Source organism: Bradyrhizobium sp. LB13.1, assembly GCF_054056815.1.
Genome location: NZ_JBSRYQ010000001.1, coordinates 4,728,724 through 4,784,678 on the forward strand (window position 1 = coordinate 4,728,724; position 55,955 = coordinate 4,784,678).

At 59.6% G+C, this 55,955-nt stretch carries 54 protein-coding genes and 6 pseudogenes (2 of these 60 only partly in view); 20 read left to right on the forward strand and 40 right to left on the reverse strand.

Annotated elements, in window-relative coordinates; genetic code table 11:
• Window positions 1-173: the 3' portion of a hypothetical protein gene (locus ACVWYI_RS22540; RefSeq protein WP_354053173.1), read on the forward strand. 43 nt of this gene lie to the left of the window's left edge; only the last 173 of its 216 coding nucleotides appear in the window; its start codon lies beyond the left edge, outside the window; the stop codon is at window positions 171-173.
• A 191-nt stretch (window positions 174-364) separates the two neighbouring features.
• On the opposite strand, the gene ACVWYI_RS22545 is transcribed toward ACVWYI_RS22540, so the two are convergent.
• The 9 genes and pseudogenes from ACVWYI_RS22545 to ACVWYI_RS22585 all read right to left on the reverse strand — a co-directional run bounded on the left by ACVWYI_RS22545 (window position 365) and on the right by ACVWYI_RS22585 (window position 12,431).
• A complete protein-coding gene (locus ACVWYI_RS22545; protein ID WP_354053174.1) occupies window positions 365-868 on the reverse strand; it encodes a DUF1269 domain-containing protein in 504 nt (167 codons plus the stop codon).
• Between the two features lie 106 nt (window positions 869-974).
• The gene (locus tag ACVWYI_RS22550; RefSeq protein WP_354053175.1) at window positions 975-1,238 is read right to left on the reverse strand and encodes a hypothetical protein; all 264 of its coding nucleotides are present in this window, start codon (window positions 1,236-1,238) and stop codon (window positions 975-977) included.
• Between the two features lie 851 nt (window positions 1,239-2,089).
• Window positions 2,090-3,424, reverse strand: coding sequence for an ABC transporter substrate-binding protein (locus ACVWYI_RS22555; protein WP_456663235.1), 1,335 nt, complete (start codon window positions 3,422-3,424; stop codon window positions 2,090-2,092).
• 325 nt (window positions 3,425-3,749) lie between these two features.
• Window positions 3,750-4,800, reverse strand: a pseudogene (locus ACVWYI_RS22560) (HD-GYP domain-containing protein).
• 88 nt (window positions 4,801-4,888) lie between these two features.
• Entirely contained in the window at window positions 4,889-5,212 is a 324-nt protein-coding gene (locus ACVWYI_RS22565; protein ID WP_247523718.1) for a PilZ domain-containing protein, read from the reverse strand.
• Entirely contained in the window at window positions 5,209-6,285 is a 1,077-nt protein-coding gene (locus tag ACVWYI_RS22570; protein WP_456663236.1) for a DUF2336 domain-containing protein, read from the reverse strand. The genes ACVWYI_RS22565 and ACVWYI_RS22570 overlap by 4 nt, the downstream gene beginning before the upstream one ends.
• A 606-nt stretch (window positions 6,286-6,891) precedes the next feature.
• A complete protein-coding gene (locus ACVWYI_RS22575; RefSeq protein ID WP_354053180.1) occupies window positions 6,892-10,266 on the reverse strand; it encodes an adenylate/guanylate cyclase domain-containing protein in 3,375 nt (1,124 codons plus the stop codon).
• Window positions 10,267-10,302: 36 nt separating this feature from the next.
• Complete coding sequence (locus tag ACVWYI_RS22580; RefSeq protein WP_354053181.1) at window positions 10,303-10,866, reverse strand: YybH family protein; 564 nt, start codon at window positions 10,864-10,866, stop codon at window positions 10,303-10,305.
• 368 nt (window positions 10,867-11,234) lie between these two features.
• Window positions 11,235-12,431 carry a tetratricopeptide repeat protein gene (locus ACVWYI_RS22585; RefSeq protein ID WP_456663237.1) on the reverse strand — a complete coding sequence of 399 codons (1,197 nt, stop codon included), beginning with the start codon at window positions 12,429-12,431 and terminating at the stop codon, window positions 11,235-11,237.
• 1,726 nt (window positions 12,432-14,157) lie between these two features.
• Here ACVWYI_RS22585 and ACVWYI_RS22590 point away from each other — a divergent pair.
• The 3 genes from ACVWYI_RS22590 to ACVWYI_RS22600 all read left to right on the forward strand — a co-directional run bounded on the left by ACVWYI_RS22590 (window position 14,158) and on the right by ACVWYI_RS22600 (window position 16,177).
• Window positions 14,158-14,724, forward strand: coding sequence for a hypothetical protein (locus ACVWYI_RS22590; RefSeq protein WP_354053183.1), 567 nt, complete (start codon window positions 14,158-14,160; stop codon window positions 14,722-14,724).
• 309 nt (window positions 14,725-15,033) lie between these two features.
• Window positions 15,034-16,032 (forward strand): ABC transporter substrate-binding protein, encoded by a 999-nt coding sequence (locus tag ACVWYI_RS22595; RefSeq protein WP_456663238.1) that lies wholly within the window; start codon window positions 15,034-15,036, stop codon window positions 16,030-16,032.
• A 10-nt stretch (window positions 16,033-16,042) separates the two neighbouring features.
• Window positions 16,043-16,177, forward strand: a complete 135-nt coding sequence (locus tag ACVWYI_RS22600; RefSeq protein WP_354053185.1) for a hypothetical protein — start codon at window positions 16,043-16,045, stop codon at window positions 16,175-16,177.
• A 214-nt stretch (window positions 16,178-16,391) separates the two neighbouring features.
• Here ACVWYI_RS22600 and ACVWYI_RS22605 read toward each other — a convergent pair whose 3' ends face one another.
• The 4 genes from ACVWYI_RS22605 to ACVWYI_RS22620 all read right to left on the reverse strand — a co-directional run bounded on the left by ACVWYI_RS22605 (window position 16,392) and on the right by ACVWYI_RS22620 (window position 21,313).
• Entirely contained in the window at window positions 16,392-17,186 is a 795-nt protein-coding gene (locus ACVWYI_RS22605; RefSeq protein ID WP_247348721.1) for an outer membrane protein, read from the reverse strand.
• Window positions 17,187-17,591: 405 nt separating this feature from the next.
• A complete protein-coding gene (locus ACVWYI_RS22610; RefSeq protein ID WP_456663239.1) occupies window positions 17,592-19,487 on the reverse strand; it encodes a patatin-like phospholipase family protein in 1,896 nt (631 codons plus the stop codon).
• 369 nt (window positions 19,488-19,856) lie between these two features.
• Window positions 19,857-20,519 (reverse strand): DUF6064 family protein, encoded by a 663-nt coding sequence (locus tag ACVWYI_RS22615; RefSeq protein WP_354053419.1) that lies wholly within the window; start codon window positions 20,517-20,519, stop codon window positions 19,857-19,859.
• Between the two features lie 230 nt (window positions 20,520-20,749).
• On the reverse strand, window positions 20,750-21,313 hold the full coding sequence (locus tag ACVWYI_RS22620; RefSeq protein ID WP_456663240.1) for a hemerythrin domain-containing protein: 564 nt from the start codon (window positions 21,311-21,313) through the stop codon (window positions 20,750-20,752).
• Between the two features lie 214 nt (window positions 21,314-21,527).
• On the opposite strand from ACVWYI_RS22620, the gene ACVWYI_RS22625 reads away from it, so the two are divergent.
• From ACVWYI_RS22625 to ACVWYI_RS22635, 3 genes are all read left to right on the forward strand, one after another.
• Window positions 21,528-21,860, forward strand: a complete 333-nt coding sequence (locus ACVWYI_RS22625; RefSeq protein WP_456663241.1) for an H-NS histone family protein — start codon at window positions 21,528-21,530, stop codon at window positions 21,858-21,860.
• A gap of 1,155 nt (window positions 21,861-23,015) precedes the next feature.
• Complete coding sequence (locus tag ACVWYI_RS22630; RefSeq protein ID WP_456663242.1) at window positions 23,016-23,258, forward strand: hypothetical protein; 243 nt, start codon at window positions 23,016-23,018, stop codon at window positions 23,256-23,258.
• A gap of 161 nt (window positions 23,259-23,419) precedes the next feature.
• On the forward strand, window positions 23,420-23,608 hold the full coding sequence (locus ACVWYI_RS22635) for a hypothetical protein (protein ID WP_456663243.1): 189 nt from the start codon (window positions 23,420-23,422) through the stop codon (window positions 23,606-23,608).
• Between the two features lie 1,147 nt (window positions 23,609-24,755).
• Here the strand turns inward: ACVWYI_RS22635 and ACVWYI_RS22640 are convergent.
• The 5 genes and pseudogenes from ACVWYI_RS22640 to ACVWYI_RS22660 form a co-directional block, all read right to left on the reverse strand.
• Window positions 24,756-25,241: a hypothetical protein gene (locus ACVWYI_RS22640; protein ID WP_456663244.1), complete on the reverse strand. Its 486-nt coding sequence runs from the start codon at window positions 25,239-25,241 to the stop codon at window positions 24,756-24,758.
• A 23-nt stretch (window positions 25,242-25,264) separates the two neighbouring features.
• Window positions 25,265-25,597, reverse strand: a complete 333-nt coding sequence (locus tag ACVWYI_RS22645; RefSeq protein WP_456663245.1) for a hypothetical protein — start codon at window positions 25,595-25,597, stop codon at window positions 25,265-25,267.
• Between the two features lie 428 nt (window positions 25,598-26,025).
• Window positions 26,026-27,528: a hypothetical protein gene (locus ACVWYI_RS22650; RefSeq protein WP_456663246.1), complete on the reverse strand. Its 1,503-nt coding sequence runs from the start codon at window positions 27,526-27,528 to the stop codon at window positions 26,026-26,028.
• Between the two features lie 253 nt (window positions 27,529-27,781).
• Window positions 27,782-27,967 (reverse strand): hypothetical protein, encoded by a 186-nt coding sequence (locus tag ACVWYI_RS22655; protein ID WP_456663247.1) that lies wholly within the window; start codon window positions 27,965-27,967, stop codon window positions 27,782-27,784.
• Between the two features lie 357 nt (window positions 27,968-28,324).
• Window positions 28,325-28,663: pseudogene (locus tag ACVWYI_RS22660) on the reverse strand (ComEC/Rec2 family competence protein); the annotation flags it as partial.
• Between the two features lie 383 nt (window positions 28,664-29,046).
• Between ACVWYI_RS22660 and ACVWYI_RS22665 the strand changes: the two are divergent.
• The 5 genes from ACVWYI_RS22665 to ACVWYI_RS22685 all read left to right on the forward strand — a co-directional run bounded on the left by ACVWYI_RS22665 (window position 29,047) and on the right by ACVWYI_RS22685 (window position 31,752).
• Window positions 29,047-29,781, forward strand: a complete 735-nt coding sequence (locus ACVWYI_RS22665; protein WP_456663248.1) for a DUF4393 domain-containing protein — start codon at window positions 29,047-29,049, stop codon at window positions 29,779-29,781.
• A 127-nt stretch (window positions 29,782-29,908) separates the two neighbouring features.
• Window positions 29,909-30,301, forward strand: a complete 393-nt coding sequence (locus ACVWYI_RS22670) for a hypothetical protein (RefSeq protein ID WP_456663249.1) — start codon at window positions 29,909-29,911, stop codon at window positions 30,299-30,301.
• Between the two features lie 33 nt (window positions 30,302-30,334).
• On the forward strand, window positions 30,335-30,589 hold the full coding sequence (locus tag ACVWYI_RS22675; RefSeq protein WP_456663250.1) for a hypothetical protein: 255 nt from the start codon (window positions 30,335-30,337) through the stop codon (window positions 30,587-30,589).
• Between the two features lie 423 nt (window positions 30,590-31,012).
• The gene (locus ACVWYI_RS22680) at window positions 31,013-31,279 is read left to right on the forward strand and encodes a hypothetical protein (RefSeq protein WP_456663251.1); all 267 of its coding nucleotides are present in this window, start codon (window positions 31,013-31,015) and stop codon (window positions 31,277-31,279) included.
• 239 nt (window positions 31,280-31,518) lie between these two features.
• Window positions 31,519-31,752, forward strand: coding sequence for a hypothetical protein (locus tag ACVWYI_RS22685; protein ID WP_456663252.1), 234 nt, complete (start codon window positions 31,519-31,521; stop codon window positions 31,750-31,752).
• A 1,055-nt stretch (window positions 31,753-32,807) separates the two neighbouring features.
• Here the strand turns inward: ACVWYI_RS22685 and ACVWYI_RS22690 are convergent.
• Together ACVWYI_RS22690 and ACVWYI_RS22695 are read right to left on the reverse strand one after the other, a co-directional pair.
• Entirely contained in the window at window positions 32,808-33,065 is a 258-nt protein-coding gene (locus ACVWYI_RS22690) for a hypothetical protein (protein WP_456663253.1), read from the reverse strand.
• The gene (locus ACVWYI_RS22695) at window positions 33,062-33,379 is read right to left on the reverse strand and encodes a hypothetical protein (protein WP_456663254.1); all 318 of its coding nucleotides are present in this window, start codon (window positions 33,377-33,379) and stop codon (window positions 33,062-33,064) included. Before ACVWYI_RS22695 ends, ACVWYI_RS22690 begins: the two co-directional genes overlap by 4 nt.
• Before the next feature lie 255 nt (window positions 33,380-33,634).
• Between ACVWYI_RS22695 and ACVWYI_RS22700 the strand changes: the two genes are divergently transcribed.
• The 3 genes from ACVWYI_RS22700 to ACVWYI_RS22710 all read left to right on the forward strand — a co-directional run bounded on the left by ACVWYI_RS22700 (window position 33,635) and on the right by ACVWYI_RS22710 (window position 35,664).
• A complete protein-coding gene (locus ACVWYI_RS22700) occupies window positions 33,635-33,829 on the forward strand; it encodes a ribbon-helix-helix protein, CopG family (RefSeq protein ID WP_456663255.1) in 195 nt (64 codons plus the stop codon).
• Window positions 33,830-34,127: 298 nt separating this feature from the next.
• A complete protein-coding gene (locus tag ACVWYI_RS22705; protein WP_456663256.1) occupies window positions 34,128-34,679 on the forward strand; it encodes a hypothetical protein in 552 nt (183 codons plus the stop codon).
• A 481-nt stretch (window positions 34,680-35,160) separates the two neighbouring features.
• Window positions 35,161-35,664, forward strand: coding sequence for a hypothetical protein (locus tag ACVWYI_RS22710; protein ID WP_456663257.1), 504 nt, complete (start codon window positions 35,161-35,163; stop codon window positions 35,662-35,664).
• A 115-nt stretch (window positions 35,665-35,779) separates the two neighbouring features.
• Here the strand turns inward: ACVWYI_RS22710 and ACVWYI_RS22715 are convergent, their stop codons facing one another.
• From ACVWYI_RS22715 to ACVWYI_RS22795, 17 genes and pseudogenes are all read right to left on the reverse strand, one after another.
• On the reverse strand, window positions 35,780-35,980 hold the full coding sequence (locus tag ACVWYI_RS22715; protein WP_456663258.1) for a hypothetical protein: 201 nt from the start codon (window positions 35,978-35,980) through the stop codon (window positions 35,780-35,782).
• A gap of 63 nt (window positions 35,981-36,043) precedes the next feature.
• Complete coding sequence (locus ACVWYI_RS22720) at window positions 36,044-37,801, reverse strand: hypothetical protein (protein WP_456663259.1); 1,758 nt, start codon at window positions 37,799-37,801, stop codon at window positions 36,044-36,046.
• A 196-nt stretch (window positions 37,802-37,997) separates the two neighbouring features.
• Entirely contained in the window at window positions 37,998-38,219 is a 222-nt protein-coding gene (locus ACVWYI_RS22725; protein ID WP_456663260.1) for a hypothetical protein, read from the reverse strand.
• A gap of 9 nt (window positions 38,220-38,228) precedes the next feature.
• Complete coding sequence (locus tag ACVWYI_RS22730; protein WP_456663261.1) at window positions 38,229-38,423, reverse strand: hypothetical protein; 195 nt, start codon at window positions 38,421-38,423, stop codon at window positions 38,229-38,231.
• Between the two features lie 17 nt (window positions 38,424-38,440).
• Entirely contained in the window at window positions 38,441-38,932 is a 492-nt protein-coding gene (locus tag ACVWYI_RS22735) for a hypothetical protein (RefSeq protein ID WP_456663262.1), read from the reverse strand.
• Window positions 38,929-39,687 (reverse strand): hypothetical protein, encoded by a 759-nt coding sequence (locus ACVWYI_RS22740; protein WP_456663263.1) that lies wholly within the window; start codon window positions 39,685-39,687, stop codon window positions 38,929-38,931. The genes ACVWYI_RS22735 and ACVWYI_RS22740 overlap by 4 nt, the downstream gene beginning before the upstream one ends.
• Before the next feature lie 141 nt (window positions 39,688-39,828).
• The gene (locus tag ACVWYI_RS22745) at window positions 39,829-40,272 is read right to left on the reverse strand and encodes a hypothetical protein (protein ID WP_456663264.1); all 444 of its coding nucleotides are present in this window, start codon (window positions 40,270-40,272) and stop codon (window positions 39,829-39,831) included.
• A 1-nt stretch (window position 40,273) separates the two neighbouring features.
• The gene (locus ACVWYI_RS22750; protein ID WP_456663265.1) at window positions 40,274-40,567 is read right to left on the reverse strand and encodes a hypothetical protein; all 294 of its coding nucleotides are present in this window, start codon (window positions 40,565-40,567) and stop codon (window positions 40,274-40,276) included.
• A 263-nt stretch (window positions 40,568-40,830) separates the two neighbouring features.
• Window positions 40,831-41,454, reverse strand: a complete 624-nt coding sequence (locus tag ACVWYI_RS22755; RefSeq protein ID WP_456663266.1) for a phage/plasmid primase, P4 family — start codon at window positions 41,452-41,454, stop codon at window positions 40,831-40,833.
• Window positions 41,420-42,271: pseudogene (locus tag ACVWYI_RS22760) on the reverse strand (phage/plasmid primase, P4 family); the annotation flags it as partial. The gene ACVWYI_RS22755 and the pseudogene ACVWYI_RS22760, both read right to left, overlap by 35 nt.
• The gene (locus ACVWYI_RS22765) at window positions 42,271-42,813 is read right to left on the reverse strand and encodes a hypothetical protein (protein ID WP_456663267.1); all 543 of its coding nucleotides are present in this window, start codon (window positions 42,811-42,813) and stop codon (window positions 42,271-42,273) included. The gene ACVWYI_RS22765 and the pseudogene ACVWYI_RS22760, both read right to left, overlap by 1 nt.
• Complete coding sequence (locus ACVWYI_RS22770; protein WP_456663268.1) at window positions 42,810-43,088, reverse strand: PC4/YdbC family ssDNA-binding protein; 279 nt, start codon at window positions 43,086-43,088, stop codon at window positions 42,810-42,812. Before ACVWYI_RS22770 ends, ACVWYI_RS22765 begins: the two co-directional genes overlap by 4 nt.
• Window positions 43,089-43,090: 2 nt before the next feature.
• Window positions 43,091-43,312, reverse strand: coding sequence for a helix-turn-helix transcriptional regulator (locus tag ACVWYI_RS22775; protein ID WP_456663269.1), 222 nt, complete (start codon window positions 43,310-43,312; stop codon window positions 43,091-43,093).
• Between the two features lie 530 nt (window positions 43,313-43,842).
• Window positions 43,843-45,060, reverse strand: coding sequence for a tyrosine-type recombinase/integrase (locus ACVWYI_RS22780; RefSeq protein ID WP_456663270.1), 1,218 nt, complete (start codon window positions 45,058-45,060; stop codon window positions 43,843-43,845).
• 162 nt (window positions 45,061-45,222) lie between these two features.
• Window positions 45,223-46,134 (reverse strand): annotated as a pseudogene (locus ACVWYI_RS22785) (ComEC/Rec2 family competence protein); the annotation flags it as partial.
• 95 nt (window positions 46,135-46,229) lie between these two features.
• Window positions 46,230-46,463, reverse strand: a complete 234-nt coding sequence (locus ACVWYI_RS22790; protein WP_279664231.1) for a DUF2171 domain-containing protein — start codon at window positions 46,461-46,463, stop codon at window positions 46,230-46,232.
• Between the two features lie 131 nt (window positions 46,464-46,594).
• Window positions 46,595-47,346, reverse strand: a pseudogene (locus tag ACVWYI_RS22795) (IS5 family transposase).
• Window positions 47,347-47,675: 329 nt separating this feature from the next.
• Here ACVWYI_RS22795 and ACVWYI_RS22800 point away from each other — a divergent pair.
• Window positions 47,676-49,006, forward strand: a pseudogene (locus ACVWYI_RS22800) (MFS transporter).
• Window positions 49,007-49,070: 64 nt separating this feature from the next.
• On the opposite strand, the gene ACVWYI_RS22805 reads toward ACVWYI_RS22800, so the two are convergent.
• Window positions 49,071-49,433 carry an SPW repeat protein gene (locus ACVWYI_RS22805; protein WP_456663271.1) on the reverse strand — a complete coding sequence of 121 codons (363 nt, stop codon included), beginning with the start codon at window positions 49,431-49,433 and terminating at the stop codon, window positions 49,071-49,073.
• A gap of 243 nt (window positions 49,434-49,676) precedes the next feature.
• Between ACVWYI_RS22805 and ACVWYI_RS22810 the strand changes: the two genes are divergently transcribed.
• Window positions 49,677-49,859: a hypothetical protein gene (locus ACVWYI_RS22810; protein WP_354104969.1), complete on the forward strand. Its 183-nt coding sequence runs from the start codon at window positions 49,677-49,679 to the stop codon at window positions 49,857-49,859.
• A gap of 126 nt (window positions 49,860-49,985) precedes the next feature.
• Complete coding sequence (glnA, locus tag ACVWYI_RS22815; protein WP_456663272.1) at window positions 49,986-51,416, forward strand: type I glutamate--ammonia ligase; 1,431 nt, start codon at window positions 49,986-49,988, stop codon at window positions 51,414-51,416.
• A 258-nt stretch (window positions 51,417-51,674) separates the two neighbouring features.
• On the opposite strand, the gene ACVWYI_RS22820 is transcribed toward glnA, so the two are convergent.
• Entirely contained in the window at window positions 51,675-52,067 is a 393-nt protein-coding gene (locus ACVWYI_RS22820; protein WP_354104783.1) for a nuclear transport factor 2 family protein, read from the reverse strand.
• Window positions 52,068-52,083: 16 nt separating this feature from the next.
• A complete protein-coding gene (locus ACVWYI_RS22825) occupies window positions 52,084-53,760 on the reverse strand; it encodes a glutamine--tRNA ligase/YqeY domain fusion protein (RefSeq protein WP_456663273.1) in 1,677 nt (558 codons plus the stop codon).
• 144 nt (window positions 53,761-53,904) lie between these two features.
• Between ACVWYI_RS22825 and gltX the strand changes: the two genes are divergently transcribed.
• Both gltX and gltA read left to right on the forward strand, forming a co-directional pair.
• Window positions 53,905-55,332: a glutamate--tRNA ligase gene (gene gltX, locus ACVWYI_RS22830; RefSeq protein WP_456663274.1), complete on the forward strand. Its 1,428-nt coding sequence runs from the start codon at window positions 53,905-53,907 to the stop codon at window positions 55,330-55,332.
• 158 nt (window positions 55,333-55,490) lie between these two features.
• Window positions 55,491-55,955: the beginning of a citrate synthase gene (gltA, locus tag ACVWYI_RS22835; RefSeq protein WP_456663275.1), read on the forward strand. Its footprint extends 840 nt past the window's final position; the window shows 465 of its 1,305 coding nt (coding positions 1-465); the start codon lies at window positions 55,491-55,493; its stop codon lies off the right edge, out of view.

Consider the following 55,955-nt stretch of genomic DNA (forward strand, 5'->3'; position numbering starts at 1 on the left):
CCCCAGAACAGGAACTCACTGAGGAACAGTTCTTTGAGCAATTCGCCGCGCTCGAGGAGGGCCTTGCCCTCGTCCAGATTCAGCTGCGCAGCTTGTCCGAAAACGCCAAACTGTTCGGCAGCCTCGTAAGGCACATGCGGCGATCAGTTTGCCCTCTATCACTGAAACAATGACCGGTGCCGATATACTCAACTTGCAATCCATAGAAGCGCAAAACGGGGACGGCTACGACCCGATGTCCGTTCGGGGGCAATCGCGTCGGTGCAGACCTCTCCCTGTCACTTCCGCTCCACCCCGAACATCGGACATAATGGAATCGACTCAGTTTGCGGGCGATGAGCGGAAGTGATCGCAATTCAGCCCGCTAAGTCGGTACCGCCGCTTTGACCTCCGCTAAAGCCGCTTGCAACGCGGCTTCCTTGGTGTGGTCGAGAGAAGTCTTGAGCACCGTGCCACCGTCCCCTTTGAGCCGTTCAAGAACCTTGTCCCCCGTAACTTTGCGCACCAGTACGAAGAGCGCCGCGGTTCCGGGTTGAACCGCAGCAGCGGTTTCCTTCATCCATTTGTCGTCGATGCCGATGTCAGTCAAATAGCCACTGAGCGTGCCGGACGCTGCACCAAGAGCAGCGCCAGCCAGTGGCATCAAAAAGATCAAGCCGATCAGCGAGCCCCAAAAAGCGCCAGTAACCGCGCCCGCAGCCGTGGTATTGATGAGTTGGTTTAGTTTAATGTCTCCTTTGCTGTCTTTCACCGCAATGACGGCATCGCCGAGTTCGATCAGGTACTCCTTTTGCATAGCAAGCAGTTTCTGACGAACTTCCTCTGCCTTTGCCTCGGTTGGGAATGCAATTACGACAAGCTCACTCATCCGATGTCCCTCTATCCGGCCCGAATCGGCGAAACCCTAGAATACAGCGGGGCATGAGCCCCTGGCGGCGGCAGGGACGCCATCGTCTCGACCCGCAAAACAGTCTTTACCGCCGCACCCCAACGCGATTGACGCCACCATTTAAGTTGCCGCCAGCATTATGCCGGACTGCAGCGCGCGCCACCGGACGAGGCCTAAGCACGACTCCTGCTCGGGCAATGCAGCCGGTCGGGTATTCAACGTATTGGCAGTACACGACCGCCTTGGCTGGCGCTGGATTGAGACTGAGACCTGCAAGGCCCAACAGGGCGCTGGCGGCAATCCGGGCAGCAGTCGCTGACTTGATCGAAAGACGCTTCTTCGGATGCATGGTGGACCTCCTTCTTCGCTTGCGCCACTGAAAGGTGACGAGAGCCGCCTCAGGTGCTGCTGAGCATTAGGTCAGCGGCAAGGGTCCCTGACGTTGACCCAGATCAATGGACGGTCTGCCTACCTTAGCCCCAAAGCGCACGTCCTGTAATTGATGGGTCGCACCGTGTTGCGGCGCTGCGCGGGAGGCCGACACTCCTATCGCTTGATTTTAGGTCAAATGGCGGGACCCGATATTGGAAAAGGATCTGTGAGGGCGGTACGGCATGAAGCGATTATGCGAGATTGCTGCGGAGAGCGGTACTGCGATTGCGGCGACCCTTTGGTTCATTTCCGCGAGGATGAGGCTGAGCAAGGGGAGCAAAGTCAAACGTGGGCTCGCGAGCGGTATCGACGACCCAAGGCAGGTATTGCTCTTGGTTTATCAGCAAAGTCGATGGAGCGCGTGGGCCGCGATTGCCCCCGGTTCGGCTGCGCTATTCGCGCTAGCTTATGGCTTCTTCTGAGGCCAGCAACAGGCTTCCTGGCGAATATCGGCTCCACTCTCAAGAAGTGGACATCCAGGACCGCCGTGGCGTGTCCGTTCCGTGCCAAAACCAGGCTCACGGATAGTGACAGCGCCTTGCGGCCCTACCCGTCTGCTGAGCGAGTTGCAGAACTCCTAGCTCTAGTACCGTGGCAACCGCACAGTCACTGCAATTAGCGTGTCTCACTTCAGGGGTGCAGTCCAGCACTGTCACCGTAACAACATTCAGGCGCGCTAGTTCACGTCCATCGCCACGAATGGCCCCCGCTGAGCAATCTGTATCTTTGAAAGCAGAGAAAGGGAGTGTCTGCCAGCGGCGCCTTCTATCAGCTTCGCATAAAGCCTTCGCACTCGCCTTCAGCCCAGGCGACCGCCGTTTCCATCTTTTCGCCGCGCGCATAGCGCAACGCTAGCTTGGTCATTGTCGCCCGCGTATAGATCTGCTCCGCGATTTTTGGCGGGGCCGGCCATCCCGCAACTGACAGCTTCTGATGGTCGAACGGATTCGCATAGTGATAAAGCGTCCCCTTCGGGGGTCCTGCTTCCGCCCATACGGACAGTGCTGTCAGCTTCTGGTAAGCTGGTAGATCAAAACCCGTACTGGCGACCACAAGCCTCTCGATCGAGGATGGCAACGACAAATGCGCAATCAGGCTTTTCGCTGCTTCCTTGTTCTTCGAAAACGACCAGATCGTATAGAAGGCAGGAAGATAGGGTGCGAAGCGACCCTTTGGACCCGCCGGCATGCCATGGGTCCACAATTGTTCGGCAACTCGCGGGGCGTCGCGCTTCGCAACAGCCCACGCGCTCGGCGGATTGCAGATGAGCGTCCCTTTTCCGGCGATCAGCCATTTGTTGTTGGATGCATCGTCCCATGCCCCAACGTTTGGCGGAAGGAAAGCAAGCAGCCTCTTGTAGAATTCCAGCGCCTGCCGTACCTCATCCGTCCTGACGGTGATTTGACTAGAAGCGTCAACAAGATTCGCGCCGAATGACTGGAAGATAGCTCCGGCGGAAGACACGCTGTCGTTCGTGTCACCCAGTCCAATCCCGAACGGGAAACCGGCCTTGTGGCACGCTTCCGCCGCCTTCAGAAACGTATCCATCGTCCAATCTTCGGCCCTTGGCGCTGAGCCCGCTGGATACATCGCCTGCACGTCGATTTTGGCGTGCTCCTTCATCAGGTCTATGCGCGAGCAGGGAGGCTGGAGTTGGCTACCTTGGCAGGCGGGCACGCCGATCCACTTGCCGTTAGCTTGACCGAGATATCTGACTGTTTCGTTGACTTCGCCGTTCTGTTCGAGAACCGGCCCCATCACATCGTCCACTGGCTCGAGCAACTCGGCTAAACCGTGCGGCTGCCATGTCCCTAGGCGCAGGATGTCGTGGCCGACTTTCGCTTGGGCTTCAGCTTGCCCGGTCAGGAGCAGCTTGTTGCCCTGGCTCGTGATATAGTCGATCTGAACGTCGACCTTTTCTCTCTCTGCCCATTCGCCCACGACTTCGGTCGCGGTCTTATTCGCGCCGGGCACCCAGTGATCCCAGAAACCTACAGTCAGTTTCCCGCCCGCATAAGCGCCGCGCACAGAGGGCGCGGTCATGAGCGCCACAGATGCAGCGACCGTACCTCCAACCAATTCCCGTCGCGAGAGCTTGGACATTTGATTCTCCTGCTCAGCTGACCGTTGGCCTCCTTGGTCACGATGCCCTGGAGCGAGCGCTGTTCAAGCTGGAAGCCTACGTCGCTTGACAGTTGGCGAAGAGGCAGCGTGTTCGTAAGCCAATTCAACACGTGAAATCGTTTTGGGGCAAGCAACCTCAAACGGCAGCGGCACTGCCCTTAGGTATGCTGATAAAGGGGAGTTTGAACAGCGGCAGGCAGGACGTCGGCTTCGGGCCAGAAGCCGAAGTGCATGGAAATGAGACCGCCTCCGATCACGCCTTGAGTGGAGACGTGGAATATTCCTGCATAGGTTCGAGCAGAATTCATCTGGTAAGCGCGACATCCTTGAAAGAGACGACTAGCGCCCTGTCCAGCTTTCCCCTCATGCCGCAGAGAATCTCGTACGCTGCCGCGCGCGGCATGGTCAGCTTGTAGGGCCGGTGTTCGATCAGCGCCGCAAAGATATCCGAAATGGTGAGAATGCGAACGAATGTCGGTGATGTTCTCGGCGCAGAGGCGATCAGGATAGCCGCTGCCATCGAGATATTCGTGATGGTGCCGCACAGCATCGAGGACTTCGGGTGAGATGTCCCCGTGCCCCTTCAGCACATCGTAACCCGTCGCTGGGTGGGTTTCGACCAACGCTCGCTCGTCGTCGTCGAGGCGTCCTGGCTTGTCCAGGATCGCCAAGGGCACCCTCGCTTTTCCTATGTCGTGGAACATGGCAGCGGTGGAGAGCCGTTCAAGGTCACTTTTACGAAAACCGAGACTGAGGCCGAAATCGACGGCGACGCCGGTCACGAGCAGGCAGTGCTGGAACGTTCCCTCGTGATGGCGCCGCACAGTGGCCAGCCATTCGGATAGCCCATGCTCGGAAATCCGGTTGGTGATCTTGCGGCCGGCCTCTTTGGGACCGGCGACGTCGACCCGTTCCCCGAGGGTGATCGAAGTGAACATCGACGCAATGGCGGTTGCTGCGGCCTCAACCGCATTGTCAGACTTCGAGATGCCGCTCGTCGACCCAGTTCCGTGGGCGGCCGGATCGACCAAAGCGGCCAGGAGCTTGGCTGCCTCGATCTTGCCAGGCAACACCAATGTTGCGCCCAGCGCATAAGCTTGCGAGATGCAAAAGTGGGAGGTTTGCTCGACGAGGAAGATGCGCTTCTTTGCTTTGGCGAACCGCGCAGCTCTCTTTTTCAGCGCGGCAATGTTTTCGACCGCCCGCAGGTCGGCACGGACGACGACCGCAGCAGCAGCGCGCGGAAGCTTTGCTTCTACATCGAGCCGCTCGCCGGCAACGGTGAACTGCCCTCCAAAAAGCGAGCAGAGCCCGAAGAGCTTTTCGGAAGTGTCGGCCAATACGTGCACGAGCATGACTGGTGCCTTCGTTCGTCGGGTGCCGGTCTGAATGGGCCTCGTCGGTGGTCCAAGGTCATTGGCTCACTTAGATAACACTGCTCGCTCAGGTTGGCTTGTGCGCGCCTCTGTCGCTCGCGGTCGTTTGGGCCTTCTTGCCATTTGCTTGGATAAAGTGGACGCCAGCCGTGGTTCCGTCGATCCAGACCAGCTCGCAACGTCGATAGGCCAGTCCCGTCGACGACAGCAGCATGAAGAACTCCTTGGCCGAGAGAACATCGAGCGATCCTTCGACTTCGATCTTGGCGCCGGTATTCGAGATATCGAGCAAGACGCAGCTTCGCCGCCAGGTGCCGTCGGAGCCCATCAGGTTCACGGGTTGTCTGTTGTCCATGCGCACCCGAGACGCCTTGCGACCATCGAATTTCATGGGTTTCCTGCCGATCTTGCAGTGCGACCGCGGGCGCCCGCGGAGATTTCTCCCCAACGAACGGACCATTGGCTGGTCGAGAGATGAAGCGTTTCGAACAGCACCTGAGCTCGTGCGCGTTCGCCTGGTGAAAGCCCCGCGCCACGAGTGTTGAGGACCGCCAGCGTGGCCTGCCAGTTCAAGCGCGATGCCCGGCACGCCATAACCGGGCCTTCGTAACCGGACTCTGCCATAACCTGCTCGATGGCCTCAATCGGTGCTCCCGACAGCACCGACAACGCCGTGAACAGGTTGGCTGTCTCGCGCCGGATCGCGAACCGATTGACAGTCGAGTCGCTCAGCTTTCCGCTCCGATTGAGCGATATGATCTCCGGCCTCGCGGCGGCGTACTCAGTGTCGCAAGGTCCCTTCGCTGTCGCTAATACCTGCGATGAAGCGTTTGCGTTGGAAGCCTTATTCGCCGGCCGTGGCGATGCCGACAGCAGCTCCCGAACCACCATGTCCGGGGTGTCTGGCCTCAGCGTCAGCGCTTTCGTGATCTCGTCGTCATCCACAGCCCTACGGACCAAGTTGGCATAGGCCGCGCCTGAGAATTCAGCGCCCGGATTGCCGATGACGGCCAGACAAGTCTTGCTGCTGCCGCGCTGCAATATTGCCTCAGTCACTGGGCTTTCGATCCTGCGCCGCCCAGCAATGGCGAGAAGGTGATCCTCGCTGCCGGACGTCGCGATCGCCACGAGATCAGCCGGCGATAGGGCGGGAGATTTCATAAGGATCGGGACTGCGATCGCCGGATCGCCGCACGAGGCGAGACGTCGCAGGGTCTTCATCGGAGCAGTACCCAGGTCGGCGAGCGTCGTGCTGAGCTCGGCGAGCGTCCCCGGCGCAATCCGCCGGGCTAAGCGAATTAGAACGTCGTCAAGCAGGCCGACCTGCGGCTCTTGCAATCGGTTATTACCGTCGACGAGCAGCTCGGTGGTGCGCCAGAGCATGCGCGCACAACGTTCGGATGAGCTCCTCGCGATGGTGGCATCCAACTCAGTAATGAGATCGAGCGCAGAAATTGCCCTCATTGGCTGGCCCAAATTCTTTTTAATATCGTCATGTCAAATCAAATGTATTACGCGCTGAAGTTGTTAAGATTCCTTTATATGCCAAACCGTGACATACGAGCGGCTGTTATAATTCAACTGAACGGCGCTCCGCGGCGTATTAAAGTACCTACTATCTGACGCTGCGGCCTGCGCGTGGACGACTGCCCAACCTGTAACGCATTCCTTGGGATGATAGCTGCCACAACTTGCGTGAATGCGGTCCAGCTTTGGACAGTCGCTAAAGTTCGGCATTTTGGCCTTCAGGACGAAGAAAAGCTTATGCGGGCGAGCGGTAGCGTCGTTCAGCGACATTGCATGACGTCGGCCAAAGCAGACGCGCTCATCGCCAGTCGCGAACGTCCGCTACGGGTCAACAGCAGAAGCCAGCTTGCCGCGTTGCGGAGTCCGGTCTGCCGCAGGAAGCGGTCATCCTCGTAGCGAGGAGCGCTTGCGCCAGCCGAAGGTCGCGAGTTTGCTATAGAATATCTGCGCCTGAGATACGCCGCGGATGCTCTGGCGGACCATAGCGCCCGCGCCAATTCGGTACAGTTAGATGGCGCGGAACTGCGCAAAGCCAAAGGAGTATTAGGGCGCAGCTAGTTCCGCCATGAGTGCCTTAGCGGTACGGAGGTCAGGTGTTTCGTATCCTTCCGTGAACCACCCGTAAATGGAGCCAACGATACCTCGCGCCTCGACTACCCTACCCTGGTCGCGCCAAAGCCGAGCCAGACTCATGGCCGCACGCAACTCGAATGACTTGGCGCTCTGGCCCTGTGCAACGTGGAGCGCGGTTTGCAAATACGCTTCGACCTCATCCGGTGAAGCACCACGAATGCGCTGCAATTCGCCACCGAGGCATGCAAGTTCTGCGTCCCACATGTGCTCTTCATTGCGTGCAGCGAGGTCCTTTGCTTCAGCGAGGGTAACGAGGCCCTTGTCGCCGTCACCCAGTTGCAGGTACGTCGCTGCCAGCATGCACAAGTACCGAACCTCGTACCAACTGGCTCCGAGCCGGTTCCGCTCGTTCAGACTCCGGCGCATGAGCGTCAAACCACTCTCCACGTTGCCTTCCCGTGCCATTGCCCAGCCCCGCAGGATGAGTCCGCTTAACCGCCAGTAGTTCAAGCTGTGTTGATCAGCGAGGTCGATGATAGCGTCCGCGTGCGCATGCGCAGCCGCCACATCACCCATCAGCTCCGCAGGCGCGGCCCCGCCATAGACCTCCACGTGGGCGGTAAGGTTCGTCTGGTTCAACTCAACAGCGTACTCAAACGCCGTGCGGCTCGTTCTCTGCGCTTGCTCGGGGTAGCCTAGGATCCAAAGCACAATCGCCAAGTAGGGTAACGCAGAAGCCTTCGGGTCATGGACATAGTGCACAGGCGGCGGCCGATGCGCCGTCGGCTCATAGCGACTCAGGATCGTCTCGAACTCGGAGCGGGCCTTAAGAAAGTCGCCGGCGTGCATGGCCGTGAGAGCCGCCAAACGATGCGCCGCCAATTCCAGTGCCACGTCCCCGGTGCGCTCGGCGGCGCTACGCGCCTCGGCCGCCAGGCTCTGCATGGCGCCGTAGTCGCCTCTGACAAAATGGAAAATAAACTTGCCGCTGAGCGTGGCGAACAAGGCATCCGTGTCGTCAAGTTCTTTGCAGAGCGTGTGAGCCCTGTCGAACGCAGTGCCGAGCTGCGGAGCCGTGTATCCGTGAATGGCGATCAGCGGCCCCCCGATTGCCGTCTGCAGCGCGAGTTCCTGGCGATCCCGCTCCGGCCCCTCTCGACAGGACTTGAGCGCGTCTAGCCCGCTTGTAAGATGAGTGATCGCTTCGAGATTGGCGGAACGCCCCGCGGCGTTCCGGCCGGCCCGCATCCAATAGCCGACGGCCCTGTCCGCCAGCCCAGCCTCGGTGAGATGCGAAGCAATCATCTCCAGCTCCGCCTCCGCACGGGCCGGATAAAGCTCTTCGAGAGCAGCGGCGATACGAGCATGGATCTGCTGCCGCTTGCTCCTCAAGAGGCTCTCGTGCGCGATGTCCTGTACCAGCGCATGTTTGAAGCTGTAGCCAATAGCCGGTGGAATTCCATGCCGGAATATGAGCTCCGCCTCCAGCAGTTCATTGAGAGCAAGCTGGAGGGCATCCTCATCGAGCGGAGCTACCGCTTTCAGAAGGTCGCGTCCGAACTCTCGCCCGATGCAGGCTGCGATCTGGGCGACTTCCTTCACCGGTGCCAACCGGTCCAGCCGAGCCATCAGCGAGTCCTTGAGCGTCGTCGGGATCGCCAGCGGCGGTAACGGACCTATCAGCTCATAGCAGTTGCCCCGCTCCCTAAGGAGCCCGGATTCGAGGACGGTCTTAGTCAGTTCCTCGACGAACAACGGCACGCCATCCGTCTTGGCCAAAATCTGCTCAAGCACCTCCTGCGGAAGCGATCTGCCGCCGGTTATTCGGTCGACCACGGCAGCGCCTTGCCTGCGTCCCAGCCGGCTCAAGAAGAGTGTTGTCACGTGTCCATGTCCCGTCCAGCGCGGAACGAATTCCGGTCGAAAGGTAATAATCATGAGGACCGGGAGCCGCTGCGCCTCGTCAACAGCCCGATCGAGGAGTTCGAGCATGGTGGGGTCGGCCCAGTGGACATCCTCATAAATGGCAAGCAGAGGCTGTCTTGCCGCCAGGCCTCGTACCTGCTCCAAAAGAGCCTGAAACGTTCGCTCCTTCTTCTGGTGTGGACTGAGCTTCAGTGGCGGGTATCGCTCGCCTGTCGGGATTGCCAACAGGTCCGCGAGAACGGGTGCGCTCTCATGCGCGTCGTCTGTTGCAAGAGCAAGCATCGCCTCAAGCTTATCAAGCTGCTCTTCGGGAAGGTCTTCCCGCCGAATTCCCGCTGCTCGTTCAAGGAGCCCAATGACAGGGTATAAGGTGCTGTTGGTATGGAATGGCGAGCAGAAATGGCTGAGGGGTATGTGCGGAACGCCCGCGAGCTGGTCGCGCAGGGCCCGCAGGAGGCGGGATTTACCGATGCCTGGTTCGCCGCCAAGCAGGACGATCTGTCCCTCTCGCTCTTTCGCCCGCTCCCAGCGATCCAAGAGAAGTGCGAGTTCCTGGTCGCGCCCTACCAGCGCAGTCGTCGAGAGCCCGTGCTGTGCGTCGAATCGACTCTCCGCCGGGCTCTCACCGATCACCAGCCAGACTTGCACTGGGCCAGGGAAACCTTTTAGAGGCACTGTTCCGAGGTCATGGTACATGAAGGCTTCGCCAATTAGATGGCGCGTGGACTCGGCGATCACAACGCTGCCTGGCTCGGCGAGCCCTTGTAATCGCGCGGCCAGGTTCGGGGTCTCGCCGATGACCGCACGCTCGCGGGCCTCGCCTTCTCCAATCAGTTCGCCGACGACCACCAGGCCGGTTGCGATGCCGACGCGAGCGGCAAGCGCTGCACCAGCGGGCCCGGCAAGGGCCGCGACCGCCTTAGTCACCCGCATGCCGGCGCGAACGGCACGCTCCGCCTCGTCTTCATGGGCCCGTGGCCAGCCGAAGTACGCGAGCACGCCGTCGCCCAGGAACTTGGCTATGTGGCCTTCGAACCGGGTGATCTCGCCTGCCACGGTGTTGTGGTAGGCCTGCATGAGGTCACGCATCTCCTCAGGGTCGCGCCCCGCGGCAAGCGCGGTCGAGCCGACCAGATCGACAAACATGACAGTGAGTTGCCGACGGTCAGCATCCGACGGGAGTGCTATCTTCCGCTCTGTAGCCGACGCGCGAGCCTCAACAGCGAGAACGGGAGCATCCGATGAACCGTGCCCGTAAATCGCTTTCAGCACCGTCTTACGTGGACCGAGTGGCAAGCCAAGTTCCCGCAGGTCGGCCTCGGTCAGCTCTGACAGGATCTCGGGCGTGACTTCGGCATCCCGGAAGGCCTGTGTGTAGCGCTCCAGCCCAAGGCCACGAAGCCATTCCGCGATATCCACGCGAAGTCTCCTCGCGAGGCGGCATATACGGCCAGCTCAGTTGAAGGTATGCAACCTCAGCTTCAGCGAACCATCCGCCTGACGCTCGAACACGTGGGTGGCGATGCCAGAGAAGTTCGCAGGCTTGCCATCCTTGTCCTTGCCTTTGGCGCTCCAGTTTGCCGTGCCATAGACGACCTTGTCATCGCCACCCGCGTCGATCAGCTCAAGTTTGTGATCCGTTACGCCGTTGGCGTAGAACCCGGCGAAAAACTTCTCAATCGCCGCGGGACCCGACGCCACCTCGTGGGTTGGCGGTAGCACCTTGGCATTCGGCACATATAACGCGACGACGGCCTTCGCGTCGCCCTTGTTGTACGTCGCATCAAATGCTGTGTAAGCCGCCGAGACATCGTGCTGGGGGTCACCGGCGAGGGACCTTACCGGCGCGACTGTGAGCAAACAAAGAGCGAATGCCGCTGCATGAATCGAGCGCATGAAACCTCCCCTTTTAGATTTGCTTTTGTGAAGATGCGAAGCCTTTTGTCGCGCGGCGGCGAAAAGCACCAGCAGCTCTTGAAGTGATAGCGTTTGCTGGAAACGACGCCGTTGCTGCTCCATGGCGCGCCTCTTATCGTTAGAGGAGGGCGGGAGCGCAACCGACGTTCTCATCACAGATAGAAGCCACATACCGGGCTGTGATGGAAAACGATAGCACAGTGGGGAAGTCGTTCCCAGTCATTGATATGATGCACTGCGGTATTCCAAACTTCGGCCCATCTCGCCTTCTTGCTGATGCTACGGATGACGTGCAGGTCATTTGCCACCGCTAAGGGTCAAAAGCGTCGGTCTAGCGCTCGGCTGCAAACTTCCGGTCTAACCCTCTGAGCCGACATGTAGCGGCACCGCATCAGCGGTAGCGATGGGCCAATAGGCGACATTCGAGATGTAAGAGGCCGTCGACGTCAGCAAGCAAATAGCCTTGCTTCTTATTGCTCCCGGACCCCTCCCTTCCTCAGCCCATCGAGAATGTCGTCGATCTCTCGACGAAACTGCGGGTTGATTGACATCGAGTAAACGAGATCACGGTACCAATGGATCGTAAAGTCTGATCGGAGCTTGTTCAATTCAGTCAAGCTCCGCTGTGCCTGTTCCAATTGCCCCGTGGCTCCATAAGCCGATATCAGATCTACATAGGCGTACAAGTGCGAGTTGTTCAGATTAACCGAGCGCCCGCATTCCTCGATGGCTTCTCCATATTGGCGCAGGTGCAAGTGTGCATGGCAGAGCCGGAAGCGCCATTGGAAAGCAAAAGGATCTCTGGGACTGAGACGGAGAGCCAACTGGGCCGGCGAGAAGGCGTCGCGCGCGCGCCCAGAGGCGATGAGTGCAATTGCTTTAGTAGCGTAGGCAGCTGGATTATTTGGATCAATTTCAAGCGCCGTATCGTATTCAGCCAATGCCTCCTCAGGACGTCCAAATAGAAGAATGGTTCCCTTAGTCGTATGAGCACTCGCGCTTGCCGAGCTTTTGGACAGAACTCTGTCGATGAGGTCGATCGCTTGCTTTTTGTCTTCGACAACGGATGTAGACCATCGGTTGTTCACACCAGCCGCTAGACACCGCGCTTTGCCAATCATGGCTTCGACGTTGTCCGGATCGAGGCGCAGCGCACCATCGAATAGGTCCATTGCCTGACCATTTTGGATCTTCGACTGCGGCTCATAGAGCTTTGCCCAGCCTCGCATCGTGAAGTCCGTAGCGTCTGGATTCCTCGATCGGTCCACTTGGCTGCGACGGCTTTCGGCTTGGATCAGTTCAATGTTAAGCGAGCGAGCAAGCCGCGCTGTGATGTGGTCCTGCAAGGCGGCGAGGTTCGTACGATCGCCGTCGAAACGATCGGACCAGACGTCCCGACCGCTCGCGATATCCGTAAGTGATACGTTGACCCGGACCTCATCCCCGCTGCGCCGCACCGCGCCCTGGACCGCCCAGCGGATGCCAAGCTCCTTGCCGAGCGTCCTGAACTCGATCTGCTTGTTCTTGTATGTAAAGGCCGTTCCCCGTCCGATAACGAACGCGCCGGGCATTTGCGCGAGGTCGGTCGTTAGGTCGGTCGTGATGCCGTCGGCGAAATAGTCCTGCTCCAGATCGTTGCTGACGTTTGCGAATCGGCAGAACGACAAGTGACAAGCGGGGAGCAATGTCGGGCCGGGCCATAGCCTCCCTCTGCGTCTGTTGCTTGTCCGGAAACACGTCGGTGCGGAGCGTCTTCCACACAGTCCAGTAGCCGACGAGGCCACCCGCGACTGCGCCGATAGCCGCAATTGAAGCGAGCGCCCCGCCGATCAATTGCAATCTTACCCGAAAGCGAGCCTTAAAATTGCGAGTCGATGCCGGTTGGTCCGGAGGCTCGTCATCAGATAGCGTTTTGTTCAGTGGGTCACTACCGGATGCCGGTTCATTCGGTCGGTCGCTGGAGACTTCTGAGTCCGTCACCATTCCCTCCCCGCAGGCACCAAACGCCCAGAGCTCGAAGCTAGCAGAATTCGTGGCTTTGCGATCGGTCAAGGTTGCTGACTAGGTTCACAGCTCTTACAAGTTGTTGCGGTGATGCTGAATGAACGTTCGGTCTGAGGGTCAAAGGCTGACTTCGACACCTGCTTGACCTGAGTAGGTCGGCTTATCTCCTGAAGGCAGACATCGCGGGCCTGTAAGCGAAGGTCAGCAAGCAGCCATGTGTTCGGCCTTCCTGTGCGGTACTCATGACCGCTGGCCATAATGCCCTCCGCGGATCTTGGACCGCTCATGCCGACCTTCGCTTAACTTCCTGTCTATTGTAGTCCTCAATGAGATGGTCGATCGCAAATCCAAGTTATGGAAGAAGTCGGCCTTCGGTTGATTAGGCTCGCTCCAGGAGCCGCGCACGCAAGCAGCGCAACGTTCGCATTTGTACGATGTCGAAGCCATTAGTTTGCAAGTGAGCGGAGCGGAGGTGGCGTCGACTTCTGCCTCTTTGAGAGAGCGAATCCTCTCAACGCGCTGAAGGCTCGGCTCTCTCCTCGGCCAAACGGCATCGCGTCTGCATCGCAACATCGCTGATAACCACGTTTCCGTTTTTAATCTATCTTTAGCGATCTACTCAAGGTCGTCTCAAATGGGAGACGACCCATGCCGTTGATCAAATATTTCGGGTTTGTCGGCATTACCCTTGTCCTATTGCTGATCGGATCGGGGTGGTGTTTGCCGCAGCAAGTGGCGGAACCTACCGGTGGTTCGACCGACAGGCCACCCATAAGGATCGCCTCAGTCGAACGGTTAAACTGATGGCAAGCCTCGACCCCCTGACTGCCAACGCTTCGAAGTCCCGGCTCGAGAAACGGCGATGATGCTACCACCGACTTCGTCATTGGGCGCGATCGCACCTACAGAAATGCCGAACACGACAGATGAGGCACCCGAAGGGCCCAAGTGTTCCTCGAGGGAGATACTGCACCAGTACGAGGCTGTCTTGTCCCGCCTGCGAGCGTAGCGATCCCGACGATCTGTCGGAGGGATTCGTCGTCGAACTGAAACGCAACCAATGACGACGGCTGAGGGATCATTTGACGATCCCGTCTACGTCGCCAACAAGGTGGCCGGGGGAACGATGAATAGGAGATGCGGCGCCATGCACAATGTTTTCCTTGGCATCACCTTGGCCGGAGCCCAGGTGCTCGTCTTAGCCTCTCTTTTGGCGCTTCAACGGATAATCGAGTGATCGTCGCCTGACGATCCGTTGCACTGCTTGCGACGAACTTTGGCCTGTCGCGGTTTCTTCCAAGTGTGTGAGCCATCTCTCACAGGATTGCGTCGAGTCTGGCGTAAGTTCGGCGTGTAGGTCGCCATCCGCAAACCATCGTGGAGATCGAAATGGCCAAAAATCCGACGGGCTCTGCAAGTGACCGTCTCCCGCATCCGTTCAACGAATTGCTCGCCGCCGCCACTGTACCGCCGCAAGCCGAGTTCCTCGTGCACAGCGTGAAGGTGGTGTGCGGCAGACAAACCGAGACGAACTGCTGCTGTACCGCAGGCGCCAGGCCGGGCGTGTACGCGACCGAGGTCAACATTCAAAATATCACTGGTCAGCCGGCGCAGGTCGCGAAATTCTTCGTACCCTTGATCAACGCGGGCGCGGTTATTGGGCGCGAGCCCAAATTCGCCGATCCAGCCAAAATCTCTCAACACACCGGCGAGCTCATCACTCTTCCACCGCTGGCGGCGACGATGGACGATTGCTGCCACATCGCGGAGTTGCTGCTCGGCGGCCCCCCAAGCGGAGAGTCGGCGCTCACGATCGGCTATCTCACGATCGGGAGCTTCTTCGAATTGGCCGTCTCTGCGGTCTACACAGCGACCCCCCTGAGCGGGGACGGCATCAGCATTGACGTCGAGTACATTCTGCCGCGGCGCCTGGGACGTGGCCCGGGTCAAGGCTGAAAACCGCCTGACAGAACAAAGGTCATTGCGAGGCGTTGGTCGCCCTTTGCGCACGCATGGGCGGTCTTCCTTGCCGCGGAAAGCCGCCTGCGGCGCAAGCGGGTCCCGGGCCTTGACGGATTAGCATTCAGCTTCGTTTGAAGAACATCCGAGCTGCTGCGCGAGCAAGAGCGGAGATTCACCGGACATCCCGCGGCTGGCGAGCCTACTCGAGATTCTGTGGCAGAGGTCATGGCCACCCGGTTCCAATGTGTTAGTTTGCGGCGAGTGATAGGTTGTCTCTAGCTAGGCTTTGCGGAGGCATCAGACATGAAGCGGCGCGAGTTCATAGCCGCACTCAGCGGCGCTGCGGTGTGGCCGCTGGCCGCTCAGGCGCAGCAATCTAAAAAGATTTACCGGATTGGATATCTGACGGCTAATTTGAGCAGCTATCCTTGGGTAAACGGCTTCGTTCACGAATTAAGCAATCGCGGCTATTCGGAGGGCAACAATCTCACCATCGAATGGCGGGAGGCAAAAGGACATTCGGAACTTCTGCCCGAGATGGCTGCCGATCTCGTCCGGCAGAATGTGGACCTGATCGTGGCTGTGGGAAATTACCCCGGACTTTTGGTGCAGAAGATTACTGCGACAATTCCCATTGTCGTGCTCTCGAGCCGCGGCGGCGTTGAAGCCAAATTATATTCGTCTCTTTCACATCCTGGCGGGAACCTTACGGGCATCGACAATCTCTCGCCTGATCGCGATGTCAAACGTGTCGAGTTCTTGAAAGAAATTGTTCCACAACTCTCGCGGTTGGCAGTTCTTTACAATCCGCTCCCCTCTTACGCCAGCAATCATCTCAACAGTATTTCTTCGGCATTTGAAAAATTGGGAATTGAAGCGCAGCCGTTTGAAGTTCGTTCACCGCCGGAATTTGAGCTCGCGTTTGCTTCAATCCTGCGCAAAAGGCGGGATACGATGATTGATGCAATGACTACTGTCACCGATCCGATGTTCGTCTTTGATCGCAAGAGGATTGTCGACTTCGGAATAGAAAACAAAATCCCGAACGCCCATGAATATCGAGAATGGGTGCAGAGCGGCGGACTGCTTGCCTATGGTCCGACAATTGATGGAATATGGCGCCGGGGCGCATATTTCGTTCAGAATATCCTCAACGGCGCAAAGCCAAGTGATTTGCCCGTCGAAGCGCCGAGCGAATTCCATCTTGCCATCAACCTCAAAGCTGCCAAAGATATTGGCCTATCTGTTCCTCAGCATCTGGTCGCGAGGGCTGACGAGTTGATTAAAGCAGACCTACGCTAAGCGCTCAGCGATGTCCGCTAATGACCACCCATTGCAGACCTCCGGGTTGAAGACCGGTAGCATTCCGATGTTCTCGAAGGTCAAGGCGCTCGGCATCGATATCCCTGCGACGCTGCTCGGCGGCGCCAACGAGGTGATTGAATAACGATCTTCTGCGCTGGACGAGTCTGCAGTTGGGCCCTAGCAAGTTGCCGCATCGCAATGACATGTCCGTGTCGGAGAGACACCGGAAGCTTTCGACTCAGGGCGGACCGACGCGAATGACCCAACTGCGACATCCGCACGATCTATAATTCCGCCAAGGCAAATATAAAAAGCCCCGGCGATGCCGGGGCTTGAGTTATCGGGTTTCGGGAAGATCAATATTTACCGAGGACTTGACCACCCCAGTTGAAGCGGTAGTTGATGCGAGCGGTGACGAGGTCCACATCTTGGCGAATAGCGTCAGTGCGGAATACGCCGCCGACCGGGATGACAGCAGCACCCAAAACACCTGTGGACGTGAAGCTGTGACTATGATTACCCATGAACAGGTGATCGTACTCGACCGCAACCGACCAATTCGGTGCGAATCCGAATTCGAGGCCCGTTCCGACGACACCACCCCAGCGTGTTTCACTCGCCGAATCAAACAGCGTGCCTGTGGCAGTCACCGTACCTCGGTATTTGTCGTCGGTCACGGCAGCTCCACCCTTCACATACCAAAGGACGTTGTTCCAGGCATAGCCGACTTGGCCTGTGAACAGGCCGAACGCTTCAATCTTGGAATTGTTGGTCCAGGCGGGAATGAAACCGCTAACATTAGATCCCTTCAAATCAGCCCAGTCGCCCTGCGCTTCGAGACCGAACACCCAACCGGCGCTCTGCCAACGGTAACCAATCTGACCACCTACCACTCCGCCGGTCGCATCGTGACAACCTTCACGGAAGGTAGGCACGACAGTTGCTCCGGGGAAGTTCGTAATATCCCAGCACTTGTGGCTTGATCCCCAACCGCCATTGGCACCGATGTAGAAGCCGCTCCAGTCGTAGATCGCAGCCATCATCGGGGGCGGCGCCTTGGTGTAGGGACGTGCAGCCAAGTCAGCGGCCGACGCGGGAGCAGCCACGCCTAATGCTATTAGACCAGCCATACACACCAGAAATTTCTTCATGGCATTTCTCCATCTCGATCGCTTCTGATTTATCTGAAACGATAAATGCACCAGCGACCATTTATGAGTTTGTTCCGGCAGCAACGCATGATTTAGAATTCCACCTCTAACGATAGACAATCAGGGCCTTGAGAATCCGTGCCCTAAATGCAACTCCTGGTTTTTAAAATTCGGCCCATAGGGCAAGCCTTCTGACCTTGCAAAGCAGGTGCGAAGACGTGAATGAGTCCGGAAGTGGCCCAAGCAGCCTTTGCCATTTCGGCTCAGAGAGCTGGACCGGACGTTTGCAGTGGAGCGCTAGGCTCACGCTTTTGACACTGACCGGACATTGGCGCTGATCAATATCTTAGGCCGGTCCCGACGCGCGGCCAATCGGCGAGACGGACGGCGATACGCACCCGCAGCTCAGCTGGATAGAGCATTACTGGCGAGCTCGACGACGGAACCTCGCATTGTTGCTGGCTTTCCGGCAGCGAGGATGGCGGCCATTGCCGGGTTGCCCTCTGCTTCCAGCGCCACGATAGCTTGTCGGGCCCAAAGGTAAGACGCCTGAAAAATCTCCGTATGGCGGTCGAAGTCCGTCACATCGATCCCTAGCGGACAGGGCGGGCGCATTACCAGATCGAGTGGTCTCGTCGGCAACGTATCGTAGCGCTGATGCGCCACGAGGCTTCGCCACAGCACGTTGACGGCACTCGGCGCGGCGGGAAGCAGCTTCTTACGAAACGGCATCAGCATTGCCGCGACCAGCTCAAGCCGTCCGGGCAACTCATCATACGCGACATCAAACAGCTCAGCCGCCGGCTCGCCGAAATGCACAACCAGATTGGGGCCACTCTTTAGTTGATGCATCGGTGCCAGCGGCACATTGTCGATCAAGCATCCATCGACGAGCATCGCACCTTCTGGCGTGTAGAACGGCGGCAATAATCCGGGAATTGCGCTTGAGGCACGCACCGCCTGCCATAGCGATCCTGAGCGGATCAATTCCAGATTATGGGTCGAAAGATTGGTCGCGACTGCCGCGAAAGGTCGCCAGCAATCCTCGATCCGGCAGTCGTGGCCGAATTGGCGGGCGAGCGCCCGATCGAACGCCTTATGATCCAGCAAGGCGTAACGTGGCCAGGTCGGCCGCCGGAAGCTGCGACTCCTAACGAAAATATCGTGCGTGCCGCGCTCAAGATCCTCTGCTTCGAGGTTCTTTGCGAATCCGGCCGCCATGGCAGAGCCGACACTGGTGCCGATAAAGATATCGAATATCACGCCAAGCTCGCGGAAGGCCTTGTAGACCCCCACATGCGCCGATCCAAGGCTTCCGCCGCCGCCGGCGACGTAGCCAATCGCGCGACCCGACAGGAATCGGACTAGACTGTCGAAATCAACTTGATCCCCCAGCGCGACATGGTGATGCATGAAGGAGGGCAGCCGAGCAAGCCAGGCCGCGGTTCCACTGACGTGACTGCTCCGTCGATCATGTACGCGAACGAGGCGTCGCGCCGACCTTGGGTGAACCTCGCAGGCAAAAGTCTCGACATCTGTTAAGGGTCCCACCGGCGCATCGCCACGGCACCCGAACACAACCATGTCGGCCTGGCGGATGGCCTTGCGTGTCCAGGCATTGGCATCGTGATCTCCGAGGTAAACTACCAGCGGCGCGGCGTGTTCTAGTCTGTTGAGCCATTCAGCGACATCGGGCGCATCCGGGGCTTGCCCGGGAAACTTGGAATTGACGCGGGCCACATCGACGATCTCCGCATCAGTGGCGGCGAGCGAATCGCGCATTCGACGATCAAAGGCGCCAGGCAACAGCTCGCGTCCACCTGCGATTAGGGCCACCGTTCTGGCCCTTGGCGACGAGCGAAGCGGCGCGAGGCGCGCCGTCTCCTTGCCAAAACGGAGCGCGAGCGCCGCAAGTACTGCTTCAACAATGGCAGGGGCGTCCCTGGCAAGCTTCTGGTAGGCTTCACGTGTCAACACGAGCACACTGGTGTCGCGGATGGCAATTACATTGGCAGTGCGCGGGACATTTGCAAAGAAGCCGATCTCGCCCACCAATTCGCCGGCACGGAGCTCGGCTAGAGGTTCGAGCTCGCCATTTCGGCACACAGCTAGCGCACCGTGCAGCACCAAAAACAATGAGTCCGAGAGGCCGCCTTGGGCAACGAGCCTTTCTCCTCGCACCAGATCGAGGCGAACCATTGCGTTCAGAGCCGTCATCCGCTGTTCCGGACTGAGCGTTCTGAACAGAGCGAAGTCCTCAGACACGTTCCCCGACGCAAATGTCGCGCTCACTTCATTCATTGGCGACATCCAATTCGACTGAACGGCCCTCATGTTAATGCCGGGTCGCCTCGTCTGCCAGAATGAATATAAGGGTCAGCGCGCCAGCTCTTCGCAATGCATTTATAGAAGCACCGCAACATAGATTGTGAAGCTATCCTGCCTCTAAGACGCTGCAACCTCGGGCGCCTTTCGACTTTCACAGACCGCCTCGGTTCGCTGCGGCGCTTGAGTCTGCTAGTGGCCATCGGAGAATTGGCCCCAGCCCTCCACTAGGTCCGCTCACCGAGCACTGCGAACTAGATTTGCTCACCTTGCGTTCTTCGCATCTTGACCCAATTCGGACATTCGGGCGGTGTTAACGACTGCACTTCAGCGCAGGAGGTAAGGTCAGGCACTGACGTTCGCTGCCAGACATTGGACGGCTCGGTCTCGCACGATGATGAGCGCGACAGCGATGAAGCCGCTGACCAGGAGTAGCGAATCTTGAGGCACCTGCAGTAGAACGGCGGCGCTGCCGCCGATCAGGGACCAGGTGAATGGAATGACCAGAAGCCAGCGAGATATCGGGCGTGTGGTCAACAGAAACATTCCAAAAGTAAAAATCGTCACCGGGCACGGCGTCACACCAAAGACAGGCATCTCGGGGTAAACGTGTCCCGTCGAGATGCCGATCATTGGATAGAGAATTGCCGCGTAGAACACGAGCGCCACGCCGACCCAAGCCGTCGGTCCGGACCTAAGGCCAAAACGGAGCCGGCCATGATACACACCCGAATATAGCAGGTAAGCGCCTTGGGCAACGAACAACATCCCGAACAAGTACGCCGCCTTATTGATGGTCGAGAAGAAAACCCCGTGATAGGCGATCCCGGTCCAGAGCCACATGATCGACAAGACGCTCGCTGTAAAGCGATCTGCGAGCGACGCTTTCGAGAGCAAGAGAACAATTGCCACGCAACCAAGCAGATAGGCTCCCACCTGTGACGGCCAGATAGCAGTATTGTAGTTCACGAATACGGACAGAAATTGCTCGCGAGTGAACGGAAGCATGCTCCACCCTCCAATTCCTGTCACAGGCTAGTCGCACGAGCCGAAGAGCAAATTGACTTGCCTCAAACAGATTTCGCTACGTGTCGTCATTTGGCCCTTGTGCGAGGTGGCTTCCAACACCAGCTGCGTCCGATTATCGGGCAGACCGAAGTGGCCAGGCAATTAGCCAAAACGGCGCTTTTGACCCCTTTCGGATGTTGAGCCCGATCAACGCCATGTGATGAGCTCGACTAATGTCGTTCGGCTTCGGCTTCTTGCTCCAACTGCAAGATACGCTCGCGCAGCGCGTCGAACGTCTCTTCGGCCGCCTCGCTGAACAGAGGATCCTCAGGATTAGTCATAGCCGAAGCGATCTCCGTCCAATCTTGAGGCTCGAGAGCTTTTAGAGCGGCAGGAAAGAAATCGCGATCTTCCATCATGATGTGGCACCGCTCGTGCTCAATGAAATCACGAACAATGGCATGCACATCTTGCCGAAGGAGTTCGCGATCCGCGAGTACACTGTCAACCGCACGAGCGACGCGGCGCAAACGTTCGGCGCCTTTTTGGTGTTCGCGCGCGAGATCACCGACTTTCGCAGCCGCACCGGGATTGCGAATTTTCAACTTAGCGAAGACAAGGTCTTCTTGAGGATGATGATAAACCTCCGGGTAAAGTTCGAAGTAGCTAATAACCGCACCAATAACCTCATAGTCAGGGCGGTCGCCACGGTCGAAAATCTGAAGCTCCCGCTCCAGGACGGTGAGCAGTTTCTCAATATTGCGGTGCTCTTGGCTTAAGCGCTCAATGATCATTGCTGCGATCCACAAAGGAGACCGATTGAGAGGCACAGAAAGTTAGCCCCAACTCGCCTCAGCTCTTTTGCGCTAAATCAAGTTTGTGCCCGCGCCGTGGTGGCCGAGAGGCTCCGAATGTCACTTTGTTGTCGAGGATCAGGCTCGAAGAAGTCCTAAAAAGGTTCCAATTCTGGAACGGAATTCTCAGAGGGGCTTCTTAACGGAGCACGATGTGAAACAATTCAAGGGTATGCTCGAAGGAATGTCCACCAATGAGCTTTGGGATTTCTACCGCCACACCCGGGCCATTCTCCCAGGAAAACTAGCGGCGAAACAAAAGGAGCTAGAAGAGCGGCTGGCTAAGCTCGGTGCCGCCGGTGGGTCGGTGCCGCCGCACACCGTTCGCGCCCGACGGCACTATCCCAAAGTCCTTCCAAAGTATCGAAACCCGTTAAATGGATCGGAGACTTGGGCCGGTCGCGGCAAGCAGCCTCTCTGGGTAGCAAGTCTGCTAAGGTCCGGAAAACGCATCGATGACTTACGTATTGATCGGGCTGCGACGTAGCGGGTCATCGCAGGCCTCTGGTTTCGGCCTTCCTAACTTGCTCTCGGAGGGCCTGCACTTCATCCCATAGATTCTCGATGTTGGCGATCGATGCGCGCCTTCGTTTCAGCTTCTGAAGCTCGAGAGCCAGCACAAGTCGGTCTGGTTTAATGCGCTTCTGCTCTTTTGAAGCCCGGACCTTTCGTCCCATTGGGAACAACTCCGCACGCTGCGACCCACAAAGGTGACCGATTGAGAGGCTCAGAAAGTTTAGTCCCAAGTCGCCTCAGCTCATTGCGCTAGATCAAGTTGTGCGGGCCGCAAGTCATGTCCATCCGGGCGAAAAATCAGACCTCCGTTCATGACGCGCCAGTGGCAAAATAGGCGATATAAAACAGGCGGGGCGCACCAATGCGTCATGGAGACGGAGCCGTGCCGAACCTCGTATTACATGCTGGATCAGAGCGGCCCAGATCAGGCGTTCGGCCAGTCGTCCGGGCCCGCGTTCTTGGCTCTTTCGTCAGCTAGGAGAACAGCGTCTGGTGCCGTGCTTCGTCGCGTGACAGGTCACCTTCACTGGCCGCGATGAGTTTCTCTGCCCCTTTGCGCACGCGGTGCAAGGCTTTTTATTGGGCGGACGAGGAAATGCCTCAGCGTCGTTTCATTGCGGCGCGAATTTGGGTTGCTGCCAGGGCTAGCGGACATTGCCCAATCGCGGCGACACAGGACCGAACCGCAGGCCAGCCAGGTCACGGGGTCGTGCGAGTTCCCCGCGTTCAATCCGCCATCCACCGAACCCAGAAGCCTATGCTGGACGTTCATGCCGGTGCGAGGACACCTGAAGAGGATGTTGCGATTTATACGCGAGATCATGAGCTTCGATCGGCCGCGGCAAAATTCCGGATCCGTACGTAAGCGGCAAGCCGGATCGCAGCGCCGCCCTACGCTGCAGACGCCCCTGCGCTAAAGTAGACGGCCACGACCCGGCGAGACTTGACGGGTGGGGTGAACGGAGGCAAGCCTTTGTGTTCCTTTTGAGAAACCGGCGCAATGTCCGGAACTAGACAAAGCGGCGCACGTTGGGCTTGAAAAGTGTCCTCCCTCACAGTGCCGAATATTACGGCTCGGGCAGAGGGAATTGATCAGACAAAAAATGCAAGTCCCTCGGAGGCCGTCATGGATGGCTCTCGTAACGAACGCGCACGTGCGCGTGCACAATACCTGTTGGCGCAAATCGCACTCTTGCCCGACGATGCTAAAGTCCAGCGCTTGCGTGAACTATCCATGGATTACATTCGCGAAGCAGAAAGATTCGAAAAAGAAGGTGTCGCCACACGCGAGTCCGGCGAACAAATCTCGGCAGCCTTAGACGCGATAGCCCACGACTTTTTTGCTCGTGCTCTTCGAGGCCCCAGGTGAGGAGGCGGCGGCCTCGACCGGCTATGAGCGCAAGGGATTGGTACGATTGAGGGAGCAGAACATGGCTGTCCTAAGACGCGAGTTGTACCGTCAAGTTAGAGGACCAGAGGTCCACCCACGCCGATCGCTGCGCGCTGGTCTTCGATACGGACCCCAAGAGTTTGTATGTCGAGCGCGAGGTCACCCATTTGGACGCATGTATCGACGGCACGATCGAGATGCAAACCACCACGATGGATATCGCGGATTATCTCAAGCAAGGCGGCCAAACCCCAGGACACCGCGAGCTATGGCGGCTGCTGAGGACGCTCTTCAAAGACACCGATGATAGTGATGAGCTGATCGACTAGCCGGAGCGTTTGTCCAGCCTCTTCGGTCGCTTGAGCATCATCCGCTTGGCCTTCGCCTCTGACCGCTTTTTGATCTCGACTTTGCTTTGTTGGATCAGGGCTGTTTCTGAGTTCTGGACCTTAAGAGTGGAATTCACGTTGGCGCCCTCCGATAAGCTCTGCTTGGCAGATTAGTCCAATATGGCCCCCACGCAAAAGCCGCCAAGGTTTCCCTCGGCGGCCTGTGTCGTTGCGTTGCGTTTGCGTAGAGGTTTGCCGCGCCGAGCGGTGCTCGAACGTAGCCCAAGCCTGCCACCCACAGGACGCACAACCTTCATGAATGAGGCAGTGGATGCGTCATCGCATGAGGCAGTCGAGGCGTTGCCTGTATGTCGGGGCCAACGTATCCCCGATGGACTATGATGTGTCAGCGGCGACGATGCTGATCAAGCCAGTGCGGCTGTCCCATCGGATGAAATAGATAGCCCCGCCATCCTTGCTCGGCTCCTCAACCTCCCAACAATGCGGCAACCAATGAAGGACATGCGGGCCCAAGCGGAGAAGCTACGCACTGACGCTGCTGAATGCGCTCTGATCCGCGACTCTCGCGACAGAGCCAAAAAGCGCGAGTTGTTCTCGCGGTTGGCCGACCATCTCAAGGCATTGCCAGACGAAGTTGAGAGGACAATAGAACCATCGGAAGGCAGAGACCCTGCTGGCGAAGCTGGTTACAAGCTGCCCGCCCAAAAGCAATGCAACATGGGCTGAGGCTCGCCACCAACGCTGTTGGAGCATTGAGGTAGAGCAACACGATCACCCCTCAAGTGCCAGAGTGGCTCCAGCTTTGCCAAGCCGCTCTAGAGCGGGGGCAGTTCAGGCATCGCCAGGGGCCGCGTGCCCCCTCTCCGGCTGCACCGTCCTTGCATCGCGACAATCTAACAGGAGGCTACATGCCGAGCCAACGATTGATCGCGCGGCTTGAGGCTGTAGTCGGCCTCTCCGAGCAAGACCGCAGCAAGCTGAAGAACATGCAGCACACAGTGAAGACTCTCGCTAATAGGGAGTATGTCCTGCATGAAGGTCAAAGATCATCACAATGCGCCATTGTGATAAGTGGCTTCCTCTTCCGCCAGAAGATCGCAGGGACTCGCAACCAAATACTGTCGATCTACGTTTCGGGTGACATGCCGGATGTCTCGCCGATCTCGCGCGCGGCTGCGTCGCCGCTCGCCATATCCAAAATCTCAGCATGTGCACCCAGCGCCTGCCGCAGGGTTGTATGCCCTGCTTTGCGGTCCTGATGCGCGGTAGCGAAGCACTCAAGCGGCGCTCCAACCCGGCCGGTCCAGGGGGGCATGCCTGCGAGGAAGTCCACCTTGCGAGCCATGGCCGCATTGCCGCTAACCAGGAAGTGGGAGTCTCGAGCGGGCGGTGGTTTCCGGCTTCCCTTCGCAGCGCCCAACCTCTCGATCGGCTCAAGCGCAACGCCGCGCTTGGTGAATCCGTAGCGCACCAGGCGGTCCTTGCGGAATACGAGATCGCCGATCCGGCTGGTGGTGCATGGCCGCTCCTCCCGCCGAATGTCGCTGCGCTGGCCGTTCTGCACTGTGCAGCTCACAGCAACACACCTTGCCCCTTCGATGGCGCGCAGCAATTCGTCGACGGATGGGCGAATCTCTAAATCCTGCTCGCCTCCCTCAGCGAAGCCTGCGTTCGCGGCTCATCGCCTTCATCAACGACGATTTCCGGCTCGGCATAGAGGTCAGGCGAGTGAGATGCTTGAAGGTCCCGCCAATACCGCCACAGGGGCACCACGTCGGGCGCCATCCGGCTGAGGCGCTCCAGTTGCGGGAGATTTAATACCGGCTCTGGCGCCCGCTGTGGGCGCTGGATATAGGCGCGGCGAGCGGCCAGACTGGTGAAGCTATCGGCGCTGATAGGACCGTTGTCGTTGGCGGGCCGCGGCTGCTGCCAAGTAGAAAGTGCCTCGTGGAAACTAAGTGCGGGCATTGAGCCCTCCGTTGACGTGCTGTTGACCGGCTGCGCGGCCCTCTGGCTTTCGGCGCTGGGCCGATAAATCAAAAATAATCAAAAAAGTTACGCGTGAGTGGACGACTGGTTTGGCTGGTGCCGGGCTCAAAGGAATGAGGACCACCCCAGGGGTAGGTCGAGGCTCTGCGCCGATTGCTCCTAACTACCGGTTGGGCACTCGCACACGCGATGCCGCAGATTTCGAGATATTTTTGCCGGTCACACTTCTTGGAAACCTGCGGGTTTTAGCGTGAGACTGCCGGCGTCGACCGGCAAAATTCATAGAGAGTCGAGTCGCCCTCCCCGTAAGCATGTTTACCCTTCCGTTTTGCACGCGCGGAAGGGAGGCGGGGGCGCTGGTCCCCTGTTGGATAGTGGGAGAGAGTGCGGATACCCCCGGGGCCTGGTTATGCTGCCTCCTGCAGTAGCGCCGCATAGCTGATAGCGCCGCTATTGGTGATGGTGCATTCAAGCGCCTTGCCGTGCAGGACGTCGGTGTCTTCTATAGATGCGATACCGACAGCCCGGCAGATAGAAGCGAGGAACGCTTGCCCCCTCGCCGTCTCCATGTCGAAGGCGTGTTCTACCTGCCTGTTGATTTTCATCCCGCCTGAGTTGTCGGATATATCCAACATCAACGTGACGAACTGGCCGTGCTCATTCCACTCGAAGGCGCTATCCTTGATGGTTGCGGGGAATGTGCCGAAGGGCGAGAACTTGCCAACATCGCCGATCCAAGGCTCGGGCTCGGCGGCAGGCTGGCCGACGCTGAGGAAGGCCAACCCCTTATCGTCGCTCACACCGACAACCCGACCGACGATGTAATCGCCCTCTGGATTGCCCTTGCCCCATGCAGCTAGATACAGGCTATGCTTAAGTTCACCGTCGGCGCCTTCCGCGAATTCAGCGGCGGCACAGACAACGTGCAAGCGCTTGCTGAACTCCTGCCCGTCATCGGCCCGGAAGGAGAATGTCTCATACCAATCGGCAAAGACGTCGCCATCGGTTTCATGCGCCGTGATCGTGAAGTGCTTGATGTTTGCACCGATACCGAGATCGCCCTTGCCGGCCGATTTGGATTTGGCCTTGCTGGCCTTCTCCACCTTGGTAAAGCCCTTCGGCGCGTCCTCGTCATAGCGCTCATCTTTCAACCACCGCGCCAATGCGTATCGCGGCGCATCCGGCTTGCCTTGTGCCGCCCATGACGCCTGCCACGCCTTGGCGGCCTCAATCACGGCAGCGCGGTCTACCTCGGCCGGGAGCGCACCCCATGCCGCCTTGGCTTCCTTCTTGCCCTTGAGGAAAGCATAGGTGCGGTAGCAAAGCTCAAACGTCGGCTTGGCGGGCGCGCGCTCTTCCACCGCCGTCCCGCCCGCGGCGGTGGCCGCGAGGCCATCCGCAAGCGGCGGCGCCGTAGGCGCGGCGGGGTCAACTCTATCTATCTGTATCTCGGCCTTGTAGGCCGGATTCAGTAGATAGGATTCGGTCACGTCCACAGGTACACTAGAGTTGCTAGTGGTATTGTCCGCGTGACCACTAGAGGTCACATCCACAGTACCGCTAGGAACTTCATCGGTAGAGGTCACGTCCACAGGTACACTGGCAGACAAATCAAAATTGAGGGCATATTCGGTCGGCCGGGTTCCCTGCCCTTGGCGGGTGATGATGATTGCACCGTTCTCGGCCAAGCGACGCAGGGATGTTGTGATATTGGAACGGCTGGAGCCCGTGGCCCGCTCAAGATAGCGGAGGCTGGCGCGTCCGTTGCCATGCTTCGGGTAATAACGGTCGATGACGTGGCGCGCCACCTTATGGTCGAGGCGCGTTGCCCAAGGCGAGTCGATGATGGCGCCAAGCAGGTTGTATTGATCCAGCAAGCCGCCCGTCTTGTGGATCTTATTGTCCGCCACGGCTACTGCCCCCCACCGCTACCGCTGCTCTGGCGAGATCGTTCGCAACGCCGATATCGAGGCGGACGTTCGTGCCGAATACCCGATAGGAGCCGTCAGGCTTGCGGATCAGACTAAGATCGAGAGCCCGCACGCCGGGGGCTATCTCGGCGTCAAACGTGCCAAGTTGTTTCCCGCTACTGCGGGAGGGTCTGAATTCAATGATTTTCAAAAATGTGGTTCCTGGAGGTTGAGAGGCGAGCCGGCGGAATGGCTAGTTGAGGCTCGCCGCGTAGTGCTCTTTCGGTTCGAAAAAGAGTTCGCCGTCTAACTCGCAGAACGTGAATCCGCGGCGGTCCATCTCTGCGACGGTCAGGGCGAGCCGCCTGTGGCTTTCTGTCAGGCGCGGGTCGGACATGACTCGATGCACCCACGCCCGTCGTTTTGCTCGATTGCCCATGACGTTCATCCATTGAGGGGGTTCAAATTAGCAGTACGACTCTCGCGGCCCGCCGCTAAACGGACCGCTCCAAAATCACTGGGAGAAGCAAGATATATGGCGGTCGGGGGCGCAAAGTGTGCAGGGCGCTGGCCAAAGAAAATTAAGCCCGTACGGTTGTTGGGGCAGGCGACCCGAACCCGGGGCCTTCCCGAACGCATGTAGAACGCCCGCCCCTATTCCGGGACTTTTTCCGGGACTCTACGCGGCCAATCCGGGGTTTTTGCCCCGTTTTGAGCGGTTTTTGTTCTGGGCGCGACGTCAACATGAGTCTACCAGCTTGTTGAAATCGTTGAGTATTCAGGCCGCGCGGCCCCTACCCAGACCATCAGCATAGAAGCTCTGAAAACTCGGATGCACCAGCGCCTCCGGCGCGACTGCCAGCACGATCAGGGCGGCCACCGCCAGCGTGCGGAAGGTGATGGCGCGGCGATCGACCATCACCGCGATCAGCACCACTGCAGTCATGAAGAACGATCTTTGCGTTGCGACCTCCGCGCCCGACAGCAGCAGGTAGAACGCAGCGGCGACCAGTGCCGCGGCCGCCGACCATTTCTTGATGGCGAAGCCGGCCGCCAGTCCCGGGATCAGAGCCAGCAGCGCGCGCACCGCGAAAAACACGACACCGGCAACGACTGCCATGTGATAACCGGAGATCGGTCAAGCAAAGATTTTATATAGGAAATACAGCGCTTTATGGCGCTATTGCTTCCCAAGAATTTGGACCGGGAAGCAGGTGGGAAGCAGCTTTGGAGGCAACTGGCCTCGGCTCGGTAGCAGTTGGCCATGAACTCGAGCCCTGCCCGCTCCTCCGGCATGTCCGCGCCGGCCGCCAGCTCCAGGCAGATGCGCTCCATGCGCGCGAGCTCGTCGATGTCGTGCTGATGTCGCCCCATGCGGCCGATCAGACTCCGGCGGCCGTGCACTCGTCAAGGCTGTCTAGCCTGTAAATGTCCCATAACAAGGGGCCGCCGAATCGGGGATGATCGCGTCACGTCCCCGCCACGGTGCCGGGTGAATTTGCGCCAGGAGAGGAATGGATGACTACGGAGACAGATCTAACGGTAGCTGTGGCGACGGAGATCGCGAAACAACTGCCCGTAAAGGACGTACTCAGCCCGCCGGCTCGTCAGGCAGGGGAAATCTTTCAAGACATCGTCAAAACTGTCCAACTCGCGCTGGCACCCATTCAGCTCGCGGGTGCGCTGCAGGACAGACTGAGACACTTCATCGATAATTCCATTCGAAAGGTACCAGAAGGAAACCGGGTGTCACCGGCGCCGCAAATCCTCGGACCCACCATCGAGGCGATCCGCTACGAACCCGAGGGTACCGAAATTGACGCGATGTTCTCGGAGCTTCTGAGCGCTTCAATGGACGACCGGCGGGTCAAGGACGCACATCCTGCCTTTGCGACTATCATCAGATCTTTGTCTCCCGACGAAGCGAAACTGCTCAAGGCGATCGCCATAAAACCGATCCGGCAGACGTTTACTCAGGCGCTTGATCCCGTGAACAATCTTTTCGCGCCCGCCGTGATCGAATCTCTCGAGGTCCCACCGGGGCTTGCTTTCCCTGAGAATGCCAGGGCCATTCTGGCTCATTTGGTACAGCTCGGCTTGACCGGCGAGGAGCCTCAAGTCGGAAAGCCAGCCGAACCCCTTTATACGAGCGGCCGGCAAACTGGCCTCCGGATGCACATTCAGTTCCATCTGACGATCTGGGGCCGGCAATTTATGAGAGCGGCCACACCACTCGAATCCCTTGCCGACTAGCCACCCACGATGCGCAGTAGCTCGCGCGCGTTCCCCGGCCCACGGAATTGATAATTTGACTCTGGCCACAAGGGCACCGCTCATGTTGAGTCTCGCGCGTCAGCGATTTAGCGGGAGGGGGCTCTGATTGGCTGAGACTACCTGGCTCGACATCTTTACTCGCTATGTCGTTCCTCCCTTGCTAGGGGGCGCAGGCGGCATAGTTACCATCTACGGGCAGTGGGGTATCGAAAAGCGCCGGCAGAAGCTGCAAGCCCGCCGCGACCTAGTTGCAGAGTGGCGAAAGAACCTCGTTCCCCTACTTATCACTAAGCACGAAACGCGCGGCGGAGGTCCGGAGAGTAAGTATGCTTTCATGGATCACGAGAGCTATGCCAGCCTACGACCTCACCTCCGGCCAGATCTGCGGGCCAAACTGGAGGACACGGTGGTTCGGGTCAATGTAGGCGGACCGCCGTTCCCGCGAAGTGCGATCATGGACGAAATCGCGCGGATTGAGCGCCAATGGAATCTCATCTAAGGCTTGCTTGCTCCGGAGACATAGGAGAGATCGATGGACAATGCCGGTTTTGATGCTGTGAAAAGCAAACTTGATGCCGAAATCGACGGATTGCCGGAGAAGCCAGAAGTCAGAATCAAGCTAGGTTGGGATCTCTACCGCGAATTTCGAGTAAGGAAGCTGCTTCAGCCAAAGATTGCTGACTTCCTGCTGCACAAGTGGCCTCTCGCGAGCTATCGCGATAGATTTGTCTGGGACGCATTTGACGTGGCTGACGATCAGTATGTGATCGGCAAGCCCGGAAATTAGGGCAAAAGTCCTGCCAGCGTGAACCGGCGGTTTTTCCACACCCACGACGCGCAGTAGCTAGCCGGCGCTCCGAGGCCCCAGGGATTGATAAGTTGCGAGGTCGCGTCGGTGCCGCTTTGATGGCGGCATGCGTGCTCGCCGTCGATACACAAAATGGGCCGGCCATTATCCGCCCCGCTCTCCTGCTGAATGGCTGGCCGATGGCCATGTGACCTGCAGCATCCAGTGCCTGAACGGCCACTGCGATCGCAGGGTCGACGTTCGGCTCGACGCACTCCCGCAGGATCAGCCGTGGTCGCGGGTCGGCTTGCGCCTGGTCTGCTCAGCATGCGGTGCCGCAGGATCTGTGCATATCGTCCCGAACTGGCATGACAGTCGCGGGCAAGTCAGGCCAAGCATGGGCTTGAGGTTTTGATTCCACCGATGAAGCACGTCACCGAACGCCCTTTTGCCGATCCACAAGCCGCAGCCCGCAAGCTGCTCGATCTCGCCGCCAGCATCGAGGCGGTACAGGAGGGCAGAATCCATATCGAGAAGATCAATTACCCCTTCATCTACACGCTCAAGGGAAGCGGGGCGGAGTTTGGCGCCGGCATTAGGTATGCAGTTGAGCGCGGCTGGCTCGATCTGCACGAAAGCGGCACCTATGTGCGGCTGCTGACGCATGGCGATGATCTGCTCGCTCAATAAATCAGCGTGAAGGACAACCACGCCGCAAGCGATGCGCAGAGACAAATTCCAAGATAAGGCAATGCAAGGCGCATCGGGCTTTCCCTCCGAAACGCAAATATGGATCATCATGTCATGTTGGGACCACAACCACCAGGAATCAGGGGTTGTAATCGCTCGCCTTCCGGCAGGCTGCGCTTGAAGTGAAATGGTCCCGCTCGTTTGACGAACCCATACCGCTGCCCGATGGGCGCAAGCTGATGGCGCTGCTCGATGCCGGCGAATACATCAGCGCTCTGCCAAAGAAAGAGCACAGCGCGCCGGAATGGCAAGCAGCGATGGAGGCGCTGATCCTGGTCGCGGAAGGCGGCGGCCCAACGATGTTCGCGCGGATCGGCATCATGCGGGCTTTGAACCGGCACCACGTCCCCCAAATGAATCCGAAGGGGAAAGAGCCGCATTGGGGCCGGCGCAAGCTGAAGAGGGATCAATGAGGCCCGCCCGTGTCGCGTGAACAGCAGGTGAATGCTCCGTTCAATGGCCGTTGTGCGTTAGCGTCCTATAAGCATCGTCGCGGGAACTCGCTTCCTTGCCCTTCGTTACATCGACCAAGAGGGAGAGAAACGGTGCTTATTCAAGCTGTGATTCTGTCGCTGGCTGCCCTTGGAGCAATGCCGGCCGCGCCTGCCCAGGAAGCTCAAGTTCAACAAGTTCAATTCCCGGGAAGAGGCGGCTCGTGTCCGGATGGCTACGACTTCAACTATTCGAACGGTCGCTGCTATCCGAACAGCTATCACGCCCCCGGCGCGTACGCGAGGTCGGCACCTCGTTACGCCCCCTATGGCCACGACAATTACCGACATCGCCGAGATAGGTATGAACCGAGATATTACGAACGCTACTAAGTGGTTGCAAGCCCGGGCACCCCATCCAAACTAGCCGACGTAATAAGTCCCGCCCGGAGCACAACGCAAGGAACAATCCGCGTTACATGGACCGTTGCGATCCCAGCAAAAGCAATCGCCGTCTCTAACGCTAAGGTCCCAATAGTCGTTTTGATATTGCAACGTCGCGTTGCTTACACCACCGGTCGAGTACCATACCGAGACTGTGCAGCGACCGTTGTACCGGTTAATAAAACGGCAGTTTCCGTCTAGTAATCCCGGGTTGTCGCTCAGCTTGTGCTCTTGTTTGACGACTAATGAATCCGGCGCCGTGGATCCAGCGCCTTCTGAAGAGTTTTTTGATGGAGTAGCAGAAAATTGGTCACTCATCTTGAAATCTCCCATAGGAATTGATTCCAGATATTTCGCAACCAGTGATATGTATCATGCTAAAGGTTGTAGAAGAAGCGGTATTCGCCCTGTTTGCGTCGCGCGCTCTGCGGCCGTATGGCACTCCTAACTTGGCCTGGTGATTCCGAGGCCGCCTCTGTCGGCGGCCTCTTTTCACCTGTTCAGGTGGCTCTTGGCGATGTCAGCGCTTCAATCGTCCAGGCGGGCCGACCAGCGGCTGCCGGTCGCGCTCCTGTGCATTCGGCGCCGGCGCGTCATGATGGCCCTCGCAGCTCGCTATTCCAACGGGCGTCGTACTCCTTTTCGAGCCGCGTCAGCATCTCGGCAGAATGAAAGACAGCGAACCTCAAATGATCGTTCTCGAGCGCCGCATTCAGCATCAACTCCGCTGCTATGCCCGTCATCCTGACGCAATCCCGAAGGCTGGGTTCCAGCTCTCGGAAGGCTTGGGCGTGAAGTTCTTCGATATTGATCCCTGATCGGTCGGGGACCAGTTCGACAACGTTGCTCATTGCTGCGCCCTCCCGCCTTGCGTCACGGCAAGCTCGAATAGCTCGGCGAGAAGAAGGCGAGCTGCCTCTACGCCTTTCCAGAGTAAGGCGCCCTCGTCCAGGTAGGGATCGGCCCGGAGTGCTTCGCCCCTGTGAATTTTTCCAGCAACGGTCACAGCGATGGATACGCTATGGCAGGGGTGCCGCAGCGGATTGCGATTGCGGCTGGCGCGCTGACGGCCGCTGCTGCACGGCGTATAGGCCTCAGCCGTCACATTGAGCATTCGGACGTTCGATGCCGGCAGCTTGCCCGGGAACGTGAGGACGTTGCTCATTGCTGCCCCCCAACCTGGCTCGCGGCCGCCCTGCGGAGTCGCTTGAGCGCGTGGAAGAACTGGTCGGGGGAAATGTCGGTGCGACGGTAAAGCTCACCAGCGGACTCCGCTGGCCGTTCTATGGGCGAGCTTGCCCGTGGCGTGCTATGCACGCTGTCAGCTTCGGTCATCTTGAATACCCTTCCGTGATCGAGGTTAGGGCCGGGGCGGAAGTTCGCGCTTCCCCTCGGCTCGTATTTTTAGTAAACTGAAAAGATGAAGAAGTCAATTTCGGTAAACAAAAACTCACGCGGTCGACCGAAGAAGGCTGGCGGGGTCGATCCGGTCAGCGCTGTCCGACTTCCTGCCGATGTAACTCAGGAGGTTGATGCTTGGGGGGAAGCACGCGAGCTAAGCCGCTCCGAGGCCATCCGCCGGCTAGTCGAGATCGGGCTGAAGGCGAAGCGATGAGCCCTCCCCAGTATTCTCGTCCGGCGCGAAAATGATAAAGAACACGAATTGCTGGATCTGCGACGCGCCCGCCGATAGCGCAGAACATAGGATAAAGAGGTCGGATGTGACCCGTGCCTATGGGCGAGGCTCTTATCAAGGGCCGTCCGCGCCTGTTCACGTTCGAGATGGTGCGATCAATCAAGTGCAAGGACCGAACTCACTTCGGCTCAAATATAATCAGATCCTGTGCCATGACTGTAATACAGGGCGGTCGCAACCGTTCGATAGAGCTTACGATCGTCTCATAGACTGGGTAATGTCTAACGAACGGGTGATTTTGCAAAGGCGGCATCTGAATTTTGAAGAGATTTACGGACAGGAATGGGAAGAGAAGCAGCGCGACCTCTTCAAGTACTGCGTTAAAAGCTTTGGCTGCCGATTGGTTGACGCGGGCGAAATGGTCCCGCAAGATTTAGTTGACCTGTTGGCACTGACGTCGTTTCGCACCGCCCTCAAAGTGACATTCGCCGTCAATGAGGACGTCTTGTTGATGCCGCAGGATGACCGCGCCGGCTTTATAGCCATGGGAGACCTGTTCTCCACCACCGCTAAAGGCTACCTTTGGTGCGAAAGCGTTTCCTGGTTCAGAATTCACTATTGGTACTCCTGCCAGCCAGATGGCGCATTAGGTTCGACGTGGATTGCCAACGCGCAGTACGTCTATCTCGGGAGTGAAGCCCCGCTGCCTTCCGAAATGAGAGCCGATTTGCTAGCGAAGGCGAGCCGTAAGAAGGTTGCGCCCGCGTCCCTGGATCTCGCTGCGCAAGGCTTCGATGTCTCCAGTGGCATTGACACAGCTGACGATTGAGTTTTTACCGCTCCTGATGAGCGCTTGCGCACGTGAGGCCCGAGTCCCGGCCGGTCCAAGGTTGAAGGTGCTAATCCACCGTTTTACAACCTTAGGGACAAGTGACGCTAGGTCAGCCGGCCTGCATTTTCCGAATCGCCAGAGCGTGCTCGCTGCCCCACCATGTTTTGTTGGGGGGGCGCGTGAGTCAGTTTTTGTCGGTGCTGCTGCTAGCGACGGCTCTAACCATGACCGTATGCATCGGAGTGGCCGCTTGGCGCGTCTCTGACGCGAAGGATACTGATATAACGGGGCAAATTCCGCATCATTCTTACGGGTGGAAGCCGGCATCTCCAAACTAATGCCCTTGCCCTCGCCCTACGCCGCCCCTGATCGCCATGCTAATGCTGCTGGTCGTGGCGATCGCCCGGAGCCTCGTGTACTGACGGCCTAGTGCTCTCCTGGGATGGTAGCATTGGGCTTAACACAAGGCGGTGAACCCATGACAAAGCTTCCTGTTGCTCCCTTAACGCAAGACGATTTGCTTCGCATCTTGCACCGCCAAAGTCAGGCCGGAAGTGTCCTTGTGACGGCAGGGCTCATTGAAGACGAGCTCGAGAAGCTATTGCTTTCGGCGGGCCGCCCACTGGAAAACAAGACAGCGAAGGAGATCTTTGGTGCCATGGGACCACTTCATGGCTTCTCAGCCAAAATCGAAATTGCCTACATGTTTGAACTAATAAATCGAGACGTCCGCGACGACCTTCGGATCATCAAGGGAATTCGCAACAAATTCGCGCACACGAGCCGCTACGTGTTCTTCGAAAGTCAGCATATTGATCGTGAATGCCGCAAGCTTTCGAATTGGAGTGAGGGACTCGGCAATGAAGAGGTGTTTCGTGGCCGAGCTATCGGTTGCGTGAACCTCATCAAGCTCAAAATCGACAGCCTTATGTTTGCCAAAGCACTCCGGGAAGAGCCCTCGGTCATCGAGGATGACGAATAGGGTGATCCGCCGCATCGGCTCCGGCCGCTGACGCGCGGCGCCATTGAGCTAGGGTTCCGCCCAACCGCCGATCACCAGGCCCGCACTGTTTGCTAATCAGACAGCGAGCCGTTTTTCACTCTCGATCCGCTCCGCTATAGATCACCCAATCGATGTATCCCTTGCAGCGAATGAGCACGGTGACATTTCCGCCGCCATGGTCGACGATCGCGGCGCACTGCCGGTCACGCGGAAGCTGCGGATAGATCACGGTCTCCTCGGCGGGCGCCGAGCCGGTCAAAGCGAGTAGCGCAAACATAGCTGCTGTGATCTTCACTAAATTCCCCTCACGGATTGAATACGCGCCGATCTGCCATCGCTACTTCGATTGTCATCTTCCTCAAAACACCGTGTCGGCGACGATGTTGGTCGTCGTCAATGCGCCCGCATTGTTGATCGTGTTGGTGGCTCCATTCCGAGACAACATCGAGGCCTTGATCTGATTTGTGGCGCTCCCAGCGTTTCGCGTCACCAGGTTGGTCACCGAGCCGCTGCCGGCGACGTTTTCGATGTAGGTCATGGCCCCGTTGGCGGCGGGGACATTGACTTGGATGCAGGTAACGACCTCTTCACAGTAGGTCTCACGGATGACGTTCACTGCGCCAGTGTTGACGATGACTGCGGGTCCTGGCCAGGTCGACGATCCCGACGTAAATTGTGTATCGCCGTCGATCGTCTGGATCGCATTTGGATAATTCAATGATACGCCGAATGGCGTGACTTGATAATTTGCAACGCAATACATGCTGGTGATGCGGAAAAAAGCGGTCCCGCCCGAGCCGGTCTCTGTGTACACACAGCCCCGATAGATCGGGTACATCGTGACTTCAAGAACCGCAATCGACTGTTGCTGACAGTTGGTATAAACCATTGCCACTGTGCCGCTGATTGTATGGTTCGCACCAAACAGCGTTATGTGGCGAATGCTATTATAGAAACATGAGAAACGTGCGGTCGGATCACCAAGAGTGATGAAATTGATGCTACTCGCTTCAACGTCGCACTCTTTAAGGGTGGTGCCGACTTGGCTCACTCCTCTAAGAACAACACTCTCCGGGACCATCAGGCCACCACAAACGAAGGCGGTGCCTCGAGGGACAATGACGGTGTGGCCAGAGAAGCCGCCGCCGTCGATTTGATAGTTGCCGTAGGCGGCGAAGTTCATCGCGCTTTGGATCGAGGTCTTGTCGTTGGTGGCGCCCGCGTCGCCGGTGGCCACAACCCAATTGACCTTGGCGCCGAACTGGCGCGCGTTGATGTAGTTGCCCTCGTCGACGACGTACTGGAAATGGGTGCCTGAACTGTCGGTGAAACTGGCCAGCGGCGTGGTCAGGCTTGTGACCGTGATCTTGGGCTGGGTTGTCGAGCATGGTACGGCCGCAACGGGCCCATCGTTCAATGGAACGGTAAGCTGGTCGCCGGCCACGTAGGCGTTGCCACCCGTGCCAGTGATGGTGAAAGAGGTGAGGACGTTTCCGCTGATCACCGCAGTCCCGACCAGGCCGAAGCCGCTGCCGCCGGTGACCTTGTTGCCGTGGTACGTCCCGTTGGTGCAGCCGGCTCCGGGGGTGCTGATTGAAACGGCAGAGACGAAGGAATCGATGAACGCGGCGGTGCCGATGTTTTTGAATGTGGCTCCCCCGCCATCCCCAGCCGTGGTGTAACCGAGCGTCTTGATGACGGACAGCGCTGAGAGATCCGAGCCAATGGCGGCGGCCCGCGACGGCACCACGTATTGCGTGGCTGCAGTGGCGCTGACGGTGCAGTTGATCGAGTTGCCCGAGCACGTTCCAGTTAAAGAGACGCCTGCACCAGCCACGACCTGCTGCGTCAGGAAGGTGTGCCAGGCGGCGTCATCACCGAGATAGCGCCCGGTTGCTGTGGTTGGCGCGGGGACGCACCCCTTTGTCGTGGTTGTGAAAGCGTTGCAGAGGTTGGCCGTGATGCTTGCGAAAGGGATCGGCTGGGCTGGGCCAGTGCCGAACTGAGTTCGTCCGATGACGGTACCGGATGGCACGGTGGGGAACGTCTGCGCCGCGGCAAGAGCCGGCAGCAGGACGAACGCAAGAAGCGCGAGCTTCAGACGAAAAGCGGTCATGTTGACGAACCGAAAATTTCAGTGATGCCGCTAACGACACCACCTCCGTTTCGGCCGTATCCTCGTCGGGGGGCCGCTTAATCCTTGCGTCTCGCCCCTTCGCGGGGCGTCTACGCGGTACGCAAATTTGTGGTGGTTCAGTCTCCCCAGGCGAACCACCAAGCCTGGATGAAGAGGATTACCCGTCCCCCGGAGCTCACAATTTCACGTCAACGCCCGCCGCCGCGACCCACGGCGCTGTCTCGATGAACAAACGAAATGCATTCAGCGCGTTCAGCGCGTCCTTTTTGTTCCACCCTGCGCCGTCAAGAATGCGTAGCTCGATACCGGATGCGGCACTTGATGCCGTGCCGGTGGTGAAGTCATTTTGTTTGAAACCGGTAACGCCTCGGTTCAGTGCGATGAAATGGTCGGACATGCTGTGCTCCTATTGAACCAGTTGCGGCGGCTTGTAGTGCACGAAATTGTCCGGGACATCGGCATATGCATGCCGAAGCGCGTAGGCCTCCGCGTGAATGTCTGCAGCGCTATCTGCGGCGGCGCGCATGTCCTCGATCGACTTCACTTCCGTGGCGGAAAGAGACGCGACGACGATTTTCTGCTCGTCGGTGTCCCGGTTCAAAAAACAGCATCGATATTTCACTTGGTTACCTCCGGGGTGAGATCTGTCTTGAGACCACGAGCGATCACTGCATCGGCCGTGGCCATAAGTCGTTTGGCTTCCGCGTCGTTTGCGAGGAACTTTGCGACAAAACCTTTGTCGGACGTCTGCCTCTGTTTCCAAGCCTCGACCAATTTCATCTCCGCTGGGCTGACGCCTTTGCCCTCCAGGTGCTCACGAATGACGGGATCTGAGATGCCCAGCCCGCGCATCCAATCGGCTATGCTGGCCATCTGCCGGCCTTCCGTGATGGGAAGATCGCGGCCGGGGACGGCTCCTGCCATCGCGGCGTCAATCATGCCGGTGTCGGCCGGATCGTTCCCCGCGATCTTGGTCGTGAGGTTTTGAAATTCGCCCTTGGCGGCGACGTCCCCCGCCAAAAAGCGGTCTCGCCATTCCTGGGTTGCGGTCAATTCACCAAGGCGAGAGTGGGCGGCCGCAGGCGTCGCGAGATGTGGATCGTCGCTCATGCCGCTTCTCCCTGCGTGGCTGCACTCATCTGGGCGGCATCGAGCCGAAGGACTTGCTGTTCAATGTCCTGCAGCATCGCCTGATGAGCCCGTTTCAGAACTTCGATGCCGGGTGGAATTTCCTCAGGAACGTCGCGCAGCGAGATGACCTGCGGCTTTGCGAATGCCAGTGGCGCGCGGCGGCCATTGCGGGCCTCGCCAAGCCGATACATCTCAGCCAAGAGCAACTTCTCGCATGAGCCAAGCAAATTGCCGCTGAGCCCGTTCTCGCCGATCGTCATCGTCGGGAAGGAGGTGCCGCTCGGAAGAACTCCGATCATGGCCTCGGTCTCCACGGTGAATTCCGCGAAGGCCTTTGCCATTTCGGCGGCGTGCTCAAGAGCTCGCTTCATGGCCCCTTCGCGGCTCCCAACGTGGCTTCGGAATGCCGATAGCTGGTCATCGCGCATCTGAATGGCAGCGGACGCGTCGGCCTGGCGGTCCAGCTTCCGGGCCAACCGTAGCGCGCCGCGCAGCTCGCTTGCGGCGGTGTTGGCGGCTTCAATCTTGGCGCGGTGCCCCGCCAGCTTGTCCGCCGCCCCGGGCTTCCGCTCGGCAGCTTCAAGCGCGTATTCCGCGACCTGCTCATCGAGCTCGGCCAGCGCCCCCAACGCGCAATCAAGTTTCTCCTGGACGGCCGGCGCGCGCCGCGCCGATGCTTCGGGTTGCGGCAGCGATTGCTCTGCGGCGTATTCGCCGGACTTCCTGCGGAACATGGTCAAAATCCTCACGCGGCTTCGTTGCGATGCTGGATCGGCTGTGAAGCCGCGGCGACCGCGTCCTCGAGCCGGCAGCGGATCCAGTCCGAAACCGTGCGCCGCTCGCGCGCCGCCAATTCCTTCATGCGCTCCTCCAGATCACGCTTGATCCGGGTGCCGACAATCTTCGTGCTGTTTGCCATCGTTAGCCTCTGTCCGGTTCGTGCTGTCAGCATCCAGCGTGATCTGCGGATCGCTAGCAACGCACCACAATGTTGTTTCCGGAGGTGGGCCCGGTGCGGCTGCCTTCCCATTCGTTGGCCGCCGCTTCCGAGGCCGCCAGCGGCCGCGCACGCGCGCCGCCTGCTCTGGGTCCTCCATGATCACCGCGAACGCGATACGCATCCCAAGCGCGTCCAGAAGCGCCTGGAGCGACATCTCGCCGAACCCTCGCATCGGTGGGTCCGCCAGCAGTTTGCTCACGTAGCCGCCCTGCAGGCCCGTGATGGCGTCCAGCGTCTCGTGCGAAATGTTGAGCTCGTCGCGCCTGTCGCGCACGACCTGCAGCAGTTGCTCGCGGTCAGCAATCATCCGGGGCTTCATGTCAGACAATGCTCAACGAGGTTTGCGAAAGCTGGCCGCCGAATTTTTTGGAGGGCGCCGCGAAAGAGAGCGAGGAGGTAATTGGGGGAACGCGCGCGCATTCTTCCTCCCACCCCCCTCGATCCTGGATTCCAAAAGGGAAAACCATGGCTATCTGGCAGGCGATCGGCCGGCACCATCGCGCGCGCGTCAACGCCACATGATTGGGACAAATCGGATGACCATCGCGGTTGAGCAGCGCAAACAACAACTTGATGACGAACCGCGATGAGTGGTGCCGCAGCGGGAAGCGCATGGGAATCAGTCGCCATCTATATCGACCTCGACCGTAACTGACATAACCGTTAGCTCGTCGACCAGGCTGCCGCTGGACCGCTGTATAATGCGCGTGCGAGAGCCGGCGGAAATTGGGTTTCTCGGCGTTACGCCTACATCTCGACAATGCAGCTATCTGAAGCCCCCTCTTCCACAAGCTGGTGACACATGTGACGGGAAACCTACTTATCGCCGTCACGCGCGCGCGTGTAACGTGGTTATAGTAATCTCGTGTCACATCCGTCACCGATCATAAACCCCTTCGAAATCGGCCAAGTCTGACGTCAACCGCAGACCATAGAAGCCACGTCCGGAATTAAGGCGGTGGGGCGTGAAGCCGCGATCGACCAGTTTCTGGGTGAACGTCTTGGTGCTACCGGCGTGTTCGCTGGAAGCATCGGCCCAGGCCTTCCAATCGCTGTACAACGCGGCGGACGAGGTCCAGGCGTTGGGGTCGCGCTTGCATCGGTCATCAATCCAGCTGCCCACCGTATCCTCGGCGCTGAGGTATTCAGCGGTAGCCTTGGTCACCGCCTCGGGCGCTGCCAATCCAATGCGCTGCCACTCGAGGCAGCCCTCGATCATCCAGGACAGGATGCCTGGCCACTCCGCCCTGATCTTGTCGGACAGATCCGGGTCCCGCTCCTCCGCCGGGATGGTCACGGTGAAGGGGATGAGATGGAAGCGCCGCTTCATGGCCTCGTCCACCGACCGAAGACCGGGCTTGTGGTTGCCGGCGATCAGAAGCTTGAACTGCGGGGTGAACTCGAAGAAGTCCTGCCGCATGAAGCGCGCCGATATCTTGTCGCCGCCGGTGAGCGCTTTTGATCCGGGCCTCGGCCCAACGGCGGTTCTCTTCCGTTTCATTGGCCGTGACGAGCCGGGCTCCGCGAAGGCCAGCAAGCTCGGTCGGATGCTGGGCAAATGACGACGCGGTGAAGGTCTCGATCGGCGACGTCCTGTGGTAATCCTGGAGGATCCCGGAGATCGCGTTGATGAAGACGCCCTTCCCGTTCCCACCGGTGCCGTACAGGAAGAACAGCGCCTGGGCGCTGGTCGAGCCGGTCAAGGCATACCCAGCAACTCGCTGCAAGAACGCCTGGAGCTCGGTATCGCCTTCGGTGATCCTCATCAGGAACTGCCTGAAGATCGGACAGGCGCCCGCTGGAGACACGGCGGTGATGCTAGTGAAGTAGTCGTCGCAGCGATGCGGACGGCGCACGCCGGACCGGAGGTCAATCACGCATTCCGGCGTGTTGAGCAGCCAGGGGTCGAGGTCCCACTGTGCAGTCGTGGCGGCGATCGCCCTGTCCGCCTTCGCCAGCCGCTCAATGGCTGCCACCGTCTTCGCACTTGCCAGATTGACGGCAACCTTTGGTTTGTTGCACTCCGCGGCGGCAGCGCGGCAGATGGACCTGGCATAGTCGAATCCAGCCAGCGTTTCATCGGCCGCCCATTTGCGGCCATCCCAAATCATCCACTTGCCCCAGGCAGATACGAAGCGCAGATCGTTGCGGTGTTCGTCGGCAAAGCGCAGGGCCAGTGCCTCGTCGGTAAAAGCGGGCGGTCGCGGAACGTCATCGCCATGTTCTGCCGGTTCTTCGGTCTTAGCGGGCGGGCGCCTGTCGAGGCCGAAGTCGGACAAGACTTGCAGGGCCATGGCCTTGTTTGCGGGGCTCAGCATCAGGTAGCCTCCAGCATTTCGAGCACCGCCAGTGCGTCATCCGGATGATTGCGCACCCATTCAGCGAGCCGTTCGGGATTGTTCTCGCTCATCACGATGTAGAAGCTATCGATCGTTGATTGCGGCGTGCGATACGGCAACTTCTCGGTCGCTGATGCCTGCTGCGTCGGCGGCTGTTCGCCAGTCCAGCGCCAACGGTCGCGCGGGTCTGCCAATTCCCACTGCATCACGAGCTGCGAAGCATAGTCGGAAGGCAGATCCGGCTCCCACCCTGCGTCGGCCAACTCGTCCGCAACCTGCGCAGCCACGATTTTGCGGAAGCGCTGGAACGGCTTCGCAACGAGCCGCTGCACTTCATCCTGGCCAATGGCCGCGACCAACCCCGATTGCTCGGCAAACTCTTGGAGCGGGTCAATCGCGTCGGCGAGATGTTCGAACTGGTACTCGTAGTCGAGATAGGCGCGGATCAACGCGCGCGTTTCGAGCAGCCAGATTGCGTCTTCCAGCGCTTTCCCATCGATGATTTTTGCCGGCGCGTTCATTCGGTCTCGCCCCCGTCGAGCAGGCCGAGCTCCTGCGCCTTGGCCAGTGCCTTGTTGATCGCCTTGGCGAGGTCCGGCAGCCGCGTCACCTTGATCGCGACGCCCTTCGCAGTCGGGACCAGCTTCCCTTCCCTGCTCATGGCGTGCTTGCGCACGTTGACCAGGTTGTGGCCCTGGTAGGTCGACAGCTCGGTGATGATCGCATCGTGGCGGCGGTTGGCCCAAAACTGATCGACGACGACGGGCTCGAGCAATTCGGGCTTGCGCGTGCCCATGATCAAGCCGCCGTCTCGATCAAACGTGAAACCTGCCAGCGGCGGTTCTCCGCGACTGTCACGCCCTTGCGGCGCTCGGAAAGTTTGATGAAGGTGGGCCCGTTGCCGGAGGCGATGAGCCTCTGCCCGGTGCTGCGCGAAAAACCATTCAGCTTGCACCAGTCGTCGAACGATAAAACCCGGTCGGCCTCGATATAGCTTGGAATTTCCTGCTTCTGAGACATTCTGCACCTCTGCGCGTCTTCAAGACGCCGCTAGAGGTACCGCTGATTTGGCGGTGTTAAGTGAGACGATTAGGCCTTCCGCTTCTATCGCCCTATTTGTCTCACTAATGGTTCACGATTGAGAGCTCGGTCAAGGCGCCGGATGATTGATTTAACTTCCCTCTCGTCCTGATCTCGGTTCTTGCCGATCACCTTTCCCACAATCCTCTTTCGGATTTTTACCGACTGATTCTTCAAGGCGTGCCTCGCGAAGTCGCGTTTGCTTAGCCATTGTCCAGCCAGCCAAAGCTGAACGAGATATTTGTCGGACTCGGGGTCGTGAGGGCCTTTCCGTTTCTGAGGCGGCGTCGATTTCGCGCGGCGGAGCTCCTTCGGGGCCGCCCTCGCCTGTTCACGAAACAGTTTAGCTGCCTTTCCCGGACCGAAGATCGCACAGCCTTCGCGAAACAGGGATACGAGCCGTTGCCTAAAATCTTCACGCGCTTCTTCGGTGAGGCCAAGATCAAAAGCGGCACCGGTTCCTGGGGACTTCATTGCACAATCGCGAGCAGATGCGCCTCCCACTTCGCCAACGCTGCGGAAATCTCCGGTTCGTAATCATGGTGATCGTAAACGCCGCCGATGCCGGACTTGTGGCCGGCGTGGTTCAAGACCAGTTCGGCGATATGCGGCAGCACGCCCAGTCTTCCAAGCCGGGTGCGCACTGTTCGGCGAAGGTCGTGCAAGCGCCACGGCGTCATCGCCTTGCCGTCGGCCGCGGTGATGCGGGCGCCCAGCGCCAGGCTGCTGTACGACCATGCGCAGAAGCCTGATGCCCCGCCGCCGAATAGCGTGTCGCGACTGTTGCGCCGACGAACTGATTGCAAAATTGCCACGGCGGTCGCCGGCATGGTGATTTCGTGCGGCCGCTTGCTCTTGGTGCGCTCCTTCGGCAGCGACAGACGGCCTGTGGCCAATTCGATCTCCTGCCAGCGAAGCCCGCCGATCTCGTCGCGTCGACACGCGGTCAGCAGCAGCAGGCGAACGATCCGGCCGAAATCGTCATCCCCGCAGTTCCGCCAGATGCTGCGGATCTCGTCATCGTTCAGGACTCGATCGCGCGGCGCTTTCCCATAGACCGGATTATCTGTGCCGATCGTCGGGTTTGCCTTCACCCCGATGCCCTGCCGCATAGCCCATGCAAAAAACGACGACAGCGCGCCGCGCGCCCGGGCGGCCGACGTGGGGCCGTGCTCCTTCATCAGCTTACGGATCAAGCCGGCGATGTCCTCGAACGATACCTTGCTGACGGGCTTCCCGTGCAGAGGCGTGCAGTGGCGCCGCAGATAACGCTCCTCGGCGAGGTAGGTGTTTCGGCGGAGGCTCCCCGCCTCCAGGCGCGCCAGTTGGCTCGCCAAATAGAGTTCCGCTACCTTCTCGAAGGTCAAGGCGTCGGCCGCTTGGTCGGTGCGCCGTTTCTCCTCCTCGGCGTCCGGATCGATACCGAGCTCGACTTGGGCGAACCGCTTGCGAGCGATGCCGCGGGCATCCTCCAGGGTAACCTTGCGGACGTCCCCAATGCCCTTACGACGCTGGTCAATGCCAACCCGGTATTGAACGACGTAGGTGGCCTTCGCCGCCCTTAGGCGCACGCCAAAGCCCGGGAGGTCCGGATCCCATGCGATGTGATCGGTCTTGCCGGCCGGCAGCGCCAGCTTGCGCACATAGGCGTCCGTGAAGCGGATGCGATCTTCGGAGATTTTCAGCATTTGGGAAGCAGCCCTCATTTTTGGGAAGCATATGGGACGCAAACCGGTGACCAATAGTGACCATTGGCGAACCGATCCGCCACGTGCTTCTGGCCGTAAGCCATTGAAATCTGTGGATGTTGACGCCTAGTGACCGTTAGTGACTGGCTAGGCTATCTGTTAACCGGAGATCGAGAGCACGTGACCGAGGCCGGAGATGAACATCGCGTCGTTGACGGGCGTGGTGATCGCATCGCGCCGGCCGGTGAGCAGCGCAGTCGCGATCGCGCGGCTGTCGCCGTCGAGCGTGGCGCGGATGCGCGCGTCGATCGCATCGCGCAGGCTTTGCATGAAGGCTGCGTAACGCAGCCGCAAGCCGCCAGTCTCAGGCGGCGCCGCCACCGTGATTGCGCCCATTGCAAAACCGGAGGCTCCGATGCCCTGGAAGAACATGTCACGCGAAAAGTCGTAGCTGCCGGGCCGCACCGGCGCGAGCGGCGGCATCAGCCGCGCCTTCAACTGCACGAAGCTGCCGACCTCCGGCGCGGTGCCCTTGCGGACCGACAGGCGAACGCGCTCGAGCCTGACGTCGCTGCGCTGCGCCTCCATCGCGGTAACGCGCAGCACGAAACGGTCGGTGCGCTCGCGGATGTCGCGAGCCTCGACGAAGCCCGACAACGACACCGAGTAGAGCGACTTTGCCAGCACCGGGTGGGCGATGCGCGCCGTCTTCCAGGTCGCGACGGTAAAGCCGGCCGCGACCGCCGCGATCATAATCGCCGGCGCGAACAGCCGGCTCCGCCGCAACAGAGCCGCGCCAAGCATGAGCGCGACGGCGGTCGTGGCAACGACCCACAGCACCGGCTCATGATCGGCGGAGAAATAAAGCGCGATGCCGCAGCCGAAAGCCACGGGCACCCACGGCAACAGCCGCCCGGCGCCAGCCTCGGCGCGTACCCATGCGCGCAGGATCTCGACCAGCGATGTCCAGAGGTCGAGACCCGCAGGCGCAAGGCCGCCCGCGGACGCAACGCGGCCCGCGGGCCAAGTCCCCGCGATCCCCTGCGACCGTACCGGCCGGCCCGGCTCCGCCATTCCCTGCACCTGACGATACGCAACGAAGGCCGAAGCTACCGGAACGTGCAGGCGGGCGGATAGCGGTACGGATCAGGAACGAAAGGGCCGAGCCGCTACTTTTCCTCTTCCATCGTCACGGCGACATCCGCCTTGGCCGACAGCCGGACCTTGTTGCCCTCGACATCGGCGACGAGGCCCTTGTCGATGAAGTGATGGTGACCCCTGTGGCTGCCCTCGCCGCTGTCCTTCTTGGTCAGCTTGATGCGGTTGCCCTCGACACGGTCGACGGTGCCGACATGGACGCCGTCGGCGCCGATAACTTCCATATGCTCTGCGATATTCTGCATGGTGGATTCCTTGTTGGACCCACACAACGCCTGAGAGGTCTTTCCGTTCGTTCGAGACAAAATCGCCCGGCGCGGTCGGGCGACCGTTCCATCTCAGGACGGGTCAGCCTCGGTTTAGGGTCTGTTGGGATTCATCTGGAGTTTATCGCGGCCGCGGCCAGATAGATCATTGAAGTGAAGCTCTGGTCGGTCTTGTCGGCGCGCATTGCGATGCGCTTGAATTCCTTGAGCTTGCCGAAGAAGTTCTCGATGAGATGCCGCCATTTGTACATCTCCTTGTCGATGGCGAGAGGCTGTGCACGGCGCGGATGCTGGGAGATGACGACTTTGGCGCCACGCGCTTCGACTTCGGCGATGATGGCGTTGCTATCGAAGGCCTTATCAGCGATCAGCGCGTTGAAGGCCAATCCCTCGATGAGCGGCGGCACGCCCACCGTATCGAAACGCTGTCCCGGCAGGAGCACGAAGCGCACGAGATTGCCGAGCGCATCGGTGAGCGCCAGAATTTTGGTGGTCATGCCGCCTTTCGAGCGGCCGATCGCCTGGCTTTGCGTCCCCCTTTTGCGCCCTGACCGTGGCGGTGGACCTTGACGATGGTGGCGTCGACCATGGCGTATTCCATGTCGGGATCGTCGGAGATGGCCTCGAACAGCCGCTTCCAGACATCCGCCTTCACCCAGTCGCGAAAGCGCGTGAATGTGCTATTCCAGTGGCCGAACATCGCCGGCAGATCCCGCCAGGGACTGCCGGTTCGGGCGATCCACAGAACGGCCTCGACAAACAGTCGGTTGTCCTTGCCGCTGCGGCCCGGATCTCCCGGCTTGCCAAGACAATGCGGCTCCATCTTCGCCCATTGGGCGTCAGTCAAAACGAATCGGTCCATCCCAAGCTTGAATCACAACCAAGCCCCGATGAGAATCCTGAATCCCAACAGACCCTAGGTCGATTGAGCCGAAAGTCTCATAAGACGCCAGCCCCGGCGGGATTACACTGCTTCTATGCCTCCCCGGCAGACGGGCAGGTCGTGATAGCTCGCGGTACCGAAGAGACCGCTGGAGCTCTTTCTCAGGTGGCTCAAGCGTCCCTGAGACCAGGCGGTGCGGACGCAACTCGCCATTCTCGCCTGTAGCGTCACGCACCAAGCGTACTCCGCGAGCAAATGGGTGCTGAAAGGCGCCAGGAGTAGCGTTTTGAATTTGATAGGAGCAGCACATGGCAGTTCAAGTACCGAGCGATTTTCGCCGCGTGATTGTTGCTGCGTCGGTGGGAAACGTTATCGAATGGTATGATTTCTATATCTTTGGCAGCCTGGCCGCAGTTCTGTCGGTCAAGTTCTTCGAGCAGTCCCACCCGGTTGCAGCCCTCCTCAGCACGATCGCGCTGTTCACTGCGGGCTTCCTGATCCGCCCGCTGGGAGCCTTCCTCTTTGGATGGATGGGCGACAGGGTCGGACGAAAGTATACGTTCCTCATCACGCTGAGTGGAATGGGACTGGGTACGGGGGCAATCGGGTTGATACCAACCTACCAGTCCATCGGTCTGACGGCGGCGTTCGTTCTGTTCGGCTTGCGCATGATCCAGGGTCTGTGCCTGGGCGGCGAATATGGCGGCGCCATCACCTATGTCGCGGAGCATGTGCCGGACGACAAGCGCGGCTACTACACCGGCTGGCTACAGACCTCACCGACTCTCGGCATCGTGGTGTCACTGGCCGTGATCGTCCTGACACGGACCTGGTTCGGCAATCAGGTCTTCGACGAATGGGCCTGGCGCGTTCCGTTCCTGGTGTCATTCCTGCTGGTGGCCATCGCGATCTACATTCGGCTCCAGCTCCAGGAGAACCCCATCTTCCAGGAGATCAGGGCGCGCGGGCAAATGACGACGAATCCGTGGAAGGAGGCCTTCCTCAGCTCCAACATCAAATACATCGGGATCGCGATCGTGGTCCTGATCGGACAGGGCGTGGTCTGGTACAGCGGCCAGTTCTGGGCGCTGTACTTCCTGCAGCAGGTCTCCAAGGTGGATGCGGGGTGACCTCGGCCTACATCGTGGGCGCCGCGCTGTTGATCGCAACACCGAGCCTGATCTTCTTCGGCTGGCTGTCGGATCAAATCGGCCGCAAGCCGGTGATCCTGGGCGGCATGCTGCTCGCCGCGATCACGTACTATCCGCTGTATCTGTGGCTGGGAACGGTCACGCAGCCCGGCAACATCAACTACCCGATCGCGATCTTCATCATCTTCATCCTCGTTTGCTACGTCGGGATGGTCTACGGGCCGGTTGGCGCATTCCTGGCGGAATACTTTCCGGCTAGGATCAGGTACACGTCGGTATCGGTGCCGTACCACATCGGCAACGGCTGGGGTGGCGGATTGGTGCCTTTCATCACGTCGGCCGCGTTCGCGGCGACCGGCAGCGTCGGCTACGCGCTGATCTACCCGATTGCGGTGCCAGCGGTGTGTTTCGTGCTCGCGCTCTTCCTGATGCCGGAGACGCGCAAGATCAGCATCTGGCAACCGATCGAGCCCAGAACCGCATCGTAACGTGATCACCTCTCCTCCGGCCGCCAGCCGATGGCGGTCGGAGAAGAGCCGGCAACCTCTCGTCTCAGCCGGCGCGGTGAGGCCAATGATCGTGCCACCAGGTACTGAAGTTGTGATCGGTCATCAATTCCCAGACAGCAAACAAGATCACCAATAGGCCCGACACTACGCTGCTGATCGCGGCCGATACGGGCTCATAGCCGACGGACCAAGGCGCCACCACCAGAGCCAGGCCCAGCAGCATTTCGCCCCATTCTTCCAGGTAGGACGGGATGACAAAGGCTTCCATGGCAAACAGCATGACGCCGAGCCCGAGTGCGATGGTGAACCAGACGGCTGCCCCGGATAAACCCAGGACAAAGGACGACAGGACCAGCCATACGCCCACCAACAGGCTGGCTGCGTCTTGCCAATGTTGGATGCGCATGATGCTCACCTCCCTTCTGGTACTTATGTGGGGACGCACCGATGAAAATCATCCGTCCGGCCTGCGTTGTGTTGCCGCGACTGCCGGTCAAGAACCGGCGTTCAATCCTGGCCGCCCATGCCCTGGAAAGGGCCCTTGCGAGTGCGGCGCACCAGGATGCAGACTGTCGGAGCTTGACAGGTGTCAATGTCTACCGTTCTCGGCTCACCCAATTCGCGCCCGGAACAAGAGGGAGATGACGCCATGCGAGAAATGGAAATCCACGACTATGCGCGGCAGTTGCTGGAAGCCCATGGCCCCAAGGCCATCGCGGAGGCCGCTCAAAACGCCATCGACCTCGAGCAGAAGGGCGAGCTCGAATTGGCAAAAACCTGGCGGCACATCGAAGACGCGATGAAGCTGATGCGCGGGCCACTCCAAAGCTGACTGCCCGCGCGCGAAGCTTGCCTGACTGCGGCGACAAGGCCGAACGTGGACCACAGTCCGTCGCGAGCCGCTCGGTTGCGGCCGAACGGCAACGCGATCTCAGGACGCTGATCTGGGAGCGAAGCCATGGTTGCGAAATGTGCGACAGCCGAGGATCTCGTGAAGGCGATCAAGGACGACAACTTCCAGATGATCGATTTGCGGTTCACAGACCTGCCGGGGGCGTGGCAACATTTTTCCGTCCCGCCGAGCGCGGTGAGTGCCGATGCGCTCAATGAGGGCATTGGATTCGATGGCTCATCGATCCGCGGCTTCCAGGAGATCCAGGAAAGCGACATGCTGGTGGTCGCGGATCCGGCGACGGCCTTCGTCGACCCCTATAGTCAGGCAAAGACGCTGGTCCTCATCTGCAACATCAGAGACCCGGTGACCGGCCAATCCTATAGTCGGGATGCCCGCTACATCGCCCAGAAAGCCGAAACCTACCTCAAGGGCACCGGGCGCGCCGATACGAGCAATTTCGGCCCGGAAGCGGAGTTCTTCGTATTCGACGACGTGCGCTACGGACAGGGCATCAACTACGCGATGCACGAAATCGACTCCAGCGAAGGCAGCTGGAACACCGGCGCAGAGGAAGCGCCGAATCTAGGCCACAAACCGCGCCCGAAGGAGGGATACTTTCCCGTTCCTCCGACCGACAGCATGCAGGCGCTACGCACCGAAATGGTGCTGACGATGGAATCTCTGGGGATCCAGATCGAAGCCCATCACCATGAGGTCGCAACCGGCGGCCAAAACGAGATCGACATGCGCTTCACCACCCTCACCCGCATGGCCGACAACCTGATGATCTACAAATACGTGGTGAAGAACACCGCGCATCAGCACGGCAAGACCGCGACATTCATGCCGAAGCCGCTGTTCGAGGACAACGCTTCGGGCATGCACGTTCACCAATCGCTGTGGAACGGTGAGACCAATCTGTTCTACGACAAAGGTGACTACGCCGAGTTGAGCCAGCTCGGCCGCTACTACATCGGCGGGCTATTGGGCCACGCCTGGGCGTTGTGCGGGCTTTGCGCCCCCACCACGAACTCCTATCGGCGTCTGGTTCCGGGCTATGAAGCTCCGATCAACCTGGTCTATTCCCAGCGCAATCGCTCAGCCTGCTGCCGGATTCCGATGTATTCGCCAAATCCACGCGCAAAGCGCGTCGAGTTTCGTTCGCCAGATCCATCCTGCAATCCCTATCTGGCCTTTGCCGCGATGCTGATGGCCGGCCTTGACGGCATCGACAACCGGATCGACCCGGGCAGCCCGATCGACAAGAACCTGTACGACCTCCCGCCTGCGGAGGCGAAGGAGGTGAAGTCGACGCCGGGATCGCTGGATCAGGCACTTGACGCGCTCGAGCGCGATCACGCATTCCTGCTACGCGGCGATGTCTTCACCGCCGACGTGATCGAAACCTGGCTCGACTACAAGCGAAAGAAAGAGGTCGATCCTGTCCGGCTGCGCCCGCATCCCTACGAGTTCCATCTCTACTACGACATCTAGCCGACGGTGGCCGCGCAGTCGCAAAGCCCGCGGCGACCGCAGCGATCATCACGGCAAACGCGAACAGCTGGCTTCGCCGCAGCAGCAGGGCGCAAGCGAAGAAAGTAGATATTCATCGTCATTTCGGGGCGCGACGAAGTCGCGAGCTGTTATGCGCAATTGCGCATCTGAGAATCCATAGCCACCGATCGGGGTTATGGATTCCGGGCCTGGCCCTTCGGGCCATCCCGGAATGACGCAGCGAGCGGGCAAAGCGGCCTATTGCTCGATCAGCGCGGTCTTTGAAGACACGTGATGGCTCGCGATCTTCCAGTCGCTGTCCTCGCGGACGATCACCCAGGTGATCTTGACCGAGAGCGGCGCGGCCTCTTCGCCGAAGTCAAACGAGGCGATACCTGCCATACTGATCACGTCAGGGACGACCGGCGCCGCCACCACCTCGGAGAAGCCGACGCGCGGTTTACGCCATCGCGGCAGGCCGTTGAAATAGTCCGCGACGCCGTCTCTGCCCCGGTAGAGTTTCGGGTTGGAGCCGAAGAAGAACGCGTTCTTCGCATAAAGCGATGATAGCGCCGCTGCATCGAGTGTGGCGAAGCCGGCGCGCCATTTCGCGATGATGGCGGACACGATGGCGTCGGCTTCGTTGCTCATTGTCCCTCAACCCTCGTCATCCCTTGGCGACTTCCTTCGCGAACGTGTCGCGCAAACCGATGGTCCTGGAAAATACCGGCTTGCCGGGCGTCGAGTCCTTGTCGCGGATGAAATAGCCCTGGCGCTCGAACTGCATTGGCTCGGTGGAATTGCTCTCGGCAACCGATGCCTCGACTCGCGCATCAGCGAGAATCTCCAGCGACTGCGGATTGAGATCGGTAGCAAAATTCGAGGCGTCCGGGCTCGGGTTCGCAAAGAGCTGGTTGTAGATGCGGATTTCGGCCGGCTTCGACGCTGCCGCCGACAGCCAGTGCATGGTGGCCTTGACCTTGCGGCCGTCGGGCGCGTTGCCGCCCTTGGTCGCGGGATCGTAGGTGCAGCGCAGCTCCACCACCTCGCCGTTATCGTTCTTGATCACGCCGGTGCACTTGACGAAATAGGCGTAGCGCAGCCGCACCTCGTTGCCCGGCGACAGCCGAAAGAACTTTTTCGGCGGGTTCTCCATGAAATCGTCCTGCTCGATATAGAGCTCACGGCCGAACGTGATCTTGCGCGTGCCGGCGCTGGGATCATCGGGATGGTTGATCGCCTCGAGCTCCTCGACCTGTCCTTCCGGGTAGTTCTCGATCACCACTTTCAGCGGCCGCAGCACCCCCATACGCCGCTGCGACGTGCGGTTCAGCTCCTCGCGGATGCAAAACTCGAGCATGCCGACGTCAACGACGCTGTTGGCTTTGGCCACGCCGATGCGCTTGACGAATTCACGAAGGGCCGCCGGGGGCACGCCGCGGCGGCGCATCCCCGCCATGGTCGGCATGCGCGGATCGTCCCAGCCCGCGACATGCCCCTCGCGGACGAGCTGGGTCAGCACGCGCTTGGACAGCAGCGTGTAGGTCAGGTTCAGCCGCGCGAACTCGTACTGGTGCGGCTTCGACGGCACCGGCAGCTTCTCGATGAACCAGTCGTAGAGCGGCCTGTGATCCTCGAACTCCAGCGTGCAGATCGAGTGCGTGATGCCTTCGATGGCGTCCGACTGACCGTGGGCGTAGTCGTAGCTCGGATAGATGCTCCACTTGGTGCCGGTGCGCGGATGATGCGCATGCAGAATGCGGTACAGCACCGGATCGCGCAGGTTGATGTTGCCCGCACCCATGTCGATCTTGGCCCGCAGCACGCGCGCGCCGTTGGGGAATTCGCCCGCCTTCATGCGGCGGAACAGGTCGAGGTTTTCATCCACGCTGCGATCGCGGAAGGGCGAATTCTTGCCGGGCTCGGTCAGCGTGCCGCGCGCACGGCGAATTTCCTCCTGGGTCTGGTCGTCGACATAGGCCAGCCCGTCGCGGATCAGTTGCTCCGCCCATTCATAGAGGCGGTCGAAATAGTCCGAGGCGAAGAACAGGTTCTTGCCCCAGTCGAAGCCGAGCCAGCGCACGTCGGCTTGGATGGAATCGATATATTCCTGCTCTTCCTTGACCGGATTGGTGTCGTCGAAGCGCAGATGGCAGCGGCCCGGAAACTCCTGGGCGATGCCGAAATTGAGCGCGATCGACTTGGCGTGGCCGATATGGAGATAGCCGTTCGGCTCCGGCGGGAACCGGGTCACGATCTCCTTGTATTTGGCCTGATCGAGGTCGGCCTGGATGATGTCACGAATGAAATCGCGCCCAACCTCAGTCGCCACCGGTTCTGTCATTACGAAAATCCTGTAGGGAAATCAGCGGCCCTTCTGCCAAATTCGGGACGCTGAGCCAAGGCCTTAAGCGGTCCGCTGCCGGGCTTTAGTTATGCCCCGGTCCTGCTATATACCACCGCCTCCAATGCATAGGCCCTGCCAAGAATGACCGATTCCGTCGTCACCCGCTTCGCTCCCTCGCCGACCGGTTTCCTCCATATCGGGGGTGCCCGCACGGCCCTGTTCAACTGGCTCTATGCGAAGAAGCACGGCGGCAAGATGCTGCTCCGGATCGAGGACACCGACCGGGAGCGCTCCACGGAGGCCGCGATCGGCGCCATCCTCGACGGCTTGAAATGGCTGGAGCTCGGCTGGGATGGCGACGTCATCTATCAGTTCAGCCGCGCCGCCCGCCACCGCGAGGTCGCCGAGCAGCTGCTCGCCGGCGGCAAGGCCTATCGCTGCTACGCCACCGCCGAGGAGCTCACCGCGATGCGCGAGAAGGCGCGCGCGGAAGGCCGCACCCGCCTCTATGACGGCCTATGGCGCGACCGCGATCCGGCGACGGCTCCAAGCAACGTAAAGCCGACGATCCGGCTGCGCGCGCCGCAGACCGGCGAGACCGTGATCGAGGACCAGGTCCAGGGCCGCGTGGTCTGGCAGAACGAGAACCTTGACGACCTCGTGCTTTTGCGCGGCGATGGCAATCCGACCTACATGCTCGCGGTAGTGGTCGACGACCACGACATGGGCGTCACCCATGTCATCCGCGGCGACGACCATCTGATCAACGCGGCCCGCCAGAAGCAGATCTACGATGCGATGGGCTGGACGCTGCCGAGCATGTCCCACATCCCGCTGATCCACGGCCCGGACGGCTCAAAACTGTCGAAGCGCCATGGCGCGCTTGGCGTCGATGCCTACCGCGCCATGGGATATCTCCCGGCCGCACTCCGCAACTACCTCGTGCGGCTCGGCTGGAGCCATGGCGACCAGGAGATTTTCTCGACCGAGGAGATGGTCGCCGCGTTCGACCTCGCCAGCGTCGGCCGCGCCGCGGCGCGCTTCGATTTCGCCAAGCTGGAAAACCTCAACGGGCATTACATCCGCAATGCCGACGATCAATCACTCGTGAAGATGTTCGAGGACGTGCTCGACCACATCGTGCCCAGCCGCGACGAGCTTAAGGCCAAGTTAAATGACACCACGCGCGCGCAGCTCTTGAAGGCCATGCCGGCCCTGAAGGAGCGCGCCAAGACGCTGATCGAGCTGATCGACAGCGCCTATTTCATCTTCGCCGACCGGCCGCTGGAGCTCGATCCGAAGGCGGCGGCGCTGCTGACGCCGGAAAACCGCAAGCTGATCGGCCAGCTTCATTCCGCGCTGGAGAAAGTCGAGACGTGGAGCGGCGCCGCCACGGAAGCCGCACTGCGTGCTTTTGCCGAGGAAAATAGTCTCAAGCTCGGCGCGGTCGCCCAGCCGCTGCGGGCGGCGCTGACCGGACGAACGACGTCGCCTGGTATATTCGAGGTTTTGGACGTCTTGGGACGCCAGGAGAGCCTGGGCCGGCTCAAGGACCAAGCCAAGGCCTAGTCTACGACGTAAGTCGACCATGCGTGGCGCCATCTTGCAGCGCACACAGCAATAATATACCCATCTCACCCGTACCTTCTGGAACATCCGGCCTGCCCCAACATCTGCTTAGGGGCCTTCCGGGTCCGGCCCGTTTCACCATACATCGGGGACCTCTGATGGACGCAAAACCAAGCAACAAGACCGCCACACTGACGGTCGGAAACAAGAATTTCGATCTTCCGATCCATAGCGGCAGCGTCGGGCCTGATGTCGTCGATATAGGCAAGCTCTACGCACAGTCCGGCCTGTTCACCTACGATCCGGGCTTCACCTCGACCGCGAGTTGCCAGTCCAAAATCACCTATATCGACGGCGACGCGGGCGTGCTGGAATACCGCGGCTATCCGATCGAGCAGCTCGCCGAGAACGGCGACTTCCTCGAGACCTGCTACCTCTTGCTCTTCGGGGAGCTGCCGACCGCCGCACAGAAGAAAGATTTCGACGACCGCGTGATCCATCACACGATGGTCCACGAGCAGATGGCCCGCTTCTTCCAGGGCTTCCGCCGCGACGCCCATCCGATGGCGATCATGGTGGCCGCGGTCGGCGCGCTCGCCGCGTTCTATCACGACTCAACCGAC

Bases quoted from the DNA above. Each gene is read 5' to 3' on its own strand.
- ACVWYI_RS22545 (WP_354053174.1), bottom strand. From the start codon at position 868: ATGAGTGAGCTTGTCGTAATTGCATTCCCAACCGAGGCAAAGGCAGAG.
- ACVWYI_RS22550 (WP_354053175.1), bottom strand. From the start codon at position 1,238: ATGCATCCGAAGAAGCGTCTTTCGATCAAGTCAGCGACTGCTGCCCGG.
- ACVWYI_RS22555 (WP_456663235.1), bottom strand. From the start codon at position 3,424: ATGTCCAAGCTCTCGCGACGGGAATTGGTTGGAGGTACGGTCGCTGCA.
- ACVWYI_RS22565 (WP_247523718.1), bottom strand. From the start codon at position 5,212: ATGAAATTCGATGGTCGCAAGGCGTCTCGGGTGCGCATGGACAACAGA.
- ACVWYI_RS22570 (WP_456663236.1), bottom strand. From the start codon at position 6,285: ATGAGGGCAATTTCTGCGCTCGATCTCATTACTGAGTTGGATGCCACC.
- ACVWYI_RS22580 (WP_354053181.1), bottom strand. From the start codon at position 10,866: ATGGAGCAGCAACGGCGTCGTTTCCAGCAAACGCTATCACTTCAAGAG.
- ACVWYI_RS22590 (WP_354053183.1), top strand. From the start codon at position 14,158: ATGGCCAAAAATCCGACGGGCTCTGCAAGTGACCGTCTCCCGCATCCG.
- ACVWYI_RS22595 (WP_456663238.1), top strand. From the start codon at position 15,034: ATGAAGCGGCGCGAGTTCATAGCCGCACTCAGCGGCGCTGCGGTGTGG.
- ACVWYI_RS22600 (WP_354053185.1), top strand. From the start codon at position 16,043: ATGTCCGCTAATGACCACCCATTGCAGACCTCCGGGTTGAAGACCGGT.
- ACVWYI_RS22605 (WP_247348721.1), bottom strand. From the start codon at position 17,186: ATGAAGAAATTTCTGGTGTGTATGGCTGGTCTAATAGCATTAGGCGTG.
- ACVWYI_RS22610 (WP_456663239.1), bottom strand. From the start codon at position 19,487: ATGAATGAAGTGAGCGCGACATTTGCGTCGGGGAACGTGTCTGAGGAC.
- ACVWYI_RS22615 (WP_354053419.1), bottom strand. From the start codon at position 20,519: ATGCTTCCGTTCACTCGCGAGCAATTTCTGTCCGTATTCGTGAACTAC.
- ACVWYI_RS22620 (WP_456663240.1), bottom strand. From the start codon at position 21,313: ATGATCATTGAGCGCTTAAGCCAAGAGCACCGCAATATTGAGAAACTG.
- ACVWYI_RS22630 (WP_456663242.1), top strand. From the start codon at position 23,016: ATGGATGGCTCTCGTAACGAACGCGCACGTGCGCGTGCACAATACCTG.
- ACVWYI_RS22645 (WP_456663245.1), bottom strand. From the start codon at position 25,597: ATGCCCGCACTTAGTTTCCACGAGGCACTTTCTACTTGGCAGCAGCCG.
- ACVWYI_RS22655 (WP_456663247.1), bottom strand. From the start codon at position 27,967: ATGGGCAATCGAGCAAAACGACGGGCGTGGGTGCATCGAGTCATGTCC.
- ACVWYI_RS22665 (WP_456663248.1), top strand. From the start codon at position 29,047: ATGACTACGGAGACAGATCTAACGGTAGCTGTGGCGACGGAGATCGCG.
- ACVWYI_RS22675 (WP_456663250.1), top strand. From the start codon at position 30,335: ATGGACAATGCCGGTTTTGATGCTGTGAAAAGCAAACTTGATGCCGAA.
- ACVWYI_RS22680 (WP_456663251.1), top strand. From the start codon at position 31,013: ATGAAGCACGTCACCGAACGCCCTTTTGCCGATCCACAAGCCGCAGCC.
- ACVWYI_RS22685 (WP_456663252.1), top strand. From the start codon at position 31,519: ATGGCGCTGCTCGATGCCGGCGAATACATCAGCGCTCTGCCAAAGAAA.
- ACVWYI_RS22690 (WP_456663253.1), bottom strand. From the start codon at position 33,065: ATGAGCAACGTTGTCGAACTGGTCCCCGACCGATCAGGGATCAATATC.
- ACVWYI_RS22695 (WP_456663254.1), bottom strand. From the start codon at position 33,379: ATGAGCAACGTCCTCACGTTCCCGGGCAAGCTGCCGGCATCGAACGTC.
- ACVWYI_RS22700 (WP_456663255.1), top strand. From the start codon at position 33,635: ATGAAGAAGTCAATTTCGGTAAACAAAAACTCACGCGGTCGACCGAAG.
- ACVWYI_RS22705 (WP_456663256.1), top strand. From the start codon at position 34,128: ATGTCTAACGAACGGGTGATTTTGCAAAGGCGGCATCTGAATTTTGAA.
- ACVWYI_RS22710 (WP_456663257.1), top strand. From the start codon at position 35,161: ATGACAAAGCTTCCTGTTGCTCCCTTAACGCAAGACGATTTGCTTCGC.
- ACVWYI_RS22720 (WP_456663259.1), bottom strand. From the start codon at position 37,801: ATGACCGCTTTTCGTCTGAAGCTCGCGCTTCTTGCGTTCGTCCTGCTG.
- ACVWYI_RS22725 (WP_456663260.1), bottom strand. From the start codon at position 38,219: ATGTCCGACCATTTCATCGCACTGAACCGAGGCGTTACCGGTTTCAAA.
- ACVWYI_RS22735 (WP_456663262.1), bottom strand. From the start codon at position 38,932: ATGAGCGACGATCCACATCTCGCGACGCCTGCGGCCGCCCACTCTCGC.
- ACVWYI_RS22740 (WP_456663263.1), bottom strand. From the start codon at position 39,687: ATGTTCCGCAGGAAGTCCGGCGAATACGCCGCAGAGCAATCGCTGCCG.
- ACVWYI_RS22745 (WP_456663264.1), bottom strand. From the start codon at position 40,272: ATGAAGCCCCGGATGATTGCTGACCGCGAGCAACTGCTGCAGGTCGTG.
- ACVWYI_RS22750 (WP_456663265.1), bottom strand. From the start codon at position 40,567: ATGCGCTTCCCGCTGCGGCACCACTCATCGCGGTTCGTCATCAAGTTG.
- ACVWYI_RS22755 (WP_456663266.1), bottom strand. From the start codon at position 41,454: ATGAAACGGAAGAGAACCGCCGTTGGGCCGAGGCCCGGATCAAAAGCG.
- ACVWYI_RS22765 (WP_456663267.1), bottom strand. From the start codon at position 42,813: ATGAACGCGCCGGCAAAAATCATCGATGGGAAAGCGCTGGAAGACGCA.
- ACVWYI_RS22770 (WP_456663268.1), bottom strand. From the start codon at position 43,088: ATGGGCACGCGCAAGCCCGAATTGCTCGAGCCCGTCGTCGTCGATCAG.
- ACVWYI_RS22775 (WP_456663269.1), bottom strand. From the start codon at position 43,312: ATGTCTCAGAAGCAGGAAATTCCAAGCTATATCGAGGCCGACCGGGTT.
- ACVWYI_RS22780 (WP_456663270.1), bottom strand. From the start codon at position 45,060: ATGCTGAAAATCTCCGAAGATCGCATCCGCTTCACGGACGCCTATGTG.
- ACVWYI_RS22790 (WP_279664231.1), bottom strand. From the start codon at position 46,463: ATGCAGAATATCGCAGAGCATATGGAAGTTATCGGCGCCGACGGCGTC.
- ACVWYI_RS22805 (WP_456663271.1), bottom strand. From the start codon at position 49,433: ATGCGCATCCAACATTGGCAAGACGCAGCCAGCCTGTTGGTGGGCGTA.
- ACVWYI_RS22810 (WP_354104969.1), top strand. From the start codon at position 49,677: ATGCGAGAAATGGAAATCCACGACTATGCGCGGCAGTTGCTGGAAGCC.
- glnA (WP_456663272.1), top strand. From the start codon at position 49,986: ATGGTTGCGAAATGTGCGACAGCCGAGGATCTCGTGAAGGCGATCAAG.
- ACVWYI_RS22820 (WP_354104783.1), bottom strand. From the start codon at position 52,067: ATGAGCAACGAAGCCGACGCCATCGTGTCCGCCATCATCGCGAAATGG.
- ACVWYI_RS22825 (WP_456663273.1), bottom strand. From the start codon at position 53,760: ATGACAGAACCGGTGGCGACTGAGGTTGGGCGCGATTTCATTCGTGAC.
- gltX (WP_456663274.1), top strand. From the start codon at position 53,905: ATGACCGATTCCGTCGTCACCCGCTTCGCTCCCTCGCCGACCGGTTTC.